At 37.4% G+C, this 57,671-nt stretch carries 42 protein-coding genes and 1 rRNA gene (1 of these 43 running past the window's edge); 21 read left to right on the top strand and 22 right to left on the bottom strand.

The window, feature by feature from the left end:
* On the bottom strand, positions 1-1,922 hold the 5' portion of the coding sequence (locus tag H4J46_RS07900; RefSeq protein WP_182232984.1) for an alpha-galactosidase. It extends 214 nt beyond the left edge of the window; 1,922 of the gene's 2,136 nt are visible here — the first part of the coding sequence; the start codon lies at positions 1,920-1,922; its stop codon lies beyond the left edge, outside the window.
* A gap of 240 nt (positions 1,923-2,162) precedes the next feature.
* Between H4J46_RS07900 and H4J46_RS07895 the strand changes: the two genes are divergently transcribed.
* Both H4J46_RS07895 and H4J46_RS07890 read left to right on the top strand, forming a co-directional pair.
* Positions 2,163-4,127, top strand: a complete 1,965-nt coding sequence (locus tag H4J46_RS07895) for a beta-galactosidase (protein ID WP_182232983.1) — start codon at positions 2,163-2,165, stop codon at positions 4,125-4,127.
* Positions 4,128-4,197: 70 nt separating this feature from the next.
* Positions 4,198-5,625, top strand: coding sequence for an SLC5 family protein (locus H4J46_RS07890; RefSeq protein WP_182233025.1), 1,428 nt, complete (start codon positions 4,198-4,200; stop codon positions 5,623-5,625).
* 97 nt (positions 5,626-5,722) lie between these two features.
* Here the strand turns inward: H4J46_RS07890 and H4J46_RS07885 are convergent, their stop codons facing one another.
* The 7 genes from H4J46_RS07885 to glpK form a co-directional block, all read right to left on the bottom strand.
* A complete protein-coding gene (locus H4J46_RS07885) occupies positions 5,723-6,043 on the bottom strand; it encodes a hypothetical protein (protein ID WP_182232982.1) in 321 nt (106 codons plus the stop codon).
* A 267-nt stretch (positions 6,044-6,310) separates the two neighbouring features.
* The gene (locus H4J46_RS07880) at positions 6,311-6,688 is read right to left on the bottom strand and encodes an extracellular solute-binding protein (protein WP_259365736.1); all 378 of its coding nucleotides are present in this window, start codon (positions 6,686-6,688) and stop codon (positions 6,311-6,313) included.
* Positions 6,689-6,706: 18 nt separating this feature from the next.
* Positions 6,707-6,928, bottom strand: a complete 222-nt coding sequence (locus H4J46_RS07875) for a hypothetical protein (protein WP_182232980.1) — start codon at positions 6,926-6,928, stop codon at positions 6,707-6,709.
* A 190-nt stretch (positions 6,929-7,118) separates the two neighbouring features.
* Complete coding sequence (locus H4J46_RS07870) at positions 7,119-7,862, bottom strand: SapC family protein (RefSeq protein ID WP_182232979.1); 744 nt, start codon at positions 7,860-7,862, stop codon at positions 7,119-7,121.
* Between the two features lie 18 nt (positions 7,863-7,880).
* A complete protein-coding gene (locus tag H4J46_RS07865) occupies positions 7,881-9,416 on the bottom strand; it encodes a tryptophan halogenase family protein (protein ID WP_182232978.1) in 1,536 nt (511 codons plus the stop codon).
* A gap of 100 nt (positions 9,417-9,516) precedes the next feature.
* Positions 9,517-12,195 (bottom strand): TonB-dependent receptor, encoded by a 2,679-nt coding sequence (locus H4J46_RS07860; protein ID WP_182232977.1) that lies wholly within the window; start codon positions 12,193-12,195, stop codon positions 9,517-9,519.
* 315 nt (positions 12,196-12,510) lie between these two features.
* The gene (gene glpK, locus H4J46_RS07855; RefSeq protein WP_182232976.1) at positions 12,511-13,989 is read right to left on the bottom strand and encodes a glycerol kinase GlpK; all 1,479 of its coding nucleotides are present in this window, start codon (positions 13,987-13,989) and stop codon (positions 12,511-12,513) included.
* A 281-nt stretch (positions 13,990-14,270) separates the two neighbouring features.
* Between glpK and H4J46_RS17670 the strand changes: the two genes are divergently transcribed.
* A complete protein-coding gene (locus H4J46_RS17670; RefSeq protein WP_404851777.1) occupies positions 14,271-14,336 on the top strand; it encodes a DeoR family transcriptional regulator in 66 nt (21 codons plus the stop codon).
* A 1,120-nt stretch (positions 14,337-15,456) separates the two neighbouring features.
* On the opposite strand, the gene H4J46_RS17195 is transcribed toward H4J46_RS17670, so the two are convergent.
* Positions 15,457-15,582 (bottom strand): hypothetical protein, encoded by a 126-nt coding sequence (locus H4J46_RS17195; RefSeq protein WP_259365735.1) that lies wholly within the window; start codon positions 15,580-15,582, stop codon positions 15,457-15,459.
* A 230-nt stretch (positions 15,583-15,812) separates the two neighbouring features.
* Here H4J46_RS17195 and galE point away from each other — a divergent pair, with 230 nt between their 5' ends.
* Genes galE through H4J46_RS07825 form a run of 5 tightly spaced genes read left to right on the top strand, consistent with a single transcriptional unit; the run spans position 15,813 to position 21,422 of the window.
* Positions 15,813-16,826: a UDP-glucose 4-epimerase GalE gene (gene galE / locus H4J46_RS07845; protein ID WP_182232975.1), complete on the top strand. Its 1,014-nt coding sequence runs from the start codon at positions 15,813-15,815 to the stop codon at positions 16,824-16,826.
* A 1-nt stretch (position 16,827) separates the two neighbouring features.
* Positions 16,828-17,883, top strand: a complete 1,056-nt coding sequence (locus H4J46_RS07840) for a UDP-glucose--hexose-1-phosphate uridylyltransferase (RefSeq protein WP_182232974.1) — start codon at positions 16,828-16,830, stop codon at positions 17,881-17,883.
* Positions 17,873-19,021, top strand: a complete 1,149-nt coding sequence (galK, locus tag H4J46_RS07835; RefSeq protein ID WP_182232973.1) for a galactokinase — start codon at positions 17,873-17,875, stop codon at positions 19,019-19,021. Before H4J46_RS07840 ends, galK begins: the two co-directional genes overlap by 11 nt.
* A gap of 46 nt (positions 19,022-19,067) precedes the next feature.
* A complete protein-coding gene (locus tag H4J46_RS17505; RefSeq protein WP_182233024.1) occupies positions 19,068-20,054 on the top strand; it encodes a Gfo/Idh/MocA family protein in 987 nt (328 codons plus the stop codon).
* A gap of 27 nt (positions 20,055-20,081) precedes the next feature.
* Positions 20,082-21,422, top strand: coding sequence for a dienelactone hydrolase family protein (locus H4J46_RS07825; protein WP_182232972.1), 1,341 nt, complete (start codon positions 20,082-20,084; stop codon positions 21,420-21,422).
* A gap of 532 nt (positions 21,423-21,954) precedes the next feature.
* Here H4J46_RS07825 and H4J46_RS07820 read toward each other — a convergent pair.
* On the bottom strand, positions 21,955-22,899 hold the full coding sequence (locus H4J46_RS07820; RefSeq protein WP_182232971.1) for a LysR family transcriptional regulator: 945 nt from the start codon (positions 22,897-22,899) through the stop codon (positions 21,955-21,957).
* A 121-nt stretch (positions 22,900-23,020) separates the two neighbouring features.
* On the opposite strand from H4J46_RS07820, the gene H4J46_RS07815 reads away from it, so the two are divergent.
* A complete protein-coding gene (locus tag H4J46_RS07815; RefSeq protein ID WP_182232970.1) occupies positions 23,021-24,046 on the top strand; it encodes a zinc-binding alcohol dehydrogenase family protein in 1,026 nt (341 codons plus the stop codon).
* 795 nt (positions 24,047-24,841) lie between these two features.
* Here H4J46_RS07815 and H4J46_RS07810 read toward each other — a convergent pair.
* The 3 genes from H4J46_RS07810 to H4J46_RS07800 all read right to left on the bottom strand — a co-directional run bounded on the left by H4J46_RS07810 (position 24,842) and on the right by H4J46_RS07800 (position 27,351).
* Complete coding sequence (locus tag H4J46_RS07810) at positions 24,842-25,249, bottom strand: ACT domain-containing protein (protein WP_182232969.1); 408 nt, start codon at positions 25,247-25,249, stop codon at positions 24,842-24,844.
* A gap of 27 nt (positions 25,250-25,276) precedes the next feature.
* Positions 25,277-25,591: a multidrug efflux SMR transporter gene (locus H4J46_RS07805; protein ID WP_182232968.1), complete on the bottom strand. Its 315-nt coding sequence runs from the start codon at positions 25,589-25,591 to the stop codon at positions 25,277-25,279.
* Between the two features lie 269 nt (positions 25,592-25,860).
* Positions 25,861-27,351, bottom strand: a complete 1,491-nt coding sequence (locus tag H4J46_RS07800) for a sodium:alanine symporter family protein (RefSeq protein WP_182232967.1) — start codon at positions 27,349-27,351, stop codon at positions 25,861-25,863.
* A gap of 126 nt (positions 27,352-27,477) precedes the next feature.
* On the opposite strand from H4J46_RS07800, the gene H4J46_RS07795 reads away from it, so the two are divergent.
* The 6 genes from H4J46_RS07795 to dsbB all read left to right on the top strand — a co-directional run bounded on the left by H4J46_RS07795 (position 27,478) and on the right by dsbB (position 34,588).
* Positions 27,478-27,921: an Lrp/AsnC family transcriptional regulator gene (locus tag H4J46_RS07795; protein WP_182232966.1), complete on the top strand. Its 444-nt coding sequence runs from the start codon at positions 27,478-27,480 to the stop codon at positions 27,919-27,921.
* 193 nt (positions 27,922-28,114) lie between these two features.
* Positions 28,115-29,128 carry an ornithine cyclodeaminase gene (locus tag H4J46_RS07790; RefSeq protein WP_182232965.1) on the top strand — a complete coding sequence of 338 codons (1,014 nt, stop codon included), beginning with the start codon at positions 28,115-28,117 and terminating at the stop codon, positions 29,126-29,128.
* 28 nt (positions 29,129-29,156) lie between these two features.
* Positions 29,157-30,080 (top strand): citrulline utilization hydrolase CtlX, encoded by a 924-nt coding sequence (ctlX, locus tag H4J46_RS07785; protein WP_182232964.1) that lies wholly within the window; start codon positions 29,157-29,159, stop codon positions 30,078-30,080.
* A 107-nt stretch (positions 30,081-30,187) separates the two neighbouring features.
* Entirely contained in the window at positions 30,188-31,075 is an 888-nt protein-coding gene (locus H4J46_RS07780) for a DMT family transporter (RefSeq protein WP_182232963.1), read from the top strand.
* Between the two features lie 1,283 nt (positions 31,076-32,358).
* A complete protein-coding gene (nhaB, locus tag H4J46_RS07775; protein ID WP_182232962.1) occupies positions 32,359-33,948 on the top strand; it encodes a sodium/proton antiporter NhaB in 1,590 nt (529 codons plus the stop codon).
* Positions 33,949-34,069: 121 nt separating this feature from the next.
* Positions 34,070-34,588: a disulfide bond formation protein DsbB gene (gene dsbB, locus H4J46_RS07770; protein WP_310650218.1), complete on the top strand. Its 519-nt coding sequence runs from the start codon at positions 34,070-34,072 to the stop codon at positions 34,586-34,588.
* Positions 34,589-34,659: 71 nt separating this feature from the next.
* Here dsbB and H4J46_RS07765 read toward each other — a convergent pair whose 3' ends face one another.
* The 3 genes from H4J46_RS07765 to H4J46_RS07755 all read right to left on the bottom strand — a co-directional run bounded on the left by H4J46_RS07765 (position 34,660) and on the right by H4J46_RS07755 (position 38,004).
* On the bottom strand, positions 34,660-36,036 hold the full coding sequence (locus tag H4J46_RS07765) for an SLC13 family permease (protein ID WP_182232960.1): 1,377 nt from the start codon (positions 36,034-36,036) through the stop codon (positions 34,660-34,662).
* 118 nt (positions 36,037-36,154) lie between these two features.
* Positions 36,155-37,174 (bottom strand): beta-N-acetylhexosaminidase, encoded by a 1,020-nt coding sequence (nagZ, locus tag H4J46_RS07760; protein ID WP_182232959.1) that lies wholly within the window; start codon positions 37,172-37,174, stop codon positions 36,155-36,157.
* A gap of 200 nt (positions 37,175-37,374) precedes the next feature.
* Complete coding sequence (locus tag H4J46_RS07755) at positions 37,375-38,004, bottom strand: TetR/AcrR family transcriptional regulator (RefSeq protein WP_182232958.1); 630 nt, start codon at positions 38,002-38,004, stop codon at positions 37,375-37,377.
* 620 nt (positions 38,005-38,624) lie between these two features.
* On the opposite strand from H4J46_RS07755, the gene H4J46_RS07750 reads away from it, so the two are divergent.
* Entirely contained in the window at positions 38,625-40,469 is a 1,845-nt protein-coding gene (locus tag H4J46_RS07750) for a M2 family metallopeptidase (protein ID WP_182232957.1), read from the top strand.
* 120 nt (positions 40,470-40,589) lie between these two features.
* On the opposite strand, the gene H4J46_RS07745 is transcribed toward H4J46_RS07750, so the two are convergent.
* Positions 40,590-41,810 carry an Nramp family divalent metal transporter gene (locus H4J46_RS07745; RefSeq protein WP_182232956.1) on the bottom strand — a complete coding sequence of 407 codons (1,221 nt, stop codon included), beginning with the start codon at positions 41,808-41,810 and terminating at the stop codon, positions 40,590-40,592.
* A 185-nt stretch (positions 41,811-41,995) separates the two neighbouring features.
* On the opposite strand from H4J46_RS07745, the gene H4J46_RS07740 reads away from it, so the two are divergent.
* Entirely contained in the window at positions 41,996-42,460 is a 465-nt protein-coding gene (locus H4J46_RS07740) for a MarR family winged helix-turn-helix transcriptional regulator (RefSeq protein WP_182232955.1), read from the top strand.
* A 72-nt stretch (positions 42,461-42,532) separates the two neighbouring features.
* Here H4J46_RS07740 and H4J46_RS07735 read toward each other — a convergent pair whose 3' ends face one another.
* Positions 42,533-44,482, bottom strand: coding sequence for a choline BCCT transporter BetT (locus H4J46_RS07735; RefSeq protein WP_182232954.1), 1,950 nt, complete (start codon positions 44,480-44,482; stop codon positions 42,533-42,535).
* 278 nt (positions 44,483-44,760) lie between these two features.
* On the opposite strand from H4J46_RS07735, the gene H4J46_RS07730 reads away from it, so the two are divergent.
* Both H4J46_RS07730 and H4J46_RS07725 read left to right on the top strand, forming a co-directional pair.
* Positions 44,761-47,406: a TonB-dependent receptor gene (locus H4J46_RS07730; RefSeq protein WP_182232953.1), complete on the top strand. Its 2,646-nt coding sequence runs from the start codon at positions 44,761-44,763 to the stop codon at positions 47,404-47,406.
* 147 nt (positions 47,407-47,553) lie between these two features.
* Positions 47,554-49,551: a tetratricopeptide repeat-containing sulfotransferase family protein gene (locus tag H4J46_RS07725; protein ID WP_220462976.1), complete on the top strand. Its 1,998-nt coding sequence runs from the start codon at positions 47,554-47,556 to the stop codon at positions 49,549-49,551.
* Positions 49,552-49,947: 396 nt separating this feature from the next.
* Here H4J46_RS07725 and H4J46_RS07720 read toward each other — a convergent pair whose 3' ends face one another.
* The gene (locus H4J46_RS07720; protein ID WP_182232952.1) at positions 49,948-52,989 is read right to left on the bottom strand and encodes an efflux RND transporter permease subunit; all 3,042 of its coding nucleotides are present in this window, start codon (positions 52,987-52,989) and stop codon (positions 49,948-49,950) included.
* A complete protein-coding gene (locus H4J46_RS07715) occupies positions 52,989-54,035 on the bottom strand; it encodes an efflux RND transporter periplasmic adaptor subunit (protein ID WP_182232951.1) in 1,047 nt (348 codons plus the stop codon). Before H4J46_RS07715 ends, H4J46_RS07720 begins: the two co-directional genes overlap by 1 nt.
* Before the next feature lie 146 nt (positions 54,036-54,181).
* On the opposite strand from H4J46_RS07715, the gene H4J46_RS07710 reads away from it, so the two are divergent.
* Positions 54,182-54,754, top strand: a complete 573-nt coding sequence (locus tag H4J46_RS07710; protein WP_182232950.1) for a TetR/AcrR family transcriptional regulator — start codon at positions 54,182-54,184, stop codon at positions 54,752-54,754.
* Between the two features lie 434 nt (positions 54,755-55,188).
* Positions 55,189-55,698, top strand: a complete 510-nt coding sequence (locus H4J46_RS07705) for a M48 family metallopeptidase (protein WP_182232949.1) — start codon at positions 55,189-55,191, stop codon at positions 55,696-55,698.
* A gap of 84 nt (positions 55,699-55,782) precedes the next feature.
* Here H4J46_RS07705 and H4J46_RS07700 read toward each other — a convergent pair whose 3' ends face one another.
* A complete protein-coding gene (locus H4J46_RS07700; RefSeq protein ID WP_182232948.1) occupies positions 55,783-56,784 on the bottom strand; it encodes a GGDEF domain-containing protein in 1,002 nt (333 codons plus the stop codon).
* Positions 56,785-57,588: 804 nt separating this feature from the next.
* Positions 57,589-57,671 (bottom strand): 5S ribosomal RNA (gene rrf, locus H4J46_RS07695); the annotation flags it as partial.

The raw sequence follows: 57,671 nt of genomic DNA, 5'->3' as shown, positions 1-57,671 counted from the left end.
GTAGTTCTTTTCGTTTCATGGATACTATTATAAGCAAAAAGTGCTTGTGATTTATCCTGGTTAATTATACCAAAATTAATTGAGTCACCATCTTTATTCAAACGAATTAACTCACCACTGTGAATTAATTGACGATGCTTTTTATGTAACGCAATAATTGTAGATAACTGTTCACAGTCTTCATCCGTTAATTCTCTGGGGTCCATTTCTAACCCCATATGACCAAAAAATGCCACTGCAGCACGCATTTCCATACTGACAATTCTACCTGTGATATGGCATTCTCTTGGCCCAATATGAGCGCCCATGACTTCACTAGGGAAGAAGAATGAGCAACCTCGTTGAATCGATAATCTATCTAAAGCATCATTCGAATCAGAGGTCCACACGCGGTCAGTATGAGCCAGTACACCATAATCCACACGTGCTCCACCTGAAGAACAACTCTCAATTTCAACATGTGTGTGCTTTTGCTTTATGCGATCAATTAATTGATATAAAGCTGTTGTTTGTTGATGTATAGCAGGCTTGCCTTGTGCGTTACCTGCGTGATTAATGTCTCGATTCATATCCCACTTAATATAAACAATTTTAGGATATTCGGTAAGAATGTCATCAATCGCATGAAATAAATAATCAACCACTTCGTTACGTGATAAATCGAGTACTAACTGGTTACGAAAGTTTAATTGTTGATTACCTGCTGTTGCTAAAACCCAGTCAGGGTGCGCGCGATATAAATCACTGTCTGGGTTCACCATTTCAGGTTCAAACCATAGTCCAAATTCCATGCCCTGTTGATTAACATGATCAATAAGAGGCGATAAACCGTTAGGATAAATTTCTTTGTCAACAACCCAATCACCTAAACCAGCAAAATCTCCACGACGGCCTTTAAACCATCCGTCATCTAAAACAAAACGCTCGGCTCCTAATCCTGCGACTTTATTCGCAAGCTCTTTCAATGTGTCGACATCATGCTCAAAGTATATCCCTTCCCATGTATTATAATGTACAGGACGGGGCTTTTGGCTGAGTTTTGGCGATAATAATTCACTGCGAACATATTGATGGAAACAGTTAGATAAGCCACTAAAGCCTTGATCAGAATAGCCAGCATAGAGTATTGGGCTTTGATACGATTGTTGCGGCAACAATACTATCTCTCCCGGCATTAATAATTCACCTAATTGGACATAACTGCGACCTTCAGGTAACAGTTCTGCACGCATTTTATGGTTACCGCTCCAACCAAGATGAAAGCCGAAGCATTCACCCGCTTGTTCATGGGTGAAATTATTGTGCATTACCATCCCAGGAAAGTTGTCATGAGAGGTTTTTCCTTTACGGTTTTCACGTACAAAACTGCCCAGAAATAAGTCAAGTGAATGGCATTGAAATTCATTTGACCATCGTCCTTCAAAAGACATTATTTTATTCATTTGATCAGACAACGGAATTGTGGGTGTCGCACACCAATTAACCGTTACTGATTGTTCACTCAGATTCACTAACTCAGTATATGCGCTCAGCACATCAGTGTCGTGATGCAGTGAAAGCGTATGGACTACTTTAATTTGACGAATATCATCTAGCGTTTCAAAACAAACTTTATGTTCATCTATCTGAATAATATCAACAAGTTCACCACCCAATGACCATGCATAATCGTCATTGTTAATTTCAATACCTGGAGATCCTGTAAAACCCTCTCCTAAAAGAGGAGACAATGAAATAGGCGCTTCAATAACCAACGAACATTTTGCTTCTTGGCGAGTAGACAGTAGCGATAACATATCTGCAGAGGTTTGTTTAGATAATAGCTTTCCCCAATAAATTATAGCGGGTGTTTTACTATGGTAATCAATGATTAAGCTAGCATTAGAACTATTGAGCTGAACAAAGTGTTGGTGTGATTTCATTGTAAACGTCCTTCAAATTCAAATTTAAATTCAAATTCAAATTTATTTATAGTTTATTTATAGTTTATTGAATGTAATTATGATTAATATATTTACTGAATTGCATTATTTGATCTAAAGCATCAAGAACTGCCAAACGAATGCCTTAAGATAACACATTAATAATTTCACTGGAATATATCATATAAATAAGGTTAATATGCATAATATACTTTCAAATAATAAATTGGTAAAAATTAAATGTTAGGTGTTTGTTATTATCCAGAGCATTGGCCAGAAAAAATGTGGGCACAAGATGCTAAAGAAATGCGCGAGCTTGGCTTACGTTATGTTCGTATTGGCGAATTTGCTTGGTCAAGAATAGAGTTCAGTGAAGGTGTTTATACTTTCGACTGGTTAGACCGTGCAATAGAGACTTTAGCTAATGCTGGTTTAGAAGTCATTATGTGTACGCCGACAGCGACCCCACCAAAGTGGTTGATTGATAAATATCCTGATATTTTACCCATCGATATTAATACAGGAACAAAGCGTGGTTTTGGCTCACGTCGACATTATGATTTTTCTAGCAAAAATTATTTTCGTGAAGCAATGCGCATTTCTGAAGTTTTAGCAAAGCGTTATGGTGAACATCCAGCAATATGCGGTTGGCAAACTGATAATGAAATTGCATGTCATGATACCACTCACAGTGGTTCACCTGCAGCAAAAAAAGCATTTCATGCTTGGTGTCAAACACGTTATAAAACAATTGATAAACTTAATACCGATTGGGGCACCGTTTTTTGGTCAATGGAATATCAAAGCTTCGATCAAATTGAACTCCCTATATTAGCGGTTACAGAGACTCACCCTGCTCACCAATTAGCTTATCGACGTTTTAGCTCAGATCAGGTGATCCAGTTTCATAACAAAATGATAGCGATAATTCGCCAATATGCACCGAATAGGTTTGTCACCCATAACTTTATTCCTATGGTGGACACCCAAACTGACAATTATGCCCTCGCTGAAAATTTAGACTTTGTCAGTTATGATAATTATCCACTGGGTCGATCTGACATGTTCTTTAAAGATAAACCCGCTAAAGAATTCAAACCTTATATGCGTACTGGCCACCCTGACTTTGCCAGTTATGACTTTGATCAAAGTCGCGGTATCAGTAAAAAGAACTTTTGGATCATGGAACAACAGCCTGGCCCTGTAAATTGGGCACATCACAATCCTCGTCCAGAAAAAGGCATGGTACGTTTGTGGTCTTGGCAAGCTTTTGCACACGGAGCAGATTGTGTTTGTTATTTTCGTTGGCGCCAAGCACCGTTTGCTCAAGAGCAAATGCATGCGGGCGTTAAAAGAAATGATAATTCAAAATCAGCCGCATGGGCAGAAATCGAACAAATGCGCGAAGAGTTAAAAACCGTAGACTTCTCTATCGATGCACCTGTAGAAGCAAGAGTTGCTATATTATCAGGTACGACTAACCAATGGGTGAGTGAAATTGAACGCCAAGGCGACAGTTACAACCACCAACAAATAGAGTTCTCCTACTATTCAGCATTGCGCCAATTAGGTCTAGCAGTAGATTTTATTTCGATTAAAGGTGATTTTAGCCAATACGATTTAATTCTTGCTCCATGCTTACCGATTGTCGACGATGCTTTCATAGAAAAATGTAAAAACTCGAATGCTCATTTTGTTTTTGGCCCACGTTCAGGGGGGAAAACCGACGAGCTTTCATTAGCACCGAACTTACCTCCGGGTAAACTTCAAGCCTTGTTGCCCATCAAAGTATTGTCAACTGAAACCATTCGTCCAGATTGTAGTGAACAATTGAATTATAAAGATAAAACGTTTGAAAGCAGATGTTGGCGTGAAGAGTTAGAAATAACCAAAGACGTTATCGTTGACGCTAGATATCACGATCAATCACCCGCGGTGGTTCGTCATGATAATACAAGCTATATCGCCACCTTAACTTGTGATGACTTTCTAATTGAACAATTTGAGCACTTAGCAACAGAGCTCGATATCGCCACAGTAAGGTTACCTAAAGATATGCGGATTGTTCATCGTGGTGATCTCGCTTATATCTTTAACTACGCAGGAATAGCACAAACATTCCCAGCAAAAAATATGGGCACATACCTGTTAGGGCAAGCTTCTATGGCTCCTTATGATGTTGCTATTATCAAAGTAAGTAAATAACTAAATAACTAACAAAGATTAGTAAGGGGAATCAGTGAATATTCAAATAGGCGTATTTTTATTCATCACTATGTTAATTGCATTTTTAACTTATTTAAAGTGCAGAGGACACGGTAGAGGAAAGGGAAAAGACCAACAAAATAAAGAGTACTTTTTAGCGGGTGGTGGGTTAGCATGGTACTTTGTAGCCGGTTCAATAACACTCACAAACCTAAGTACTGATCAATTAGTAGGATCAAACGGCACACAAATGGCCTTGTTAGCATGGTGGGAGTTTGCCGCTGTTGTTGGTTTGATACTTCTCGCAAAGGTTTTTTTGCCTGTCTATTATAAATACAACTGCACCACAACCACGGAGCTATTAGAGAAACGCTATAATAACAAACATATTCGTGCTGTTATCGGTGGGATGTTTTTTCTCAGTAGTGCATTAATATTTTGTCCTGCAGTAATTTATTCTGGTTCATTATTTATGCAGACAATGTTCAAAGTCGACATTCCTTTAATGTACATTGCTACTGCTTTCGCTACGTTAGGCGCAATGTACGCCATATTTGGTGGGCTTAGAGCTGTTGCGGTATCAGATACCTATTCTGGTGTATTGCTTCTCGGTATGGCTATTGTCGTTTTATTTCTGGCGTTGAATGCCATTGATTATGATTTTTCAGGCATTCCAGAGGAAAGACTAACCCTTATTGGTGACAATGATTCTCCAATACCTTGGCATACATTACTAACAGGTATGATTTTTATTCAAATGTTCTATTGGGGAACAAACCAAGTTATCACCCAAAGAGCAATGGCAGCCCCTAACCTTAAGGAAGCCCAAAAAGGTGTCTTTGCTGCGGTAATTATTAGAATTATTATTGTCCCTGCCATAATCGTTATTCCAGGAATAATCTCTTTTAAACTTTACGGAGATATCGGTGACACTGCTTATGGTCAGATTGTTGGGGATTTATTACCCGGATGGCTCTCTGGAATTTTTGCCGCTGCAATGGCTGCTGCCGTGCTCTCAACCTATAATAGTAATTTAAACTCTGCAACCGCTTTGTATGTTTGTGACTTCCATGAACCTTATATTAATAAAGATATAAACGTACCAAAGTTAAGTGCATGGATAACCGTTGGCCTAACCATTGTTTCGTTAGCACTTGTCCCCGTTTATCAACAAGCTGAAAGTATTATAAATTTACTTCAGCAATTATGGGGGTTATTTAGTATGCCTATACTCTCAATATTTATTGTTGGTTTATTATTTAAGGGAGTACATGCAAACGCTGGTATTGCGGCAGTATTTTTTGGCGTATTACTTTACGGTTCATTATCATTTGAATTTTCACCATTTCATGCGCCCTTCGGATTACATTACATACACTTAATGTTTGTCACATTAATTTCATGTGTATCATTTGCCTTAATGGTAAATCGCTTTGTATTTAAAAATAAAGCGAGTTTTTCTTTCTCAAAAAGCGAAGAAGAAACAGCATTAACTTAAGCGAAAATCTTTAAGAATAGAGTCATTCAATAAAGTGCGAGTGACTCTATTTTTTAATAGTTATTAAAATTTTCATAACGAGACCGTGATAATAAACTTAATCGAGCCTCTTCCATTTTTTAATAGTTTTATTTATATCTGAGTTATAAATAAAATCACGCCAAATAGACATATTTTGTTGTACAAATTTTTCTTCTGCTTCTCTGTTAAAAAACAAGGTTTGTTGACGTAAATTATTCAAAGATTGTTGTACCGATTGAAAAATATCATTCTTAGGTATATCAGAGAATTTATTCGCGGGTAGAAAATGACTGCCTCTATTAAATTTTTCTTGAGCAGACTTTGATGATAAAAAAATAAGCAACTTTTTAGCGAGCACCTTATTCTTCGACCGCTTTGCTATAAAAGCAATATCCACAGGGGAAATCTCGACATTCTCTACCTGCGGGTTGATTTAAGGAAATGAAAAAAAACCAATTTCATCCAAATTTTTGGGTGGTATAAAAGCAGTAACATAACTTCCCGCTAACATTAAACCACCAAGCTCTCTGTAAAGATATGGTAGGCCATCTCTTAAACTAGATTGCTTTTGAACAAGAAAAGAACCTGACTCTATCAACGCTTGCCAATATTTAAAAACCAATCGAATTTTCGTTGAATCAACAGGCGATTTTCCTTTAATAAATCACTGATGAAAGTCATATCCATTTAATCGTAAATTTAAAAATTCAAACCAGGCACTAATTTCCCAACTGTATTTTGAAGCGACATAAATAGGAATGATTTTTTCACTTTTCAATACTGTCAGTAAATCTATAAATTGCTGCCAATTTTTTGGTGGGAGAAGTGATAATCGTTCAAAGAGCATTTTGTTGTAAAGCATTCCCCATTGATAGCGAGAAAAAGGAATGGCATAAATTTGCTGATTATACGGAATGTCATTATTGAGGTTGTCTGAAAATTTATGACTTAATTGATGCGTTTGCCAAATATCCGTTATAGGCGTAACAAGATCAAGGCGTATATATTTATGAAATCTCTCTCCTGCCATCCAAAATACCAAATCATACCCAGTATCTTTCTATAACATTTTTTTCAAATCTTTTTTATAGGACTCACCTTCTCTTACAATAAAATTAATTTTAACATTAGGATTTTTTTCAAATGTCGCAGCTAATAAATAGACCATTTCACGTGCAACACCGTTTGTTCCGGCAATACCAATAGTAAGCACGTCTTCAGCTTTTAATTGAGAAGAATTTAAAAGATTAATAATAACAAAAACGTAGAGTAGGTAACGCATTTAGTAATCCTAAAAATAAGGAACAAATTGAGTATAGGGTAGGCACTATTTAATAGCGAACACATGTGATTTTTTGATATTAACTTTTGAACACCTAACAATCTGTAAACATTCAAAAGCCAATAAGTGACTAATCTTTTTATTAATAGCCTTTTATATTTAATTGACATATTAATACGGTTATAGCGTGCTAAACGACCTTCATATTGATTGAATTAATATCCATAATCTTCTTCTGACTGTATAGCTTGATCATTCTATTTATTTGTATTAAAGAAGCATGCATAGCCATAATTGGGGGATAGTACCCACGTTCTATAAATAACAACTTTTGTTCTGCCGTTAACTGAGACAGTTTTTCTTCGTTAATACTATAAAGTCCTTTTATAACTTTATTTTCACCATTATCACAATTAATATGAAGCTCTAACTCCATCAATAGATTGTGTTTTAATAACTCAGCAATAAAATGTTCGGTACTGACATGAGCGTCAAAAACAGCAGATAACGCTTGATTTACATGAGTTAGTCTTTCTTTGTTTGATCCGTCATCATTCAACAAGGACGCTTTTCCATCAAGACTAATGAGCTGACTGTGTAAATTAATACATGAGGTCATTTGCTGTTCACTGTCAGGGTCTGAACCGAGTCCAAAAGGTAACAGAGATAAGCTTTTTGGTAGATAAGCTACATCATTCGATAATTGCCCATTAAAGAATATATTGTCTTGCTGCAAGCCGAGTAAGGCTATTGAAGAGAAGTTACCGTTATGGCTACTTTTTGTAAAAAAAAGTGGGTAACTTGACGAAGAAGGAACAAACTCATCAGCACTTATTAGTGCTTGATTTTGTAAACTGATGTCATGCCAATCAACCCCTTTACTGATGGTAAGAGTTTTCTTCAAAGCCTGTTTAAGTGGTGTAAATGTTGTCATATAAACTCTATATTTTAATTAAACTTTTTGAAAGTCATGATATTTAATTTTAGTTAATAAGGCTCTGTGGTCAGGTAAACGTTGACTTACTTGAACCGTAGCTTGTTTATTTAAATAGAATAATTTATCTGCTATTTGTTGTTCAGACACTAAATGTTCACGTTGAGATAGATCTGTTTGAAAATCCATTCCATAAAGTACATAAAGATAACTCGCTGCTGGAAAGGTTTCAACGGCACTCGAAAAGTCGTACTCATTAGGGGGCTGATATTTCCATAATTTTAACTGTTGAGATAAATGGGTAGGCATTGAAGATTCAGCTCTCATCGCCTTCCAAAAAGGCTCTTCACGTTTACTCAGTACGTAATGTAACTTCAAAAATTCGATGATTTTCTGCCATCGCATGACCATATCATGGTTAAAACGCTCGGCAACGATGGGCAATAAACTTTTACAGCCTGGTAATTGTTGGGCAATTTGTTCAGCAGAAATTTCAATTAACATTAATGCTGCTGCTTCTAAAGGCTCTAAAAATCCAGCAGAAAGTCCAATAGCGACACAGTTTTTATGCCAAAACTTTTCGCGATGTCCTGCAGTAAACTCAATTTCTTTCACATTAAGTTGATCGCTTTCAACACCAATATAATCTGCTAACGTTTGCTTTGCTTGTGCTTTTGTTGTGTATTCACTTGCATAAACATAACCAACGCCACGTCGGTTACTTAATCCTATATCCCATATCCAACCACTATCTTGAGCGATAGACTTAGTATGAGAGGCTACTGGAGATTCTTCATCATCGTAAGGTATTTGAACTGCTAACGCTCTATCAGCTAATAAAACATCTGATTTTTGTATAAAGGGTACATTAAGTGCCTGCCCCAATAATAAGCTAGAAAATCCTGTGCAATCGATGAAAAAATCACCCGAGACATTTTTACTGTCATTTAATTCGATTTGCTTGATGTTGCCATGCTCATCTAATTTGACTTGTTCGACAGTACCAATAACATGAGTTACCCCTAAATTATCTACCGTATGTTCTTTAATTAACTGGCCAAATTTTCCAGCATCAAGGTGATAGCCATAATTTGCCTGACCTTGAAATTGTTTATCCGTCATACTTTTTGGGGCGAGATTTAGGTCACATAACAGGGGTTGAAAACAGACACTGCTAGCAAAGTTTTGTTTACTTGCTTGCAGCCAGTAAGGACTTAAATCAAATTTACCATGTGCTTGCGGCGCTGAGAATGGATGGTAAAACTTATCGTCTTCCTGCCCATTACACCAACCTATGAACTGATTTCCTTGTTTAAAACTTGCATTACATTCACGTAAAAAAACATTTTCATCCAGTCCGATTTTCCGTAACGTATTACGCATAGTTGGCCAAGTTCCTTCACCCACTCCTACCGTTGGTATATCACTTGATTCTATTAAAGTAATAGATATTGAAGAAGTTTTACTTTCAAACTGTTTTGCGAGAAGTGCCGCTGATAACCAACCTGCAGCGCCTCCTCCCACAATAATAATTTTTTTTATTGGGTCTGTCATATAACCGCCTTAATAAGTATTTATCTTTTTATATTATCAAAATATAATATAAAAAAAGGGGTCATAGACCCCCAATAAAACGTGTATCTATCAACTTAATCTAAAAGCTGGCACGAACACCTACAGCCCAACGTGCGCCTGTACTTTCTAAACGAACAAATTGATTTTGATGGCGTCCATGACGTCGTGTCTCTTCATTAGTAATATTAATACCTTCGCCAAAGAGGGTGATCGTTTCATTAATGTCGTAGCTAGCACTGATATCCCACTGAGCATAAGACTCTGTATAAAGTGGTTCTGAACCACCAAAAGGGCTAACTAAATTTTGCAGAAATTCATCACGTTTATTATAGGCGATGCGTGTTTGAAAAGGGCCTTTCTCATAAAACGCAATAATATTTTGTGAGTCACCTAAACCTTCCAAAGCAAACGACTCTGAAGCACTATCATCAATTGTTGCATCACTGTCAACAAAAGTAGCGTTCGCCTGAATACCAAAACCTGACTCCCAAGTATGAGTCCATGCTATTTCCAAACCATTAACTTCGACTACGTCACCATTTCTTGGACGACGCACATCAAAATCATAGCTACCACTTTCTAAATTAAACACTTCTTTAGCGACTGTGCTCGTGATGAAGCTATCAACTTCTTTACTAAATACTGCTAGAACAAAGTTACTTGTATCTGCATAATAATACTCGTAAGAAAAATCCCAGTTAGTTGATAGGTATGGTTTTAAGTCTGCATTACCACCCGAAGCTTGATTATTATTAGGACGAGAATTGGTAATAGTAACGGCTGGATTAAGTGCACTCATTGTTGGGCGTGTTAATGTTTCTGAATAAGCTAAACGTACTAACATCTCATCTGTCAGCTCAAGCTTCAAATTCATACTTGGCAAAATATTAGTATATTTATTAGATGAAGTAACGGGTGTTCCATTATCGCCTGCAGCATAAATTTCATTTAAATCTGAAGGGTCATTTGGTATTGGCTCTAAATCAACAAGTTCACGTGTGATACCTGATAAATTAGCATCGGTTTTTGAGTAACGAACACCTGCATTTACTGTCCAAGGCATATCTCCTAGTTCACCTTCAAAGATAAAGTCTACATAGGCACTAACGACATCTTCTTCAACAGTATAAGCATCAGACTGGCTAGTTGGGTTGTTATAAGCTTCACCTGTAATAGGGTCTAATGATGCGCGATATGCGCCATATTCTGCTGGGTCGTAAGTTAACCACGTGTTAGGTACGCCAGCAAAAAAATCATTGGCAACGTAAGGGGTCAACAAAGCTGATGATACGTCAGTACCGTAACCACAATAAACACCACAATCACTTGCGAAAAGTCGTGATGCTTCTTTTGTTCTATTTTGAGAATAAACACCCCAACGCATTTGAGTAAAAGTATCCTGTCCAGTTTCCCATTCAAAATCTACACGGTATTCATTAAGTTGATCATCACGATCCCAGCCATTACGTTCATTATAATGAGCTTTACCAGCTTCTGCATTTAATAAAGCAGCATCGCCACCAGCAACACTTAGTGTTGGCGCATCGCCACCTGCGCGGTTATCCCATGTATAAGCGTTGTTATAACCAATAACATTAAAGAATTCTTTACCACCACTATTTTCTTGCGCATTTGAACGCGATAGATCAACAGTCATGGTAAGTGCATCATTGACCATATATTCTATATTAAGGCCAAAAGCGTTCATATCAACTTCACGACCAAATGAACGACGAATAAAGTCAGTCGCTCCTGCATTTGAATTTTCAATATAAACAACGGTATTGTTTTCATCTACTTCAGCATCAATAAAATTGCCTTCAGAGAACCAGTGACCTGCATTAGTCGCTTGTGAATCCACTTCAAACTTAGAAATTAACCCATCAAAAGTTAATGTTAACTCATCATTTGGTGCGTATTGAATGACAGCTGTTCCACTTGTTCTTGTGCGCTCTTGCTCATCAACACCAATATCGAAGTTTTGTGGTACATTGACGTTATTAAACTCTTTACCATTTTGAGCAGTGAAATTAACACCTGGGCGATAATATCGAGTTTCCATCATGTTAGTTTGTGAATCACGCTGTTGATGAGAAGCAGAAACAAGTACCCCTAAACGATTATCCATAAAGGTATTAGTGATTAAACCAGAAACTTGCGGTGATGTTTCACCACTTAAATCATCATAAACACCTTTGACAGAACCTGCAGCTTTAAAGCCTTCAAAATTGAATGGACGAGCAGTCTTAATATTTACCGTTGCACCTATACCACCTTCTTGCATTTCTGCTGTCGGACTTTTATAAACATCAGCACCCGTGATAAGTTCTGCTGCTAACGTATCAAAACTAAATTCACGACCTGAGTTTTCTGTTGCCATTTGGCGGCCATTAACCGTAACCATATTAAACTGTGGGCCAAAACCGCGAACAGAAACGTATTGCCCTTCACCGCCGCTTCGATCGATTGAAACACCGGTGATACGCTGCAAAGACTCTGCGACATTTTGGTCTGGAAATTTACCTAAATCTTCAGCTGTAATACCATCTGAAACATTTATAGCTTCTCTTTTGTTCAGCATTGATGCTTTTAAACTGCTACGAAAACCTGTTACGACAATAATTTCTGCTTCTTTTTCTTTCTTTTTTACACTGCTATCATTTTCAGCAGCATATGCACTAGCATTAGTTAACGCACCTGCAACAGCTATAGCGATTGCCGTTCGTTTATTGAATTTTGAAATGTTGCTTGTATACATTTTATTCCCCGTTATTTTAATTATAATGTTTTTTCTACATTTTTCTTTTATACTTTAAAAGCTACTAAACCTACTTAACCTATAAAGCTTATTTATCATATAAATACATTAATTGAGTAATAATATCAACTATTATTTGCATAGCCAACTAATGTATTTAAGGATTTTTAAATATGATTTATGCTAAAACAGCACAAGACATAGATTTTTATTTAATAAAATTTAACAACTATTGATTTCATCAATATATAAAAATCATCTACATATACCTAAATTAAAAAATTTTAATAATAAAAAATGATAGTGTATCTGAAATTAACTTTGTACTTTTTTTACTGCGTCTAACCACTTTCCATACAATGCATTACGCTGCTGGTTATCAAGTTCTGGCGTAAAACGTTGATCACAGTGCCACATATTAGCCAACTGTTCAGTTGAGTTAAAAATACCAGCCTTCAGTCCTGCTAAATATGCAACCCCCAGCGCTGTCGTTTCAATTATTTCAGGACGATCAACGGTTGCGCCAAGAATACTTGAAAGGAAACTTAACAACCAATTATTAGCAACCATTCCACCATCAACACGAATCAGTGTAGGTCTAAGACCATCTCTTTCCATTGCTTTTTGTAAATCTTTCGTTTGATAACAAACCGATTGTAAGCCCGCTGTAACAATCTCATTTATCCCTGAATCACGGGTTAAGCCAAGAATGGCCCCTCTCGCATTAGGATCCCAATAAGGAGCGCCTAACCCCGTAAATGCTGGCACTAAAAACACACCATGGTCCAAGGGCATCTTTTCAGCAATTGACTCAGTTTCGCATGCACTATTAATTAACTTTAAACCATCACGTATCCATTGAATTGTGGCGCCAGCCATGAAAATACTCCCTTCAATGGCATAGGTGGTTTTCCCATTGAGTCTATACGCCACGGTAGTTAACAGTTTGTTTTTGGATTTTAAAGCTTTATCACCAGTATTTAACATTAAGAAACAACCTGTACCATAAGTACTTTTAGCCATTCCCTCCTCAAAACAAGCTTGGCCAAACAAAGCAGCCTGTTGATCTCCAGCCATCCCTAAAATTGGAATTTCATCACCAAACAATGAACTATCCGTATAGCCAAAGTCATCTGATGAATCCATTACTTCAGGTAACATAGATGGTGGAATATTGAATAATTCGAGTAATTCTTTATCCCATTGTTGATCGTGAATATTAAAAATCATTGTTCTTGAAGCATTAGTGGCGTCTGTTCGGTGAACTGTGCCATTGGTAAGATGCCATAACAAAAAAGTATCGACAGTACCAAAAGCAAGCTCTCCCCTTGCTGCCTTTTCTTTCGCACCAGTTATATTTTCGAGTATCCAACGAATTTTAGTTGCTGAAAAATATGGGTCTAACAATAAACCGGTTTTGTCATTAATAAGCGTTTCTATGCTAGGAGACTTTATTGACTCGCAATACTCAGAAGTGCGACGGTCCTGCCAGACAATTGCGTTATAGAGAGTTTCACCCGTATTACGGTCCCACACTAAAGTTGTTTCTCGTTGGTTAGTAACGCCTATAGCTGCTATCTCTTTCGCCTGTATATTATTTTCATCAAGTACTTTTCGACAAGTGTTGAGTACTGTTTTCCATATATCATTTGGATTATGTTCAACCCAACCATCTTGAGGGAAGTGTTGAGCAAACTCTTCCTGCGCTACAGCATGAATTTTACCTTGCTCAGTAAAAAGTATGGCTCTTGAACTAGTTGTACCTTGATCTATAGATAATATGAATCTCAACATCGTCACTATTTATCTTACTTAATAAAAACATTCATTCGATAATGCACATTTATTTTAAAATTGGCAATCAATATTTTCATTTTCGAACATTCCGTTGTAATAATATTTTTTTAAAAACATCTATCATCTGAGATAATTTTATTATATTTCAACTTTTAAATAATAGCGGCCGCCTTTACGGCGCTCAATCAACGCCAAACTGCACTAGCAGATTTAGTTAATGCAAAAGTCTTTATAATTATCGATGAATGGGTAAAAATTTTGGTGTAACACCTTAAACTATTCGAAGAGATCTTAACTTACTCGCTAGCTTAGGTATAATTATCCGTCATCATGGTGGAGCATAAAATTCTTCAACTACTGAAAAAACCTCATACCAGTCGCGTAATATATCAAATTTAGCAGCGAAATAGAGTATCGCTTGTAAGTTAGTAAAAATGACTTTTAATGTGGCTGCTTTATTTATTAATATAGGTACCACTACAGAAACTATCACTCGTGCTTTACTTAATCATAAAGCCTTAAATATAGTCAAAAACAAAATTCATGCCGATAACATTTTACTTACTAAATAATACTTTAGCGCTATTATTACTGCTAGAGACATTAGACATTGAGATAGTGGCACTATTGGTAAAGCTACTGATGATTTTATAAATCAGCTGTAAATATATTTTGATATTATTGGCATCAGTGGAATTAGTAATAATGGTTATTTACTTGGCGTTTATCTTAGAGAAGTTCGTGTTGCTCAAGCTATAATATATAACTCAACTAATGTTCTCTTGCCGCGGTTCAATTAAAACTTGCTCAAGACGCAATGATAAAACAGGATAATATTATGACTCAAATCGACCATTTATTTTCTGATACAAAACCGCCGATAAAAATAGAAGAGATACTTTTAAATAACAACATATCAATTCATATCGTTTAGTCTCTAAACTTAACCAGGAAAACTGACTAATAAAGCCAACTAATTTTATTTATTTAATGTATATCATTGATTGATAACCTGCTAAATAACAATTAGCTAAGTCATTTCATGCTGTAAAAAACGCCCCCTCCCTTAGGTAGTGAATATTAACGACTAAATTCGAACTTAAACGAAAATAAAAGCGTAAAGAACGAACATCTTATTTATCACACAAATTAGCTTTAATTAGGATAAAAAATGAAAGAAGAAAGCGCGTTATTTGACGTTGTAGGTATAGCTGCTGGCATCAAGGGAGCAATGGCACAGGTACTGCTGCCGCAGACGCATAAGTCTTAAAGTATTTTTATACGAACAAAACGATTTTGCTTCAGCAACATCTTCAGATAGCAGTAAGTTAATGAAATAACAAACTAGCTTAACGCTGAGCCAACAATTATTGCAAAAAAAAGTCAGCATGATTGAAAGTAGCCTAAGCATTTAACGTAAACTATCATTGATTCTAGTGAGTAGTGGCTTATTTAAGTCCCTACTTAAAAGCGAATACCGCATGGAATATTCATGCGGTATTTATTTTTTGAGATCACTTCAGTGATCGGTATACCAGGTTCAATAACACCACATATTTTTCCATTCGCTGGATATACTTGTCCCTGCAACAAATCCCTAATAATGGCTAAGTATAAAGGCAATAATCAAATCAACTGAAGTACTTTATGCAAGGAAAATGTTATGTACATTAGCTTTAACTACTCTTGTTGTTTTCTCACCAGCTTATCTACACACAGCATAACTGATCAACTGAACAACTGAGAATCCAACAAATAACAGTTGCTATTTACACTATTATTATTTATCTTATAAATAAGATTTATAAGAAACGTTGATAATGAATATATTAGTTACTGGTGGAATGGGTTACATAGGCAGTCATACTTGTTTAGCGTTATATAAAGCAGGTTTTACCCCTATTATTTACGATAATTTGTCGAATTCAAGTATTAAAGTATTGGAGCAGTTAAAAGTTATTGCCAACCATACCTTTGAATTTGTAGAAGGTGATATTAATAATAGGGATAAGCTCGAAGCCACATTAAACGATTACAATATTAAAGCTGTTTTTCATTTCGCGTCTTTAAAAGCTGTTGGCGAGTCAACTGAGCAACCATTACGCTATTACGATAATAATGTATCAGGCACCATCACTCTACTTACTGCGATGCAAAAGTCAGCAGTTAAGCAAATAATATTTAGTTCCTCGGCGACTGTTTATGGCGATCCTCAGTATCTACCTATAGATGAAAAGCACCCAATAACTGCGACAAACCCCTATGGTTGGACAAAAGTTATGGTGGAGCAAATTCTAAATGATTGGTGCCTAGCTAATGAGCAGAACCTTGCCATTGCGCTTAGATATTTCAACCCTGCGGGGGCTCATCCTAGTGGTTTACTCGGCGAAAGCCCTACCGGCATTCCTAATAACTTAATGCCTTATATTTCGCAAACAGCTGTTGGCCAACGTGAATTTGTTAACATTTTTGGAAACGACTATGACACAGAAGATGGTACTGGCGTCCGAGATTACATTCATATTATGGATCTAGCTGAAGGACATGTTGCCGCATTTTCAACACACCAAAAAGATTCAGGATCACTTGTCTATAACTTAGGTACTGGTAAAGGCTACACGGTTTTAGAAATAATCACTGCTTTCTCATCATCAGCAAATGTTGAAATCAATTATAAGTTTGCGCCAAGACGTACTGGTGATATCGCTAGTAATTTTGCTAACGCATCATTAGCACAAGAAAAACTAGGCTGGAAAGCCAAACTAAACATTAAAGCAATGACTGACGATACTTGGCGTTGGCAATCAAAATACCCTAACGGCTTGGAAGATTAATATGAAAAATTTAGAATGTACACATCGTCGCAAAAATCCATTAACCGGAGACTGGGTTTTAGTTTCACCACACAGAAATAATCGTCCCTGGTTAGGCGCTACAGAAGCAGAAGCAGTTGATGAATTACCCAAATACGATGCAAGTTGCCCGCTATGTCCAGGTAATGACAGAGCAAACAATGCAGTAACCCCTAATTATCAAAATACCTATGCTTTTATTAATGACTTTGGTGCATTGACCGAAAAACAAGCTGAGTTCGTTGAAGAAAGTGATGGTCGACATCCCTTATTTCAGGCCAATATTGCCAATGGTGAATGTAGAGTTGTGTGTTTCTCTCCCGATCATAACAAATCACTACCCGAATTAACGGTTGCTGAAATTGAAAAGGTTGTGAATACTTGGCAATCAAACTATGTTGAATTAGCAAAAACTTATGCTTGCGTTAATATATTTGAAAATAAAGGTGCCGTAATGGGTTGCTCTCAACCACATCCACATGGACAAATATGGGCACATCAACATTTATCAACTGAAATAGCACAAGAAGATCAGCAACAACTGACTTATCAGCAAAACCATGGGAAAGCATTATTAGCTGACTATGTAGAACATGAAATTCTACAAAAGGATCGCATAGTAGTTGAAAATGAGCATTGGTTAGTGGTTGTGCCATTTTGGGCGGCTTGGCCTTTTGAAACCTTATTAGTTATTAAAGACGATATTCAACACTTTGGTCAATTAAATGAACAACATAAAAATAGCTTAGCTCAAGCATTGCAAGAATTGACTATACGTTACGACAATGTATTTAATTGCAGTTTCCCCTATTCTATGGGGTGGCACAATGCACCTGAAAACCTTAACGACAATAGCCACTGGCGCTTACACGCCCATTTTTATCCGCCACTATTACGTTCATCAACGGTTAAAAAACACATGGTTGGCTATGAAATGCTAGCAGAGAGTCAACGAGACTTAACGGCTGAAACCGCTGCTAAAATATTACGTTCAGCCAGTACCTCTCACTATAAAAAAGACCAAACTCATGCCAGTTGATTTATTAAATACTAAGTTTGAACAACTTTATAAAAAGCCCGCGGAAGCTTTAGCTACAGCACCGGGACGTGTCAATTTAATAGGTGAATTTACCGATTATAATAACGGTTTTGTTTTACCTTGTGCCTTGGAATTCACGACAAGAATACTTTTTAGAAAACGTGATGATAATCAAGTTATTGTTCACTCGTTACACTACCCTGGGGAATGTGAAAAATTTAGTATTGATGACGAAATCAGCCATGGTGATTCTCAATGGGGTAACTATATTCGCGCCGTGGCGTATGTATTAAAACGTCAAGGCCATCTGTTATCTGGCGTTGATTTACTCATTGATAGTACAGTACCACAAGGCAGTGGCTTATCCTCTTCTGCCGCTTTAGAAGTTGCTGTCGGAGGTGTTTTCAATCATCTATGCCAACTGAATTTGTCAGGTGAAGAGATTGCACTATTAGGCCAAGAAGCTGAAAATGATTTTATGAATTGTCAGTGTGGCATTATGGATCAACTCGTGTCTGCTAACGGACAAAAAGGCCAAGCATTACTCATTGACTGTCAAAGTTTAACAACTGAGTCAGTCGCAATTCCTGAAGATTTATCTATTGTCATCGTTAATTCAAATTATCCTAGGAAATTGGTTGATAGTGAATATAATCAACGTCGAATTGATTGTGAACAAGCCGCAAAAAAAATGTCTATTGCTACTTTACGTGATGCCGACATTAAAAAATTAAATGCTGCTCGTTCTGCAATGTCAAACAATGAGTATAAACGTGCTCATCATGTTATCACTGAAAATTCACGTGTAATTAAGGCAACCCAAGCTTTAAAAAACAATGATATGCCAAGGTTACGAGAGCTGATGACGGCTTCTCATCAATCTTTAAGAGATGATTTTGAAGTAACCGTACCTGAAACTGATGGTTTGGTGGACATATGTCAAAAAGCGTTGGGTGATGAAGGCGCTGTCCGTATGACAGGCGGTGGTTTTGGCGGAGCAATTGTCTGCTTATGTCGCCATTCAGATATCGATAAGATTAAAAATGCCGTAGAGAAACACTATTTTTCTCGCTTTAATATTCAGGCGTCTATCTATGTTGGTAAAGCAGGTGACGGCTTACAAGTGACCGTATTATAAGGTAATTTATATCTTAAAATAAATCTAAAAAGTACTGGGGTAAAATATTAAACAGATTAATTTTGGGGTTATTGGTTGTGGGAGCATTGCTCAATTATTTGTTAAAGGTGTGCAAAGGTTAGCGCATTGCAACCTGCTTGCTGGTGCGTCATGCACCGCAGGACGGGCGGAAGCATTCGCTAAAAAATTTGGCATTGAACGCGCTTACACTAACTATGAAGCTTTAGCCTCTGATCCTGAAATTGATGCCGTTTACATCGCTACCACGCATAATTTTCACTTTGAAAACATTAAACTTTGTTTAGAAAAAGGTAAACATGTACTTTGTGAAAAACCTTTCACTGTCAACGCGCAACAAGCAAAAATACTGGTAGCTTTAGCTAAAAAGCAACAATGTTTCATGATGGAATGTGTCTGGACTCGATTTTTACCGGCCATTAAGCATTTAAACGTTTTGTTAGCACAAGGCGTTATTGGCGATGTGCAAACAGTTAAAGCTAATTTCAGTATTTCTGGAGATTTTTCTCCTGAACATCGATTAAGAAACAAAGATCTTGCCGGTGGAGCTTTGCTCGATTTAGGTATTTACCCATTAACCTTAGCGGCCCTTGTTTTTAATGAACAGCCAACGAAAATAAAGAGCTCTGCAGTGCTAGGGGAAACAGAGGTTGATGAAAGCTCTTTTTATCTACTTGAATATTCACAAGGACAACGAGCAGTGCTGTCCTCCTCTTTTATAGATAATGCGCCGACCGAAGCGATTATATCAGGCAGTAAAGGCTATATCCGATTGCCGAATTTTCTTGCCGCTCAAACATTACAACTGTATATAGGCAACGAAGCGGTTCAAACGTTAGAGTTTCCTTTTGATGAAGATGAAAGTTTTACCTTTGAAATAGCTGACGCCATGCAATGTATTCGCCAAGGTAAAAGCCAAAGTGATACTTTACCACTGGCTAAAACCTTAGCCATGATAACAACCATGGATACCATTCGTGCCCAATGGGGCCTTAAATACGCAAATGAGTCTTAGTAATAAACAAAAAAATATGGAACTATTATGCGAGTTAAAAATAAAAAAACATTAATAATCAGTACGCTACTATGTTGTTATTTACAGTTTCCACATACCGTACTTGCAAATACACCATCAAATACTCAGGTGACGCTAGTACCCGAGCAGCTATATTCACCCTTACCCTCAGATGTTGTTCCTGAACTGGCTTCACTCGGAAAATTTAAGGTCGGTGTTAAAACAATAGAGATCGTTAACCCTGACCAATTCGATGCTGAGACACAAACAACAAAAGATAGAAAATTAGTCGTTGAAGTTTGGTACCCAAGTAATGCGACTAGCACTAGTATTAAAACCAGCTATGAAAATGAAACGCGCACAGGCATTGAGTTTTCGCTACAAGCTAATGCCTATCGAGATGCTGTTGTATTATCGCCAAACGATGACGCTAAATTCCCCTTGGTTGTTATCTCTCACGGCTATACGGGTTATAGCACTATCATGTTTTATTTGGCAGAGCACTTAGCTTCACATGGCTATATTGTTGCCGCTATTGATCATACAGACTCAACTAATGCTGACGTTGATTTTAACATTAATCCAGTATCAGGCTTTTTCAGTACCTTATTAAATCGCTCTCGTGACCAACAATTTACCCTTAACTACCTAACAAAGATGACACACTTTGCTTCTGCCGCTATCAACAATAATAAGGCAGGTCTAGTGGGTTATTCAATGGGTGGTTTTGGTGCTATTAATACGATTGGCGCTTGTTATAACTTTACTCCAGCGACTGCATCGGCATTCACAGGTTTAAAAGATCCCGAGCAAGTACAAAAAGTCATGTCATTATTGAATAGTTGTGCAGGTGGTCAATATAAAAATGCAAGCGTTGACCATAAATGGCAGGCTGTTGTTGCTATGGCTCCATGGGGCGGACAACATAATCTGTTTAAGCAAGAAGCGATGGCTAAAATGAATACTCCAATTTTATATGTTGGTGGATCATTAGATGATATTTCTGGTTATGACGGCATTAAATCACTTTATGAAAAAACAGGCAGTAAAGATAAATATTTACTAACCTATCAAAATGCACGACACAATATAGCGCCTCACCCTGCTCCATCAGTTTCTAAAATAAGTGAAATGGACATCGGCCATTACCATGAGGCCTCTTGGGATAGTTTGGTATTAAACAACACCAATAAGCATTTCACACTCGCTATGATGGACTGTCATTTAAAACAACAATTAGATCAGTGTGAATACCTTGATTTATCTAGCAGTTCGAATCAAGTTGCTGTTGATGGAAAAACACCAAAATCATGGAAAGGATTTGATCACCGTTATTCTACCGGTATGAATTGGCATATGTCTAAATGATTTTATTAGCTGTATCATCAACTTGATTACAATCGCTTATTAAGCGCTTGGTAAATCGTCTTTTATCATCAGCGTTTCGCCGCCATTATTCGACGAAACGCTAGTTAACGAGTTTTAAACTGACGATTTCCAAGTGGTTTCATTCATCATTTCCGCCTCTGATTAAATAACAGAAAGCATGTTTCACGCGCTTCGAAAACAATATAGCTAGCAATAAGAATTGCATGCCCTGACAATTCGTTAGCGAGCAATGGTGGTGCCTGTAGCGTCGAAAGAAAAACGGAAAACATCAATGTTTTTTGGAGGTATTATTCGTATAAAGCAGGCACATTTCCTGAACTAGTTAAGTATGACTTAATTCAGGACTGAAAGACTATAATGAGCCTCCAGGAAACACTAACCTAAACTCTTGACCCGGTACGCTTATCCACTGGCAACCTAACACTTAGTGTTGTGTTGACATTAGTATCGTCCATATTTTTTTGGGTTTCTATATAGTCTAATACAGGTGTAAATATGTTTACACACTACACTAACTCCGCTCATCAACATCTGCCTTAGTTAAAATTTCTTTATCAATAAGTTGACTATATACCTCAGCACATTTGATTTTAAAATGCTCTCTAAGTAATCTAACGGCAGGAGTAATGGTTTGTCTACTTGAGCAAATAAGCCATAACTCAGTCGGGTTAAGGGTAAATTCGGTTAATATTGGAATAATCTTATTTGAAAGCAAATCATTTGACATATCTAAACTAGATTTCGCCGCTATCCCTTTACCGCTCACGCACCATCGTCTAACCAGTTCAGCGTCATTTGACGTACGATTACTTTGCATTTTTACTTTAATGGTTTTACCTTGCTGGGAAAACGCCCAAACATCATGAAGCATGTCATGCAATTGATATAATAGACCATTATGTGTGGCTAAATCATGAGGATGTTTAGGGCAACCATTGTTTTCTAAGTATTCAGGTGTTGCACAAAGTACCCGCGGCACATTACAAATTTTGAAACCATATAAATTAGCATCCGTGGGTGAGCCATAACGTAGCGCGATATCAACCGGGTCACGATAAAAATCGATATTACTATCGCTAATATGAAGTTTTACACTAACCCCGGTATGCGTTTGCATAAATTCATCAAGCCAAGGCAAAATTAAATGCCGACCTAAGTCAGACGGTACTGATATTCTTAACTCACCATCAATAATATCTAAGTCGTCTTTAACATTTTGCTTAGCTTTGTCGAGCATTTGTAATGCTTGTTCACAATGGGGAATGTATCTTTCACCTGCAATAGACAGCCTTAAACGCCGAGTCGTTCGGATAAATAGTTCAACGTCAAGTGCACGTTCAACGCGTTTAATTGCCGCACTGGCCGTGGCTGTACTCATATCTAAGCACGCTGCAGCTGCGGTAATACTGCGAAATTCAGCCACTTTTAAAATAACATTAAGATCTTCTAACAACATAATTGTCAAAAATAATTTGATAAAGATTCAATCATTATGCTGTTTATTTATTATCAAGCAAGCCCTATCATTACTGCCAAGATAACTTAACGATTAATTGAAACATACTCAGGGAAAAAACATGAAAGCAATTGCCTACACTCAATCATTACCTATTAACGACTCAGCCTCTTTAATTGATATTGAACTACCACAGCCAACCGCGTCAGGGGTTGACTTATTAGTAAAAGTCTCATCAATTGCGGTTAATCCTGTCGATTACAAAATACGTCAGAATGCTGCACCTGAAGAAGGTGAATACAAAGTACTCGGCTGGGATGCTGTAGGAGAAGTCGTCGCGATAGGTGAATTAGTTAGCCACTTTACACCCGGTGATAAAGTGTTTTATGCTGGAAATTTAAATCGCCAAGGCAGTAACGCCGAATATCAGTTAGTAGATGAGCGAATCGTTGGTCATAAACCGAAAAGCTTATCTGATAGTGAAGCTGCCGCGTTACCGTTAACAGCCATTACCGCTTGGGAATTATTATTTGAACGTTTAGCCATAAAACAGCAACAACCTGACTCAACAACAAAGTCAAACGAGGTTATTTTAATTGTTGGCGCTGCCGGTGGTGTAGGCTCAATTTTAGTTCAATTAGCGAATAAGCTCACAGGTGCAACCGTTATAGCAACTGCCTCTCGTGAAAGTTCGGCAACGTGGGTGAAAAAATTAGGTGCTGATTATGTTATCGATCATACCAAACCATTAACGACTCAAATTAAACAATTAAATATTGGCCCGGTAACGCACGTTGCCAGTTTAACTCACACAGATTCATACCTAGATAGCTATGTTGAACTGCTAGCGCCTATGGGTAAAATTGCCTTAATTGACGATCCAAAATCCCTTGATGTCAGCAAACTTAAAGTAAAAAGTTTGTCACTACACTGGGAGTTTATGTTTACCCGCTCTATGTTTAAAACCAGTGATATGAGCGAGCAACACCGCTTACTTAATAAAATATCTGACTTGATTGACCAAGGTCATATCCAAACCACAGTGGGTAAAAACTTAGGTACTATTAATGCCAAAAATTTAAGAGCTGCTCATGCAGAGCTTGAATCAGGAAAATCAATCGGAAAAATAGTGTTAGAAGGCTTTTAAAAGTAAATATTTTAAAGACGTTCGCACACTGGTTGGAGGTATTTTATGTTTTCCACATGGTACGTATCCATTACATTGCTTACATGGCTCTCAAATAATCACTCAAGGCGTGAAGTATATTATTAACAGCGATCTTTTGTTTAGCCTATAAACACATCCAATGTTAGCTTCCAGTCAATGTGTTTATAAGCTATGTATACAGACGTTTTAGTCGTTTTGGCAACACTCACCTTTTCTTTAAAACGTGGATTTAGTGCATACTCTCATCTGGTTGGTCTAATTTAATCTGGGAAATAACCAAGCACTAAGACGTTCAAATAGAACGGAAGACAGTATAGTGTATCAATCTCGGCTTCCTTTGCCTTGTTCGACACGAATTTCCATGCGTTAACTGTCAATAATAGCGCCGGCAGGGTCAGTACACTTGATAATTATTATTATTTAAAATCCCCCTCCCCTTAATAGTTGGCTCTTTAAAAACACACTAAGCCAAAGCGCTGTAATAAGGAAAGGAGCCGGTGACATTTAAATTCGGCTAGTGTTATTGGCTAGCCGATGCTTTTGGTAATCTATGGGCGATTATATTACTGCCAATAATAAGGTCTACTTTATGCTTGTTTACAATCCAAAACCTACCCGACAAGCTTATATTTCCGCCGTGTACCATCACTTAAAGTGCTTAGCGTAAACATCACCGGCAGGTTTAGCTAAGCCCTGATATCTAAAAGCCTCAGTTCAAGTTTGATCTTCTACAAAGCAAATTTTACTGATAAACACATAAATAGGCTTAAATTGTTATTGTTCCTGAAGGACAAGTTCATTTAGACAAGCCAATGCTTTTTCGGCATCTTGTGATGCAATAAATATATGATCATGATAATACGCCGCTATAACATTTGCGCTAATATTTGCTTGCGTTAATTTGGTTGCAACAGCAGCCGTTAAACCAACAGCATCAAGGCTAGAATGTACAGTTAACGTGATACATCTAAATGTACCTGAATGTATAATATTAAACTCCTCCGCTTTTTCTTTTTTAACAATAACCGTTAATCCTTCTTTCTCTTGAAATGTACCAATAGGTTCTAACTGGGCTAGCTGTTCATAGCTATTAGTCTCAAGCGTGCCAAAAACATATTCTGTCTCAGCAAGAACGGGAGTCATTGCAGCAATTAGTTTTTTTAGATCGATTTCACCAGACATATTTATTTACTCACTTTGTTGATTATATTAATTAGATATTTTTAAGCAAAGCACGCCAATAAATATTAAGCAAAAACAGAATAATTGTTGAATCGTGATTGGTTGTTCAAAAAAATAATGGTTTATGATAGAAATGGATGATGCTCCAACAGCCAACCAAACAATGTAAGCTGTAGTAATCAGAATTTCTTTTAAAGTAACTGAAAATAACACTAAACTAAGTGCCATTGAGAAAATTGCAAAGATTATATAATAGGGTTTTGTAAAAGATTCGGATTTTTGAAGACCAACTAACCAGCCAGCTTCCAAAGTTCCTGCAATAAATAAGATAAACCAAGACATGTAAGCACTCAATAATATAGAGGTCGTCCTCTGATATAAATAGAGCGGTAAGGTCGTCCTCACATCGAAACTGCTTAAGTTTGATAATAGCCCAACAGATAGTAATAAAAAATAAAACGGGAACATTTAAAGTTTCGTTAGCCGCTTATTACTCACTCATTTTTGTCGATAGAAAGTCTATAGACAAAAATTAAAAAGTGCTGATGGCTTGGTATCACAGATTAAAGATTAAATGCTACTTAAGCATTTAATCTTTAAATGGGGTGATATTATTTTGGGCAGTATGTTTTTTGGTACTGCTTCAAATCAACTTTGACTTGCGGTGCTAAGAAATACAATCCGATGATATTTGCAATGGCCATCGAAAAGAACATTGAATCTGATATGGCAATAACAGCATTTAAACTTACCGAGGCACCTAACGCAGTGCACATACAAAAAACGACCTTATAAAGTAAATCTAATACTTTCGATTCACCCACCAAATATCCCCAAGCAATAGAACCATAGTATGCCCATGAAATCATGGTTGAAATAGCAAACATCAATACGGCAACACTTAGCACATAAGGAAACCACCAAATAACACTGGCAAATGCTCTAGACGTTAACGCAACGCCATCAATACCCTCTGTTGTTTGATAAGCCCCCGTAATAACAATCACTAATGCAGTAATGGTACAGATAACAATGGTATCGATAAAAGGTTCGAGTAACGCCACATACCCCTCTCTAACAGGCTCTTTTGTAGAGGCGGTTGCGTGAGCAATTGAAGCGGCACCAACACCGGCTTCACTTGAAAATGTTGAACGTTTAAAGCCCTGTATCATCACACCAATAATACCACCAACAACACCTGTAGGATTGAATGCACCATTAATAATAAGACTGACCGCATGCGGAATTTCTGTATAGTGATAGGCTAAAACAAAAAGAGCCGCTGACAAATAAAGTCCCGCCATTAAAGGCACAACTTTTTCAGTAACTTTGACTATACTTTTAATACCACCAATAATAACAACACCAATAACAACGGCGAGTATACTACCGAAGAGCCAACCTTTGTCTGCCCAAAAACTGGTTTCATTACCCATAGCAATAACAAATTGCTGAAAGGCTTGGTTTGATTGCAGCATATTGCTGCCACACAATGACGCCACGACACAACACACGGCAAAAAAACTCGCTAATACTTTACCGAGTTTTTTAAAACCCAATTCGGCTAAACCATCTTTAAGGTAATACATAGGTCCGCCATGAACCTGTCCTTGTGCATTTATGCGCCGATATTTCACACCTAAAGTACATTCAAGAAATTTTGTCGACATGCCCATAAAACCAGCGATGATCATCCAAAATGTCGCGCCAGGCCCACCAATTGAAACCGCAATAGCGACACCGGCAATATTACCTAAACCTACAGTACCCGAAAGTGCTGTGGTTAATGCTTGAAAGTGACTGACTTCACCTGGATCATCAGGGTTTGAAAAATCACCACGTATAACCTTGCAAGAATGAGAAAATCCACGAATATTAAGAAAACCAAAATAGAAGGTAAAAATCACAGCAGCAACAATGAGCCACAGAACAATAAGCGGAAACTGAGTACCGGCCACATCAATACTGTAAAAAATGATACCGGTAAATAAATCTGCGACAGGGATAAGTAGCTGATCAATCTTTTGATCGATAGTTAACTCAGCGCCCATTGCACTTAAACTTATAAAAAATGTTGTTATGCCAATTAAGATTTTTTTCATATTATTCTTTTTTTTATTTTTTAATATTGATGAACTTATTGTGCCACAAACATTTGCTTTTAATTAGTTTGTAAATTAACTAATATTGTACAATAAAATGACAATTTGCTAAGGCCTTCTTTCAATATGAGAGAACTTGATAATATCGATAGACAATTAATTAGCATACTTCGAACAGATGCTCGTACCTCTGTGTCCGATTTAGCTAAAAAAATTAATGTTTCCCGAGCAACGGTACAAAATAGATTAACCAAGTTAGAGAAGCGCAATATCATCACAGGTTATACTATATTAGTCTCGACAGAAACTGATGATACAATGTCTTTGGTTCGTGCTCATATGAATATTGAAATAAAGGGCAGTTCAACTAAAAATGTTAAGTTCGCTCTTATGTCAGAGCCTAGTGTTTGTACTATTCATACAACCAATGGTCGATGGGATATGCTTGTTGAGTTGCAAACAAGCTCACTTGAAGAGTTTGATAGGATATTATGTCGAATAAGAGGAATATCCGAAATTTCGGCTTCTGAAACCAGCATTTTACTCTCATCCCATCAAATCAGATCATAGTAAAACATGACTCTTTGAGCGTTATATTTTAATGAATAGTGTAAAATTTACCTGCTCGCCACAATCAAACCTATCAAAATAAAACAAACACATAGCAAACTGCATAGTTAGTTATCAATTTAGTGAAAAGCTTATACTAATAGTTGGCGCTTATCAGGTTCATAATTCCTATTAATTAAACAGAGGAATTATTATGACCATTTTTACTGACGTTAAAACAATCGCTGCACTGACAAAAAAAATAGGCACAGAACATGTCATCGAAAGACTGGTTACTTATTTAGAGTCAGATTTTCTAAGGTGGGCAGAATTTGATAAATCAGCTCGATTGGCTAACCATAGCGAATCGGGCGTTATTGAACTCATGCCAATATCAGATGCTAATCAGTACGCTTTTAAATATGTAAATGGTCATCCAGATAATGGACACAAAAACTTCTCAACTGTGATGGCATTTGGTGTTTTAGCTGATGTAGATACGGGTTATCCTGTACTCTTATCTGAGCTAACGTTAACAACAGCCTTAAGAACAGCGGCAACATCAGTTATGGTAGCTAAAAAGCTTGCTAGAGCTAATTCAACCACCATGGCCTTAATTGGTAACGGCTGTCAAAGTGATTTCCAAGCAATCGCTTTTCATCGCCTTTTAGGCATAACAAAAATAAAATGCTTTGATGTTGACCGTAAGGCAAGTGAAAAATTAGTACGTAACCTCTCATTATACTCTGACTTAGACATCATTATTTGTGACAGTGTAAAAGAAGCCACCTTAGATGCTGATATTATTACCACGGTTACTGCTGATAAAAAACTAGCGACGATAATTACTCTTGACATGATTAAGGCTGGTGTTCATATCAATGGCGTGGGTGGTGATTGCCCAGGAAAAACAGAAATTGATGCACAAATTCTGATTAAAGGCTCAATTTTTGTTGAGTATGCACCGCAATCAAGAATTGAAGGTGACATTCAACAATTGCCTGACGATCACCCTGTTACTGAGTTTTGGCAAGTTATTGCTAACAAGCACCTTGGTAGAACTTCAGATGATGAAATTACCATCTTTGATTCGGTTGGTTTTGCATTAGAAGATTATTCAGCACTGAGATTACTCAAGGATCTCATCGTGGAACATAAAATTGGCGAAACTATTGAGTTAGTGCCTGAGCTTACAGATCAAAAAAATCTCTTCGAATTACTGAACTAGTTATTATTCCCAGCTTAAGGACACCTTAATGAAAAACGCTAATCAATCACCCTCTGCTGTTGTTATGATCCGTCCGCACCATTTTATAGCGAATCCAGAAACCGCAGCGGATAATGTATTTCAACAGACAAGTCTTAATGTGTCAGCTGAATATATTACAGCCGAAGCAGGAAAAGAGGTTCAAAAAACGATTGAAATATTGAGATCACATGGTGTTACCGTACATGCTTTTGATGATTTTACAAAAGACACGCCAGATTCTGTTTTTCCAAACAATTGGTTTACAACTCATGAAGATGGCACTATTGGCATTTTTCCCATGTATTGTGAGAATCGTCGCAAAGAAAAGAATCCAGAAATTATAAAAATATTATCAAAAGAATACCAAGTCAATAAAGTTATCGATTATTCTATGCTAGAAGAACAGCATCTTTTTCTAGAAGGCACTGGCTCTATGGTGTTAGACCACTCAAATAGATATGCTTATGCCGTTATTTCAAATCGAATGAGTGAACGTGTGCTGAATCAATTTTGTAAAGACTTTGATTATCAGCCTGTACCCTTTACGGCCACAGATGATGATAATGTAGCCATATACCATACCAATGTTTTAATGAGTATGGCGACTGACTTTGTACTCATTGGATTAGATTGTGTTAAAAATTTAGTAGAGCGCACAAATTTAATCGAACGTTTTCAAAAAAGTGATAAAGAAATTATTGAACTAACCTATCAGCAAATATGCAACTTTGCCGGTAATGCATTAGAGCTTTCAACACCTAATGGTAATATTTTAGCTATGTCTACAACAGCCTATAATTCGTTGACTGCAAGCCAGGTATTGATGATTGAAAGTTACGTTCAGATTGTCCCTATTGATGTACCTACAATAGAACTCGCTGGCGGTTCTATTCGCTGTATGTTGGCTGGTATTCATTTATCTAAAAAATAAAAGCCATACGCTCACTTTCACGGTGCAGCTACTTAACCAATAGATTAAACAGCTGTATCGTGCTTTTTATTTATTAAACAAGCATAAAATAATATTTAGGAATTTTTTTGGACATTTGGATTTACTTCACTTTATTAGCGGCACTTATGCAAGCCATTCGCACCGCTGGACAAAAGCAACTTTCAAGCCACCTAAATGCCATGGCAAATACCGGTGTACGCTACTTATATGCGCTACCTTTTGCTTGGTTATATCTATGGTGGATACTTGAATATCGCCAGCTAGAGATGCCAACAATTAATCCAAACTTCCTAAAATATGCACTGATCGCTTGTTTTGCCCAAATCATTGGCACAGTTTGCTTAGTTATTGCTTTTAAATATCGTAATTTTTCCGTCGCTTCTAGTTTAGCAAAAACAGAGGCTATTCTAGTTGCTGTTGTTGGCGCCTTACTCTTTTCAACCAATTTAACTTACTTAGGTTGGTTTTCTGTTGCTGTTGGGGTTGTCGGTATTTTACTCGTGTCAAAAGTAAAATTTACTTTTAACGATGTATTTCGTAACCCGGGTGCTGGGTTTGGCCTTGCTGCTGGCTTAGGTTTAGCCATAACAACATTGCTGATAAGACAATCAAGTTTAGCATTAGAAACCGATTTACTACTCAGTGCTGCGGTCACCTTAGTATTTATGATCACGGTTCAATCAGTTATATCTTTTGTTTATGTCTATTTTCAAGACAAAAATCAATTAGGGTTAATGGTCAAGTATTGGCGTATTTGTTTGTTTGTTGGCGTAACTAGCGTAATAGGCTCTATCGGTTGGTTTACCGCAGCAAGCTTTCAAAATGCTGCCTATGTCAAAGCATTAGGGCAGGTTGAGTTTTTCATCACCTTGTTTATTACCTATAGAATATTTAAAGAAAAAATATCCTTAGTAGAGTTTTTGGGCATGCTTTTGATCATTACCAGCGTAGTGATTTTATTACTCTGGGCATAGTAATAAATTCTTCTGGTCGAACAATAAAATTATGTTTTACCTGATTATTTCAACTTAATTTTTAATTGCTAGCCACACACCAAATATAGCTATGCCATATTATAATTGGTGTGCCTTATTTTTTAAGCGATTCTAATAATAGGTTAATCAGCAAACTGCCATTGACTTATGGCAATAATGGCAAAAGATTCAGTGGGTTGTTGAAGTTTTATTTACTGTTTATTTTGATTTCCTACTGAAGTTAACAAGGCATTGATTTGTTGTGCAACGGTTAAACGAATACTAGTACTTAATAACGATATAGCGCGGTCAATTTAGCTGATAAAAAACATTAAGCCAGTCATTTTCCGCCTCGCAAGTTCTAAACGTTGGCATAGCTGTTCTTAACAAAAAACAGCAAATGCTTGATAGCAAATATATATGATGAAAATAAAATAAAAATATTGATATAAAATTTTTTATTAACTCATTGATTTATATTTTAAGCATAACACCTCATTTAATAAGTTAAGTTCTGTCGGCTAAAGTGGAGTGAACAGCCATTTCAGAATATAATCAAGTAAATGAATTAGTAGATAAAGCCGTTCAAAAATCAGCCTAATAACAGCACTTTTTCTATAACAACTAAATAGTTAAATTAACTTTAAAGCTATTTACCTATTGCGTTCTACGTTAGATAAAACAACGAAGGCCCACTATAATTAATAGTCACGTTATCAAAGGTTCAGTCGTAGTTTAATGGCTATAGCATGTATCAAATAATATAATTTAAATCATACTACTTAGACTATATTATTTAAATTATAAAGCTAAGCAGAATCAAAATAGCTTTAAAGCTTAGTAGTCACTAATGAAGATTATTTTTAACTTAAATGCAACATCATAAAAAGCTATTTTAGTAAAATATTTGATAACTGTGATTGCAATATATATCAAACGCTTAACTTCATTGGTGCTAGTCATAAATACATATCTCACCTAAAGCTGCTGAGTTAAATTCACCTTAGCTTTATCGCTATTTTTGAAATATTCTACAATCAAAAAATTTGCTTTTACCTGCTGATTTTACCATTTTTTAAAGCTTGCTTCTTGATGCAAAAATTACATTTATTGTCCTAACAGTCCTTTTCAATAGTCAACAAGCTTGATCTGACTTATTTACAATAGTTACATTAACGCTTAAACTCTTAAATTCTTAAATTTATAAAAATAATTACAAAAAAATAATTACAAAAATGTTTAAGTTACACTAACCCTAGCTCTTAATTTTCAAAAGGTTCATCATGCAGCAATCATTCATGAATGCGTTTTATAAAAACTTTCTTGGCAATTCGCCAGAATGGTACAAAATCGCAATAATTACATTTTTAGTAATCAACCCATTACTATTTTTCGTTGTCGACCCCTACATTGCCGGTTGGGCATTGGTTATTGAGTTTATATTTACTCTAGCAATGGCACTAAAATGTTACCCTTTACAACCCGGTGGCTTACTCGCTATTGAAGCAGTTGCCATAGGTATGACAAGTCCAAATCAAGTCATGCATGAGATGATTTTAAACTTTGAAGTGATCTTATTATTAATCTTTATGGTTGCCGGCATTTACTTTATGAAAGGCTTGTTACTATTTTTATTCACTAAAATAGTCACTAAAGTTCGTTCCAAAGTGATGGTGTCTCTACTGTTTTGTTTCTCTGGGGCCTTTTTGTCGGCCTTCTTAGATGCGCTTACCGTAATTGCCGTAATTATAAGTGTCGCTATTGGTTTTTACTCTGTTTATCACAAGGTTGCTTCAGGTAAAGATATTAAAGTTGACCACGATCATACCAGTGACCATGAATTAGCTGAATACTCACGTGCTGATTTAGAGCAGTTTCGCGGCTACTTACGTAATTTAATGATGCATGCTGGTGTGGGTACCGCTTTAGGTGGTGTATGTACCATAGTTGGTGAGCCACAGAACTTAGTTATTGGGCAACAAGCTGGCTGGGAATTCATTGAATTTGCTATTCGTATGTCACCCGTAACTATTCCAGTATTTTTTGCTGGTATGATAACCTGTGTACTTTTAGAGAAAGTAAAATGGTTTGGGTACGGCGTTGCTTTACCAGAAAATGTTTACAATGTTTTGAACGACTATGATATTGCAGAAAGTAAAAAGCGTAATAAGCTTGATAATGCAAAACTGATTATTCAAGGGGCGATTGCCGTTTGGTTAATTGTTGGTCTGGCATTACATTTAGCACCAGTTGGTATAATTGGCTTATCTGTCATCATTCTAGCCACTGCATTTACGGGTATTACCGAAGAGCATCAAATTGGCCATGCCTTTGAAGAAGCGCTACCTTTTACTGCTTTGTTAGCCGTGTTCTTCGCGATAGTTGCTGTTATTGTCGATCAGGGCTTATTTACGCCTGTTATTACTTGGGTGTTAACCTTTGAAGGTAACATGCAGCTTGTTATGTTCTACCTGGCAAATGGCTTACTTTCTATGGTGAGTGATAATGTGTTCGTTGGTACGGTTTACATTACAGAGATTCAAAAAGCACTAATGGCTGGCCAAATTACCCGCGACCAGTTTGATTTATTAGCGGTGGCAATTAACACAGGTACAAACTTACCCAGTGTGGCAACACCGAATGGACAAGCAGCGTTCTTGTTCTTATTAACCTCAGCACTAGCACCATTAATTCGTTTATCTTATGGTCGCATGGTTATTATGGCGTTCCCTTATACGATAGTGTTAACTATTGTTGGTTTACTGGCTATCTCAACTGGACAGTTAACGAAATACACCCAGTATTTTTATGACGAAAATATTATTCAGCATCACAGTGAAAATTCTGAAACTAGTGCCCCTGGTGGCCACTAACAAGTTTTGTTCAAGTTATAAGCTGATATAAAATTTAACAAAAGCGCCCTTGTGGCGCTTTTTTATTATTGTTAGCATATGTAGCAATATTACTTAAATGATTAATCATGGGCGACATGTCGTGAATTTCTTAAGCCAATTATCTTTAAATCAACGAGCTTGGCAATTGCTCGCTGTTAGTGCCTTATGTTTTGAATTAATCGCACTCTACTTTCAATATGTGATGGGGCTTGAACCCTGCATTATGTGCATTTATCAGCGCACCGCGATCTGGGGGATATTTTTAGCAGGTGTTGTTGGGGCTTTAGGTTGTCAATTTGTATTAATACGTATTGCCGCTTATGGTTTATGGGCTACTGGGGCTATTTGGGGATTCATCATTGCTTTAGAACATATCGACATGCAATCATCAACCATGTCGTTTTTATTTAGTTGCGAGTTTATACCAAACTTCCCAACTTGGGCGCCACTTCATCTATGGTTACCAGCCTTGTTTGAAGCGACAGGCGACTGTGGTGATATTAACTGGCAGTTCTTAGGCTTTACCATGCCACAAGTTATGCTAGTTATATTTGGTATTTATAGTGCTGTGTTTGCTATTATTTTATTAGCACGTTTGCAAAAAGAGAAAATGTTTTAACCGTTTTTTATCATACTCGCGTTATAACCCAAGGTCATAACGCGAGTATTTAAATTTGACGTTAAAAGCTATTAGAGCAATAACAAGTAACAAGTAATACCCACTAAGCAAGAAATAATAAAACTGAGCACGGCCCCTTCTTTTACCATCTCTTTAATTTGTATTTCACCGGTTCCATAAGCGATCGCATTAGGCGCTGTTGCCACAGGTAGCATAAACGCACAACTGGCACATATCGCAGCAGGTATCATTAACACTTTAGGATCATAACCAGAGGCAATAGCCGCCGCTGCTAAAATGGGCATCAGTAATGTGGCAGTTGCTGTGTTACTGGTTATTTCTGTTAGATAAGTTACCACCAAACAAATAGTAACAATCATGATAATTGCCGGTAAGTGAGCAAATGACGCTAACCACTCACCCAACAAATCACTTAAACCTGAAGCAACAAAACCTTTAGCTAAAGCAATACCGCCAGCAAATAGCAATAACATGCCCCAAGGAATAGTTTTAGCGCTGTCCCAATCGAGTAAGCGTGAGCCTTTACCATTGGGCACAATAAACATCAACACCACAGCAAATAAAGCAACAGTACTATCACCTGCTATCTCAATATCTAAGGCTCCACTCCAACCACCAAAAGGTTCTTTACGTGTAATCCATGCTAATGCAGTTAAACCAAAAACCCACAAAGTGCGTATTTCTTCCGCGCGCCATGGCCCTAATACGGGTAAGTGTACCGTTTGTTCAAGTTTGACATTTCTGGTGAGCCAAAAGGCCATAATTGGAATAGCAAGTACCACAATAGGTACACCAATCTTCATCCATTCTAAAAAGCCAAATTCAATGCCTGTTTGTTCTTCATAAATGCCCATAAAGATCACATTAGGCGGCGTTCCAATCGGGGTCGCAACACCACCCACACTTGCTGCATAGGCAATACCAAGAATCAGCGCTACTTTAAGATTTTGATTATCAATATGTTTTAGAATAGCCAAAGCAATAGGTAACATAATTAAGGTTGTGGCAGTGTTGGATATCCACATACTTAATAGTGCACTCGCTAACATAAAGCCAAAGACCATTCGCCTGCCGCTATTAACCCCCACCAAGCGCACCATGTAAACCGCTAACCGTTCATGTGCGCCACTTTTTTCAATGGCTTTTGACAGCATAAAAGCACCCATTAAGAGCAAAATTACATGGCTACCTAAGGCAGATGCCACCACTTTATGATCGACAATGCCAAATAGGGGCAGCAAGGCAAAAGGCACTAATGACGTGGCAGGTATAGGCAGTGCTTCGGTCACCCACCAAATAACCGTTAAAAGCGTAATAGCTGCAGCGATAGAGGCTTTACTGTCTAAGCCAATAGCTAGCAAGGTAAAATGAAATATTACCGCTAAAACAGGGGCTAACGGGATGAATAACTGTTTAGTGATTTTCATAAATTTATCCAATATTTTTATTATTATATTTTTATTATTATATTTTTATTTTGTTAATATTCTTGATTATTTAAGTTTATTGATTTGTAATTTGAACAGCTGCGATCTCAGCTAAAAATCAACGATATTGCTTAAGGTATTCGCTCGCTTGTTGCCAGACTACATTTTCTTTAAGCCTTGACCAATTAGTATTTTTATCTGGCGTTTTCAGCAGCTTATTAAGCCTTTCACTGCCCACTAACGATGTTGAAACATTGGCACTATCAAGCACCTCTACACAGCCATCACGGTTGTTGCATAACAAAAGCATATCGCAACCTGCTGCTTGTGCTGCCTCAGCGCGTTCAATATAACCACCGATACTTGCTGCGCCTTGCATGGATAAATCGTCACTAAAAATCACGCCATTAAAACCGAGTTGTTCACGTAAAATGTTTTGTAGCCAATAGCGAGAAAAACCCACGGCTTGAGGGGCAACATTGGGGAAAATAATATGTGCAGGCATCAAGGCATCCACTTTTTCTTTGCTGATAAGTTGCTTAAATGGCATTAAGTCTTGTTGAAAAATCTCAGCGCTTGTACGTGAATCAATGGGTAAATCAATATGAGAGTCAGCTTTAACACTGCCATGACCCGGAAAATGCTTACCGGTTGCTTTCATACCCACTAGATGTAAGCCACTAATAAATGCCTCAGCTAATTCAGTGACGTAATCGGGGTGTTGATGAAAGGCTCTATCACCAATAACGTCGCTAATGTTATTAATATCTAATACTGGCGCAAAACTGATATCTATACCGACCGCTTGCACTTCCAATGCCATCAGGATCGCACTTTGTTTAGCGAGTTCTTTTGCTAAGGCGAGGTTTTGTTCTGACATTTGCCATAACTTACCCATCGCCGGGATTAAAGAAAAGCCCTCTCGAAAGCGTTGTACACGACCACCCTCATGATCAACCGCTAATAACATAGGCTTTTTGGCTGCCATACGGATTTGCTGACTTAAGTCAGCCATTTGTTCTGGTGATTGATAATTTCGAGTAAAAAAGATTAATCCACCGATCAGTGGATGTTGAAGTATTTCTTTATCTTCTTGAGACAATGATGTGCCTTGCACATCAAACATGACTGGACCCATAACAACACTTTACAATATTAAGATATTGCTACTCTACCTAATTAGCACGCATAAACAAAGATGCTGGCGCTATTTACCAGTCATAACCTGAAAATTGTAGCGTTTTTGAACGCTATTAAATAATAAGCATGCTAAGGATCCTGTAAAAGAATCTGTGTAATCTTTATCTTATATTTTAGCTCACTCAGCTCGAGCCCAAGTTAACGTTTCAAGGGCATAGGTGCCCCAACACCGGCCGCAACATAAGGAATAACATTACGAATAACATCTGAAATTTGCAGTTCACGGTCGAAATCACTTTTAGCAATAGCAATCAAAGCGTCACTTGAAGACATGGTAAAAACCACTGTGCCCATAGTAAAATGTAAACGCCAAAACATCTCTTCAGCACTTAGCTCTGGGTATGATTTTTGTACCGCTAAAACAAAATTATCAATAACACCTGGGTATTGAGTGGTTAAAAACCAGCGTAAAAAGCCTTGGCTGTCAGTATAACCTCGGCCTAAAAGCTGCAAGAAATTACTGGTACCATTGTCTTTAAACTTGTTTAAGGATAATAGCGGATCGATAAAAGCAGAAAAGACGTCAATTAGGCTAGGTGATTCTATTTCACAGACTTGTCTTAAAGCACCTTCTAAACGCGGTGATAACTCATTCATGTAACGAGACATAACCGCTTTAATTAATTCTTTCTTCGAGCCAAAATGATAATTAACCGCAGCTAAGTTCACATCGGCTTGACCGGTTATTTCACGTAGAGAGGTACCATTAAAACCCTTATTTGCAAACAAACTTTCTGCTGCATCTAATATTTTATTCTTCGTGCTCATAGTTAAATAACGCCGTAGTTCTAGTGTAATCAACAAATTAATACAAGTAGTTTAAACAAGCGTTTAAACTAACGCAACTAGGATTAAATGCAGAACTAAAAAAATACTAAACAAAGTCCAAAAAAAGTCAATTAACGGTCACTAGATTAAAAATTCTTACCCATTTCACTTTTTATATAGCAATATTGATACCTTAAAGTTATCTCAATTGATATTTGCCTAGTACCTGATCACTAATGTACTTTCACTTACTCTCAGTAATAACATTTTAACCTTCAAATTTTATTACTGAGTTTTTTTACTCTTATTACTCTTATTCATTACAAACTATTACATAAAAAATACAGTTAAAAACACCCAATATAGCTATAATTTTTTGGCATTTCCTGAAGTAATTTTTGAAACGCAAATTTCATACTTTCCCTAGTATATTTTATATGATGGCCCAGCCCCCCTTTCGCTGGGCTTTTTTTTGTCGAAAATTTATCAACTCCGCCGAATGTCTCTAACAAAATCAAGACTATTGCCAAGATGATAATCTCAATCTACACTAGCCATGACGCTAGATTAAGTTAATTAAGGCGCTAATCAAGCACTAACAAAAACAATAATGGATACTTATGCAATCAACATTTAAATTAACCACAGCCGCTATTTTGGTAGCAGCAAGCCTAAGTGCTTGTAATGGTGATAACACAGTAGAAAATTCAGCTAAAGTGGCCTCTGTGTTAAGTAAAGCGTTAACGGCTCAAGATGCAGAAAAATTCTTAGCCGCTACTGAACAAGAACTAGTGCAACTTAACCTTGAAGGCAGTCGTGCGGCTTGGATTAATTCAAACTTTATTACGCAAGACACTTCAGCACTTGCCGCAGCAGCAGATCAAAAGTCAACAGAATCTGGGGTTCGGTTTGCCATGCAAGCCGCTAAATTTGACTCTGTAGAAGTCAGTGCAGATCAACGCAGAAAACTCAATATATTAAAGCAGAGCTTAGTGATGCCAGCACCACAAGATTCAGCTAAATCGGCTGAGTTAGCAAAAATTGGCGCGGAATTAAATAGTCTATATGGTAAAGGCAATTACACCACTAAATCGGGCGAAACCTTAAGTTTAGGCGAGATGACCGCTACCATGGCAACCTCTCGTAACTACGATGAATTATTAGAAATGTGGCAAGGTTGGCGAACCATTAGCCCAGCGATGAAACCCTTATATATTCGCCAAGCAGAACTTGGCAACGAAGGCGCACAAGGCCTAGGTTATGCAGACTTAGGCGCAATGTGGCGTTCTAATTATGATATGCCTGCTGATGATTTTGCTAAAGAACTTGACCGTTTATGGGGGCAAATTAAACCTTTATACAATGATCTACATTGTTATGTGCGCACTGAATTAGGCAAAACCTACGGCGAAGATAAAGTGCCACAAGACCAACCTATTCCGGCGCATTTATTAGGTAATATGTGGGCACAATCTTGGGGCAATATTTATGACTTAGTGGCACCTGAAAATGCTGATCCGGGCTATGATGTTACCAAACAACTTGCCAGCCATAATTACGACGAAATTAAAATGGTAAAAGGCGCTGAAAGCTTTTTTACTTCACTTGGCTTTGAAGCATTACCCGCCACATTTTGGCAACGTTCATTATTTACTAAGCCCGCCGATCGAGATGTGGTATGTCATGCCTCAGCATGGGACTTAGATGCCAAAGATGATATTCGCATTAAAATGTGTATCCAAAAAACCGGTGAAGACTTCTCGGTCATTCATCACGAATTAGGTCATAACTTTTATCAACGTGCTTATCAAAACCAGCCCGTTTATTATCAAAACAGTGCTAATGACGGCTTCCATGAAGCTATTGGTGACACGATAGCCCTGTCAGTAACACCTAAATACTTAAAAGAGATTGGTTTAATTGACACCATTCCTGATGAATCAAAAGACATTGGGTTATTAATGAAAATGGCGCTAGATAAGGTTGCCTTTATTCCCTTTGGTTTGATGGTTGATCAATGGCGTTGGAAAGTTTATTCCGGTGAAATTACCCCTGAAAACTATAATAGCGCTTGGTGGGAATTACGTGAAAAATATCAAGGTGTAACCACCCCGATTGATCGTAACGTCGATGCTTTTGACCCAGGTGCCAAATACCATGTACCAGGTGGCGTACCTTATTCTCGTTATTTCTTAGCCCATATTCAGCAATTTGAATTTCATCGTGCCTTATGTGAAATTTCAGGTAATACTGACCCTATTCATCGTTGTTCTATTTATAACAACAAAGATGCCGGTGCCGCGTTAAATACCGTCCTTGAAATGGGCTCAAGTCAGCCATGGCAAGCAGCGTATAAAGTATTAACTGGCAATGAACAAATGGATGCAACCGCCATCCTTGATTATTTTGCCCCCTTGCATACTTGGTTAAAAGATAAAAACCAAGGTAAACAATGTGGTTTTTAATCATTAGTTAACACTAAAAAGCCCTTAAACCAGCTGATTTAAGGGCTTTTTATCTATTATAAACGATTAATATTGTTGTAGATAAAGCTGTGTATTTATATAGTTATCACTTCTAAGTGCTTACAGCAAACCAAACGCTGACATCAAGCTACGCCCACTCAAGAGCAAGGTAATCAAAATAACGCCAATCGCTGCCATGTTCTGCCATAAATTATTGCGGTATTCACCTAGCACTTTTGTATTCATAATCCATAAGAGAAAAATACTGATCAAAGGTAGCAGAATGCCATTGGCTACTTGAGCAAACAAAATAACAGCAACAGGTTTAAAACCTGCGCTGCTGACAACAACACCAATAATTAAAATAATCATCCAGGTTAATCTAAAGCCAAAAGTGTTAAGGTTTTTGTCTAAATTTAAAATACCACTTAACGCAAAGGCCGCAGCTAAAGGGGCGGTGATCGCAGATGATATACCAGCGCAAAACAAGCCAAGGCCAAGCAATAAACTTGCAGAGTCACCAAATAACGGCTGTAGCGCGGGTGCTATGTCGGCAGCACTTTGCAAACTGAGTTGCTGACCAAAAAAGGCCGAAGCCGCGGTTGAAAGTACAGCTACTGATATTAAAGCCCCAAGCGGAATAGATAGCAGTAAATCTTTCCTTGCTGTTGATATATCATCAACTGACTGCCATTTTTTACTGGCTGTTGAAGCATGTAAAAATAAATTATATGGCACAACAGTCGTGCCGATGAGGGCAATAACTGTGAGTGTTGCGCCTGTGGGTAATTCAAAGGCGACAAAACTGCTCATTAACTCGTACCATTGCGGTTTGCTTAAAAAAAATGTTGTTATAAATGCAATGCTCATTAAGCCAACTAACACCACTAAAGCTTGCTCAATTACTTTATAACTACCGGTAATAAGTAAGACAAAAGCAAGCGAACCAATCATGATTGGAAAAATAATAGCTCCAAAAGCAACTTTAAAGCCTAACTGCTCTGCCACACCTACTAAACCTAAACTTGCGCCTGAAATATTACCACTTTGATAAGCGCCATTACCCACCACAATAGCACTCACCACCAGCATAACAACACAAGCCTTAGCAAACGGCTGCTTAATCGCCTGTCGTATATTTTCGCCTAAACCTTGTTGACTAATGATACCAAGCCTTGCCGCCATTTCTTGCAAAATTAACGTCGCAAACATAGCAAAGATCAATGCCCACACAAGTGATAAACCATAATTTGCGCCAGCCATTGATGCGGTAATTATCGTCCCTGGACCAATAAACGCTGCTGTAACAAGAAACGCAGGTCCTATTTTTGGAAGTTTCATATTACCTACTCTGTTATTTTTATATTGAGAGTTCAGGACTTTTCAGCCATCATACCTATGAGTTATTTGAAAAACACACCGGTGATTTTAGTTAAATAATGTTTATTTCAATAATTCCCTAGTCGGTTGTTATAATTTTGATTAGACTACGGAATTTTAGAGTTAGGAGTTAGGAGTCTACTGTTATGGAAAAACACCAGGAATTATTAATTTCCTTAAGAAAAGTTATACGCGCCATTGATTTACATTCAAAACATCTTAATAAAACCTCTGGCTTAACCAGCCCACAATTATTAATTATGTTAGAGATCGATAAAGAATACAGTATCAATTCAAGCCAAGTGGCTAAAAAAGTTAATTTAAGTCCCGCAACGGTGACCAATATTATTGATCGGTTAGAAAGTAAAAATCTTATTTCAAGAGTGCGTTATACACAAGACAAACGTAAAGTCGGCCTGTATTTAACTGATGATGGAAAAGCGCTTTTACTTAAGGCACCGCAAGCATTACAAGCACATTTTATTGAAAAATTTTCTAATTTAGCGCAATGGGAGCAATCGCAATTGCTGTCTTCAATGGAGCGTTTATCAAATATGATGGATGCCGATAAAATAGATGCTGCACCGCTATTAGAATTACAGAGCCTATAACAACTTTTCTTACAGGCTCTGATTATATGCAGTGAGCGCCAGTAATATCAATAAAACTGACGCCGTTAGGTGTTAACGTAACAAATGCAAAAAGTGCAAATGTTTATGGTATTGATCAATAATATTATTGATCACTGCCGCCTTTGACCAACCCATAATGTCATAATCTTGTCCACCTTCACCTAAATGAACTTCTGCTCGATAATAATTGTGTTCATCATCATCGGCTTCATTCGCAAAGTCTGGTTGTAAATGCTTTCGAGCAAGCACCCGATAAACAAACTGCTGCTCTTCACCATGTTGAACCAATAAACTCAGGCCGTTTTCATCCGAAACAACCACATTAATTTGGTTTTTCTTTAGTTCATCAGCAACGGATTTAAACGCAGGTACAACTGTCTTACTAATAAATTTATTAACATTGCCCTTGTTTGGGTAATCAACAATATTATTTAAGCGCACCTGCCAGCTATCATCACGATCATTGTTTGAATGAGGTACTGCTGTTATAAGCTGGCTGTCTTGTTTAAAAGCTTCAACTCTCAATGCTTTAATCAAGCCAGCAATAGCAAGCAGTAGTACGATAGCAAAAGGCAAGGCACTGGCAATGGTCATGGTCTGCAGAGCACCAAGTCCGCCCGCTAACAATAAAATCCCTGCAACCATGCCGATACCAACAGCCCAATAAACTCTTTGCCACAAGGGTGTGTTATTGCTGCCATGCGAACAGAGCATATCCACTACCATGGCACCAGAATCACAAGAAGTGACAAAAAATATCACAATCATCAAGACACTAAAGAAAGACAGCAATGTAGATAATGGGAAATTTTCTAGAAAAACAAATAATGCTACTGATGAGTCTTTACTGACCATTTCCCCTAATTCAACCACCCCTTGGTTGTGCACCAAGTCAATGGCACTGGTACCAAAAATAGTCATCCAAAACAAAGTAAATACGGTGGGTATTAACATAACACCAACAATGAATTCTCTAATCGTGCGACCACGAGAGATTCTAGCAATGAACAAGCCAACAAAAGGTGCCCAAGCAAGCCACCAACCCCAATAGAATATCGTCCAACCACCTATCCAAGTGGTCTTTTTATAAGCGAATAAATTGAAAGTGTTATGTACTATATCAGCTAAATAATCACCAATATTTTGTAAGTAGGCCTGTAATAAAAACACCGTTGGACCGAGTACAAAAACCAAAGTTAACAAGATCACCGCTAATACCATATTGGTTTCAGAAAGTATTTTAATTCCCTTATCTAAACCGGTCGCCACAGAGATAATGGCAAGTCCAATGATACCAATCATTATAATGATTTGATTGGTCGTAGAAACCTCAATACCAAACAAATAACCGAAACCTGCATTTACTTGTGACGCCCCTAAACCTAATGAAGTGGCGACACCAAAAACCGTACTGACCACAGCAAAAACATCAACTAAATGCCCTGGCCATTGATAAATTCGTTCACCAATTAAGGGATACAATGCAGAACGTAGCGTCAAGGGTAAATTATGGCGATAACTAAAATAAGCTAATACCAAAGCCACAATGGCGTAGATAGCCCAAGCATGTAGTCCCCAATGGAAAAATGTCATTTTCATTGCTTCTTGAACCGCAGCAACCGTGCCTTTTTCTGCCGTAGGTGGCGACAAATAGTGCATCAATGGCTCTGCCACACCAAAAAACATTAAGCCAATGCCCATTCCAGCAGCAAACAACATAGAAAGCCAAGTCAACATAGAATAATCGGGGGTCGCATGATCAGGCCCTAAACGAATATCCCCGTAACGAGAGAATCCTAAAAAAATAACAAAAAAGAAGATGAAAGCGACGGTGAGCACATAGAACCAACTGCCGTTCTCAATAATGCTTGTTTGCATAAGCGTAAACAGGCTCTGTGCCTGTTCAGGTAGTGCTACTGTATAAAGTAAAAGAGCAATAATGATAGATGATGCACTAACGAATACTGTCTTATTTAATTGACTCTTGGCGGATAAAGACAAAGCCTTCCCCTAAATTTAATTTGTGTTGATATTATATCTTGTTAATCGAGGTGTAAATAGTCACTTGTGTGAACAATCAACTATATAACGAAGTTTGACTAAAAAAGAGCACTTTATTATATTTTTGAAAAGATTCCTATATTTTGTTAAGATACTGCCAAAGGCCAAATATAGTTAGAACTCTAATGGTATTTATATTTAGAGTTCTAAGTGTATTTGTAGTTAGAGTTCTAAACGTATTAGGCTCTTCACAATAAAAATACCAAGGGAAAATCACTATGAAATTCACTAAACTACACTGCGCTGTCTTAACCGCACTAGCAGCGTCAGGCACTTTGTACGCTGAAGAAACAAAAAAGAGAGCATCAATAGAGACTATTGAAGTTACAGCGACTAAACGCGTTGAATCAATTCAAGAAGTTCCCGTAACTGTCACCGCATTAACCGGTGATAGCTTAGAAAAACTTGGCGTTTCTAATTTTGACCAATACGTAGAGTTTTTACCAAATGTTGTTTTTCAGGGTACAGGTCCTGGCCAAAATGAAATATATATTCGTGGCGCAGCAACTACGCAAACCAACATCTCAGTTTCATCAGTTCAAGCACTACAACCTTCTGTTGCTTTCTATTTAGACGAGCAACCGGTATCAATGCAAGGGCGTAATTTAGATATTTATGCTACTGATGTTGAACGTATCGAAGTTTTACCTGGGCCACAAGGCACACTTTTTGGTGCTAGCTCTCAATCAGGTACCGTTCGCTTAATCACCAACAAGCCAACCCATGATGGTTTTGCTGCAGGTTTTGATACCAGCACAAGTACCACCAAAGGCGGCGACATGAGTAACTCTGTCGAAGCGTATTTTAATATGTCTTTATCTGACTCGTTAGCCGTACGTGTTACTGCTTACAACGACTACCAAGGTGGTTGGATAGATAATGTACTTAATGTTCCAGGTGAAGGTGGTTATACTGGTAGTGCAGAAGTTATTAGTCGAATTTCTGGTGGTGTATTAACTAACCCTGAAAATATTTCTGTTACCGCACCACAAAATGCTGCTTTAGTAGAAGAAAACTTTAATACGGCAAGTTATGCCGGTGCTCGCTTTGGTTTATCGTATTTAATCAATAATGACTGGGATCTTTTAGTTCAACATACTCAACAGTCACTTGATACAGAAGGTGTGTTTTCTTATGATCCAAACCTTAAAGGTGAAACATCAACAAGTCGCTTTATGCCAGAAAACAACAATGATGATTTTGGTTTAACGACTTGGACATTAGAAGGCCGACTTGAGCATCTTACCGTGGTTTATACCGGTGGTTATCTTGACAGAGATATCAATTCAACGATTGATTACACTGGCTATACTAACGGTGGTTCATTTTCTGCTTATTATGTTTGTAACTATTCAGGCGTTCCTGAAGCAGAACAAGAATGTCTTGACCCAACTAAGTATTATAAAGAAGAAACTAGCACCTCTCGTACTACCCACGAATTGCGTATGAATACCTCAGCTGAAAATCGCTGGCGTGTAACCGCAGGTGTATTTTACGACACGCAAGAGTTATCAACTGTTGGTCAATTCAAAATAGCTAATACTGAGAAGTTTCCTAATTTGGCAAGAACACTTGTAGGAAATGAAGGCGTTAACAGTAGTGACGGTCCTTTCCCTTCAGAAGTAAGTTTTGTTAATGATGTTACTCATACCATAGATCAAATCGCGGTATTTGGTCAGTTCGAGTATGATATTACTGACACAGTCACCGCAAGTTTTGGTGCCCGTTGGTATCAAATTGATGACATTTATAAAGGCTCTACAACAACCGCCGATGTCAGTGGTCGTTTACGTGCCTTTGGTGATGGAAGTGAAGCAGCATTAACTGAGTTTTTTGGTGCTGATGAAGCAGCGGCGATTCAATCCGCTATTGCTAGTGGCCAACTAGAAACTGACTTACTTGATAGTGACGGTACCTTAACCGTTGATGATACGATTATCAAAACTTCAGTTGATTGGCAAGTTAATGATGATGTTATGGTATTTGCATCATATTCAGAAGGTTTTAGACCACCGGTTACTAACCGAGTTGGTGGTGGTTCAGCTAAAAGTCAAGAAGGCGCCTTTGATGGTTTCCGCATTCCAGTGTACTCAACCACTGATAGCTTAGATAACGTAGAATTAGGTTTTAAATCAACATTATTTGATCAAAATTTACGCTTCAACGCTACGGCCTACTATTCAAAAATATCTAATCTGCAAACATCAAGATATGACCCTACCAATATCAGCTTCTTAGTATTTACTGATAATGTTGGTGATGCTGAAATTAAAGGTATCGACGGTGACTTTAGTTGGGTCGCAACAGATAACTTAGTTATCTCTGGTGCTTTTAGTTTGATAGATACCGAGCTAACGTCAGTTAATGCCCAACTTAATGGTATTGCGCCACCAGAAGGCAGTAGATTACCCTATTCAGCTGAATTCTCAGGTAATTTACAAGCCCAGTATTTCTATCCAATTGGCCAAGGTATGACAGGTTATGTTAACGGTTCAATCAGTTACACCGGAGAGAGACTTGCCGGTATGGTGATGGACGCGAACATGGTAGAGGACTCTACTAATTTAATCTATGGCACAGGTTCAGGTTTGAACATTCAAAACGAAGCTGATGTTTATTCCGGTGTTAATTATCCAGACAGTAATGGCGAGACTTTTGCCGGTGGTCGTTATATACAGGATAGTTATGTGGTAGCAAATTTAAGCTTTGGTGTAACTAACGACGAATGGAAAGCTGAGCTTTTCATCGACAACCTGACTGATAAAAGTGCAATATTATATATTGATACTCAACAGTATACGCCAAAAGTAGTTTCTAACCGACCTCGTACCATTGGTTTTAGATTCTCGTACGACTTTTATTAAGCCTAGATCGATTACTAAAAGCTAGTTAAGTCATAGCTAAAATGATAAATAAAGCCGTTTGATATCTGTATCAAGCGGCTTTTTATTGATAAAATAGTCGTGTTTTAACCTAAAAACAATACGCTAACCTACCCTGGAGCTAAGTCATTGGACACAAAATCTCACTCTGCTATTGAAGACCAATTAAAATCAATTCAACAATTGATCCAAACAACAAAATTCAATGACGCCATTACACAAAGTAAACAACTACAAAAACAAACCACAGACCAACAACTCCAAATTGAATTATGGTATTTAATTGCCGTTGCCCAACGCTATGCAAAAACTATCCCTGCGGCATTAAGCAGTATTAATGAATTACTTAAACTCGATGAAACACATAGCCGCGCTAATCAAGAACAAGGCTTTATCCATTTAGCCTTAGATGAACCCGCACTGGCTAAAATTTCATTTGAAAAGGCAGTAAAACTTAACCCAAGTTTAGTCGCTAGTTGGCAAGCATTAATTCACCTGTACCGAGATGCAAAGCAACAAGACAATGTGCAAAAAGCCGCCAATCAGTTAGAGAAACTAAAAAAATTACCTCCGGCCTTACTCGCGGTAACTGAATTAATGCACGAAGGAAAGTTATTAAAAGCAGAACAAATTTGTCGACATTTTTTACAAGATAATAAACGCCACATCGATGGCATGTGTCTGCTTGCTGAAATAGGTGTAGAGCTAAAAATTTATGACGATGCTGAATTTTTACTGGCCAGTGCCCTTGAGTTGGCGCCCAATCATATAAATGCGCGCTCTCAGTACCTCAATTTACTTATTCGTTTAGGTAAATACAAAGTGGCAGAACAGCAAGTTGAAAAGTTACTCGCTATACAACCTGACAACCTGAGCTTTAAAGTCGCTAAAGCGAGTGCCTTAACAGGTTTAGGTAAAATAGAGCAAGCCATCATCCTATTTGAACAAGCTGTAGAGCAAAACGATCAAGTTGCAGGCTTTCAACTGCAGCTAGGCCATGCGCTAAAAACCAAAGGTGACATAAAAAAAGCCATTGCTGCTTACCAAAAAGCCTACCAGTTAAACCCAAGTTATGGTGATGCTTTTTGGAGTTTAGCCAATACTAAAACCTACCGTTTTAGCGATGAAGAAATTGCTCAAATGCAAGCACAGCAAAATAATAACGCCTTAGCACTAACAGATAAAGTTCAACTACATTTTGCTACCGGTAAAGCCTTTGAAGACAGAGAAGACTATAAGCAAGCCTTTCAAGCCTACCAAGAAGGCAATAAATTACAGCATGCTCATAGTGGTTTTGATATTACCAAAGTAGAACAACAAGTTGCCGAGCAAATAAAATACTGTACCGCTGAGCTGTTTGAGAGCCGTGGAAATTTAGGGCTTAGTTTACCTGACCCAATATTTATTGTCGGCTTACCGCGCGCAGGCTCTACGCTACTTGAACAAATACTGGCTTCACATAGTCAAGTTGACGGCACGATGGAGCTACACAATATATTAGGCTTGGCATCACGACTACGAGGCCGTAGCAATAGTCAAAGTGATCAAGAAGCTCAATACCCGAAAAATTTAAATGAAATTAATCCCGAGTATTTCAAACGCTTTGGTCAGCAATTTATTGACGAAACTCAAGTCTACCGAGAAAAGGCACCCTTATTTATTGATAAAATGCCCAATAACTTTCTCCATATTGGCCTGATCCGATTAATACTGCCCAACGCTAAAATTATTGACGCCAGACGCTCACCCATGGCTTGTTGCTTTAGCGGTTTTAAACAGTTATTTGCCGAAGGACAAGATTTTAGTTACAACCTTGAAGACATGGGTCGTTACTATCAAGCTTATTTAAAATTGATGGCACATTGGGATGATGTTTTACCGGGTTATGTATTAAAGGTAAATCATGAAGATGTGGTGGATGATTTAGAAACACAAGTACGAAGAATGCTTGATTTTTGTGGCTTAGAGTTTGAACAATCCTGTGTCGATTTTCATAAAACCAAGCGCAATATTAAAACCCCAAGCTCTGAGCAAGTGCGTCAACCCATTTATAAAAGTGCCACTGAACAATGGCGACATTTTGAGCCCTATTTAACGCCCTTGAAAAAAGTACTTAATATAGAATAAAGGTGACCTAGATAAAGAGTATATCTTCGTTCTTTATCTAGCGTGCATAAATGCACTATTGTTTAGAAAGACAGGATGTCTGAGAGAGGCATAAATATAGTCGTTCTTTCACATCGACCTGCATTGATACACTAATGCCGTGGAGCCATGTTCTTGCATGGATATAAGCCATTAGAGTAATGCAGGAGCAATTACCGAGATGGCTAAGAACAGTCGTGTGATCATGACATGGATGTCGGTACTTAGTTTTTGTCTGGTACAGAAAAACTGCCCGTTTATCCTAAACATAAAAGCGAACAGGTTAATGTCCGCTTTTATGTTTATCGCTAAGGGATAAACCTTAGTCACCGCACTTTTTATTGAGATAACACTTTAGTGACTAACTAAATACCCGCGCTATACTTTCTCTACCTTAATTTTATAAAAAACACTATAAAGCACAGGTACGGCTATCATGGTCAAGATAGTGGCAAACGCTAATCCGCCCATAATGGTCACCGACATATCAGCAAAGAAAGGGTCAAATAATAATGGCATAACACCTAATATAGTGGTGATAGCTGCCAGTGAAACTGGTCTCAAGCGACTCAAGCTTGCTTCAACGATGGCAATTGCTTTTTCTTTACCTTCAATAATTTGTAAGTCAATTTCTTCCAATAGCACAATAGCATTTTTAATTAACATACCGAATAGGCTCAAAAAGCCCAGTAACGACATAAAGCCAAAAGGTAGGTCTGCTATTAGTAAGCCCGCAACCACACCCACCACAGCCATAGGTACAATCAGCCAAATAATAATCGGCTGCCTAGCCTTACCAAAGAGCAACACACTGATAATAAACATGATTAAGAACCCCAGCGGCAAGCCTTTTCCTAAAGCGGCTTGCGCTTTACGTGACGATTCATATTCGCCACCCCAGTCAAGTTTATAACCTTCTGGTAAAGTAATAGCAGCAATTTTAGCTTGTGTACGATTAAACGCCTCACCGGTAGTTTCATTGTATCCGGCCTCCGCTTTAACCGTGATAGTTCTTACACGATCACGTCGATTAATCAGCAGCTCTTCACTGGCATAGTTCATTTTGCCACTTACTTGCTTAAAGGGTATATAAGTTCGTTGACTACTGCTCCACACTAAACTGTTTTCTAAACCGGCTAATTGATCAGGATTCGTGCTACTATTTCTGGCAATAATTGGATAAAGGTAATCACCATCTTGTAATTGCCCTATTTGCAAACCATCAGTATAAAACTTTATCGCTTGACTAAAATCACTCCTTGAAACACCGGCAATGCCTGCCGCTATATCATCATACTCAGGTGCTAAAACAATGCCTTTATTCCGCCAGTCATCTCGAATATCACGAATGTTACCATCTGCAGAATAAATTGCTTTTGCTTGCTCAGCTAACTGCCTTAAAATAGCGGGATCTTCGCCAGAAAATCGTGCCTGAATTTTAGCACCCGCACCAGGGCCAAATTGCATGATTTCTGCGTAAAAATTTACCTTAGGATTTGCTAATCTTAATTTATCAGCGACGGCTTGCGCTAAGCGAGGGATATCAGCTGCGTCATACGCTCGCACCATAAATAGCCCATAACTCTCATTCGGTAATTCAGGGGCAAATACTAAGGTAAAGCGTGCTGAACTTTCACCGATAAAAGTCGCTAATGATTCGACACCTTCAGTGCTCAGGATCAGCTTTTCACCTTGTTTCATATATTTTTCAGTGGCTCTAATATCTGAGTCTTGCGGGCCCCAGTAATGAACAAAAAACACTGGGGTATTTGAAGGAGGGAAAAATCCTTGTTTAATAAAACCAAAGCTTGCGTAGGCGCTGATTGTAATCACCACCAATAACCCTAAGGTTACACCACGCCAGTGCAAGGCATTACGTAAAACAACTAAATAAGCTTGATGAAATAATGAATGTGACGCTTCTACACCTGATTTATCAACCACTTGATAAAAGTATTTACCTAATAAAGGAGTTAACGTTACCGCCAGTACCCAACTTAACAGCAAAGATATTAGTACGACGGCGAACAGTGAAAATAAAAACTCTCCTGTGGCATCATCTGATAAACCAATGCCCGAAAACGCTGCTATACCAATAACCGTAGCGCCCAGTAATGGCCACTGTGTACGTTTAACAATAAAGCTGGCAGACTCCATTGCCGACTTACCTTTCTCCATGCGCAGCATCATACCCTCTGCTACCACAATAGCATTGTCAACCAGCATTCCCATAGCAATGACCAAGGCTCCTAATGAAATACGTTGTAGTTGTAAATCATAAAGCCACATGATCAAGACAGTCCCTAATACTGTGATCAATAAAGTGCCACCAACAACAATGCCGGAACGCCAACCCATAAATAGACAAAGCGCTAAGGTCACTACAGCAACTGAAATTTCCAAATTTAAGATAAAACCATCAACGGATTCATCAACAATTTTCGCTTGATTATAAATAGAAGACAACTGAATACCCGCCGGTAATTTAGCGAGCACTTCAGCCAGCTTAGCGGAGATTTCCTCACCAACTTCAACGATATTAATATCACTTTGCGCTGATACCGCTAAGGTTATAGCACGTTCACCATTAAAGCGTTTTAAGCCACTTGGGATAGCTACAGGTTCAATACTGAGCTGAGCAATATCTTTTATCTTTATTGAGGCATTTTTACCCGGAATAACGATAGAGAGGTTTTCTATCTCTGCTATTTTATTGGTTGAGCTTGCAACTGGGATCCTAATTTTTTTATCGCCAACATATAATCTACCACCACTAAAGGGTTTTAAATTATTCGCCAGTACTTTTTGAATATCAGGAAAAGAAAGCCCTAAACCGGCAATTTGATAGCTATCAATGGTGGCAACAATTTCTTCTTCTAAAACACCGCCAATTTTTACTTTAGCAACCCCGTCAACAGTGAGAACTTCGCGACGAATTATACGGGAGAATTCGCGCATTTGGTTAGCGCTAAAGTCAGGTGCAGATAAAGCATAATAAATGCCATAAACGTCACCAAAATCGTCGATAACCACTGGAGCACTAGCGCCAAGTGGCAAGTTGTGCTGAATATCGCTAAGGCGTTTGCGTAGTTCGTCCCAAATCTGGGGTAATAATGGTCCATCAATATGTGGTTGTATTTCCATGGTTACTCGGGATAAACCAGGTTTACTGACTGATTTCAACGTATCTAATTGCCACATTTGTTGCAGTGCTATTTCTACTTGCTCAGTAACTTCTTTTTCAACTTTTTCCGCACTTGCCCCCGGATAATACGTAAAGATAACGGCTTTTTTTATGGTAAAGGCCGGATCTTCTAAGCGGCCTATTTTGCCCATAGCAACAATGCCACCAATAATAAAGCATATCGCCATAAGCCAAATATTAATGGGCTTAGTCAACGAATAACGTGCAATATCCATTAATATGTCGCCTTATATTCTCTGACTATTAGTCCCTCACGCATTTGCCCCACTGCGGCAGAAACCACTTTATCATCACGACTTAATCCCAAAGAAATCACGGCGTACTCACCTTTTAATTCAGAAACCTTGACCTTGACCTCAGTCAGACTATTTTGTACTTGATTAAAGCGCCAGACACTAAAGCCTGATTCGTTATTGCCTACTAATGCACTTAATGGAATAATTAATGCCTGTGAGTGACTATTATTTTGTTTAATATTAACAATGGCGCGCGAGCCTGGATAAAAAGACTTAGCAATTTCACCGTCAAGTGCAAAGGTTACGCCATAGGTTTGAGTAATGGGATCAGGCGTGGTTTTATGTTCAACATAATGTATATCAAATATCTTATCTTCCTGGCCAATAATATAAGCAGTTGCTTTTACATCGCGATTGCCGGCATTGGCGGTCATAATGCGTTCAGGCACCTCAAAGGTAAAATAAAGCGCTGATCTATCTTGTAAATTAGCCAGTGAATCTCCAGTACGAATTAAGCTATCATTTTCAATGTACCTAGCACCAATAACAGCATCAAATGGTGATCTTATCGTGCAGTAACTTAAATCTTGCTCTGCATTGGTTAGTGCTATTTTAGTAATTGAAAACTGAGATTGTGCTTCATCGTAATCGCGTTGCGACGCAACATTTTTTTCAAAAACATCTTTAATGCGTTTTAAATTTCGTTGTGCGTCATCATGAAGAATAAGGCTTTCTTGCACTTTGCGTTGAAAAGGTTTCGGATCAATTTTAGCTAAAATTTGACCTTTTTTAACTTCACTACCTTCGACAAGGTTCTCAAAAATTAGACGTCCTGAGACTTCGAATTTAAGGTCAACACTCTTCACCGCCGACACCGTGGCTGGAAATTTATAGTCATTCACTAAATTTGTTAGCCGGGCACTCGTGAGTTGAACCACTACAGGTTCAGCCTCTTTTGTGACTTCTGTTGGTTTAGAACAAGCTTGCAGTAAAATAACGGCTCCGAGCATAAAAATTAGCTTCACATCAATCCCAAAATATAAGTTAAATTATAAAAGTAAGTAGGGGAATCATAACACAGGTTTACACATTAACAACTAGTGTAAACTTGTTGTTTAATGTAACCACTCACGTTAATATATCAATACTTTAATGAGTAAGAGCAGATGATTTGCCAAGTACTACTGATAAAATACTAAATGCCGCTATGGATTGCTTTTTTCAGCACGGCTACGATACCGCAAATATTTCTATGGTCAGTCGTTATGCTGGGATATCGCGAGTAACTATACATAAGCAATTTAAATCAAAAGAGCTATTATTTAGAGCTGTTGTTGAAAAACATTTTCAGCAACATAATATATTGATTAATGTCTACAGTAAGTCAGAAATAAATTTTTGGCAGGAAACCCAAGTGCTTATTATTCAACGATGTGAAGGCTTATTCAATCACGTATCCAGTAGTTTAGTTAGGGCTAATTTAATACACGCTGGTCAGGCATTTTGCAAAGACCTTATTCAGGCGGAAGAAAGCCTAATAAAAAATAGTATTCAATTAAGAATTGAAAAAGAAATTTCCGAAAATCATTTAACACTAAGCAAAATAGGCTTGTCCTCATCAGCATTAGCTGAAACGTTACACTTTGCACCATTTGGCATCACGGTCTCGGTATCAGATAAAAACAATACTACCTTTGTAGAAAACTTAATGGCGATATTTAAAGCATCAACATCACCACTTTAATGTAATGTTATCCCTTAAAAACCTCTATTTATAATTAGCCTTTATTTCACCAAAACTGACTAATTAAATTACTTCTGCCTAATGCTCCGTAGTGATAAAAATAGCGAACTTTAGCTTCGCTATTTTTAGTGTAACTTTATACTCAAGTAACTAACTTCATCAATGTGCCTGTAAAAATTAAATATTTATTTGAAGAGCCAAATACTTAGCGTGTTTTAAAAAATTCTTCGGCGCTGTACGTTTGAAACAAGGAAGATTTAATCCTTGATATATCGGATTATGCTGTTGGCATTTACCTTGAACAGGCGAGTAATAATGACATTCGAGTAAATAGCGCTAAAAATTTTAATAAAAAACAATGAATAGTTAAATTATAATAGCGTAAACTATTGTTATAGTCGCAACCATCAACAATACAGAACTTATTTAGTCACATGGCCACACCGTTAAAGTATTTATCTCATTATTCTATTGATATACAGCAGCAAGTCACACAGCTTATTAAGGAAAACAACTTAAAAGCCTATTTATTGGCGCAATTTCCTACACCACATGAAGTAACTACTGATAAAGCATTACGCGAATACTCCATCGCGTTAAAACAACAATATTTAAAAAAATCAGCCCCACTTAGTCAAGTAAAGTACGATGATAAGATTCATGTGGTTAACAACGCGCTAGGTTTGCACACCTATGTTTCTCGCGTACAAGGCAATAAACTAAAAAGTAAAAACGAAATCCGTATTGGTAGTATGTTTAAGCGAGCGCCCGAAGCACTATTAAGTATGATCGTGGTGCATGAACTGGCGCATTTAAAAGAAAAAAAGCATAACAAAGCCTTTTATCAACTATGCCAACATATGTTACCAAACTATCATCAATTAGAGTTGATGACTCGTATATACCTTACTGAGCTAGAAAACAATGGCAGTATTTATCAATAAACACCGTCGCTTATTAGTGCCTCTAAGTATATACAAAGCGCCTAAATCAAGAACAGCATAAGTTAAATGTCAGCGTGAACTCATCTATAAACAAACGCTTCTATTTCTGCCACTATTTTTAGCTTGATATAATGCGGTATTAGCTTGTTCAAATATCGCCGCCCAGTTTAATTCCTCTTCTCGTTGTACAACACCAATAGAAACAGAAATTTTAGGTAGCTTGGCTTTTGAGTCTCTATGCATCAGTGTTAATTGTGAAATCGCTAACCTGATATTTTCTGCAACTTCATATGCTTGCGTTTTGGTTTTATTTACCATAACAACAGTAAACTCCTCCCCACCAAAACGAACGGCAATATCGTTATCGGATATATATGATGTAATCACTTTTGCAATGCGCTGTATCACTTTATCGCCAATAACATAGCCAAACTTATTATTAAAATTTTTGAAATGGTCAATATCTATTGCTAATGAAGAATGCACTTGTTCAATATCTAATTCTTTTAACTTAATGTCACAGCCACGACGATTATATAAACCAGTTAAAGAATCAACTATTACTTCATTACGTGCCGCATGAAGTTTAGATTTCAAAAAATTGACTTCACCACAAGTCCTGGTTAAATCTAAAGATAAGTCGGAATGCTGTTGTTGATAAAATGTAATATTTTTCATCAAAAAGGAAACAATATTTTGCATAGAATTAAGGTGTTCATGTTTAGAAAGTGCTTTTTTCGCTTTTATTAAATTAGAAGTTGCTGCTTTAGCACTATCTACTTGTAAATTAATTTTTTCGAGAGTAGAAGTTAAAGACTTCTCAATCGGTTCAAGTATTTGTTTATCAATAGTATGAGAGTTAGAAATATACTTTTCAAATAAACCTTCAATAAAAGTTAAATCAACGTCCTGAAAGGTTTGAACATGCCTCTCTAACTCTGCAGTTAATTTTTTATTACGCTTACTAATATGCAAATAAGTGACTGAATAATTTACTGGACTAGCTGGGATTTGGTAATGAGATAAAAATTCGTTTGTTGAAGCACTAAATTTCAGTACCTCATCAAAATTATCTTTAATAAGCACGAGCGCTCCTTAAGAGTATATTTATTATTTTAATGTCAACAATTACTTGTTAACTAACAGAATCACCACGTAAATAAGATGTTAACAACCTTTAATGAGAATATCTAAATTAGCAACGTTCAACAAGCATTAAAATGCTAAATATCACTTGTTATAGCTTTTCACCTAATAATGAAGTTTTTTATATAAAATTATTAGCATGTAAAAAATTCTTATTGGCTAATAATAAAGATTCATTGTACCAAGATAATTAGAGCCGCTTTTTAAAGTGGCGATTGATACATCAAATTGACACTAAAATAAATATTAATAATGTAAAAGTTAAAAATATTGAACAATTTTCTCTACTCTTAATTACGCTATCTTAAATACAGTAAACTTGAATAATTATGTGGCAAAAATAGAAAAATTTAATGATTTATCAGCTAATGAACTAGTGCATCATCACCAAAGTTAAGTTTAATAGAACAGGTCTAGCAATGGTTACGCGAAAATAGACTTAGTAACAAATACTACAAGGGCTGTAACGATATTATTGAATTATGTGGTCCAACTTAGAACATGCTCTTCTCAACATAAAACAGCGATTAAGCTGCGTCCTAGAGGTTTAATAATGCGGGAACTTAGTTGATGCAATTAGTATAAGATATTCAAAACTAGCTATTGATTGAGGTTGGAGGGTTTTGTTAACACTTTTTAGTTTTTGAGATTACAGCAAGCTAATGCCTAAATCTCAAGCTTTACTTATCAAATGCCAGAAAGCAAAAAACCCGTAGCGTTAGCTACGGGTTTCTCTAAATAGAAGCCTAGCAATGTCCTACTCTCACATGGGAACTCCCACACTACCATCGGCGCTAACACGTTTCACTTCTGAGTTCGGAATGGGA

Origin of the sequence: Colwellia sp. MB02u-6 (assembly GCF_014077095.1) — a bacterium.
Taxonomy (GTDB): domain Bacteria; phylum Pseudomonadota; class Gammaproteobacteria; order Enterobacterales; family Alteromonadaceae; genus Cognaticolwellia.
The sequence above is the reverse complement of the archived record's forward strand: the minus strand, read 5'-3'. Positions and strand labels throughout refer to the sequence as shown.

Bases quoted from the DNA above. Each gene is read 5' to 3' on its own strand.
- H4J46_RS07795 (WP_182232966.1), top strand. From the start codon at position 27,478: ATGAGAGAACTTGATAATATCGATAGACAATTAATTAGCATACTTCGA.
- galK (WP_182232973.1), top strand. From the start codon at position 17,873: ATGCCAGTTGATTTATTAAATACTAAGTTTGAACAACTTTATAAAAAG.
- glpK (WP_182232976.1), bottom strand. From the start codon at position 13,989: ATGTTGAGATTCATATTATCTATAGATCAAGGTACAACTAGTTCAAGA.
- H4J46_RS07765 (WP_182232960.1), bottom strand. From the start codon at position 36,036: ATGAAAATCACTAAACAGTTATTCATCCCGTTAGCCCCTGTTTTAGCG.
- H4J46_RS07800 (WP_182232967.1), bottom strand. From the start codon at position 27,351: ATGAAAAAAATCTTAATTGGCATAACAACATTTTTTATAAGTTTAAGT.
- H4J46_RS07755 (WP_182232958.1), bottom strand. From the start codon at position 38,004: ATGAGCACGAAGAATAAAATATTAGATGCAGCAGAAAGTTTGTTTGCA.
- H4J46_RS07730 (WP_182232953.1), top strand. From the start codon at position 44,761: ATGAAATTCACTAAACTACACTGCGCTGTCTTAACCGCACTAGCAGCG.
- H4J46_RS07745 (WP_182232956.1), bottom strand. From the start codon at position 41,810: ATGAAACTTCCAAAAATAGGACCTGCGTTTCTTGTTACAGCAGCGTTT.
- H4J46_RS07750 (WP_182232957.1), top strand. From the start codon at position 38,625: ATGCAATCAACATTTAAATTAACCACAGCCGCTATTTTGGTAGCAGCA.
- H4J46_RS07860 (WP_182232977.1), bottom strand. From the start codon at position 12,195: ATGTATACAAGCAACATTTCAAAATTCAATAAACGAACGGCAATCGCT.
- H4J46_RS07720 (WP_182232952.1), bottom strand. From the start codon at position 52,989: ATGGATATTGCACGTTATTCGTTGACTAAGCCCATTAATATTTGGCTT.
- H4J46_RS07840 (WP_182232974.1), top strand. From the start codon at position 16,828: ATGAAAAATTTAGAATGTACACATCGTCGCAAAAATCCATTAACCGGA.
- H4J46_RS07825 (WP_182232972.1), top strand. From the start codon at position 20,082: ATGCGAGTTAAAAATAAAAAAACATTAATAATCAGTACGCTACTATGT.
- H4J46_RS07705 (WP_182232949.1), top strand. From the start codon at position 55,189: ATGGCCACACCGTTAAAGTATTTATCTCATTATTCTATTGATATACAG.
- H4J46_RS07740 (WP_182232955.1), top strand. From the start codon at position 41,996: ATGGAAAAACACCAGGAATTATTAATTTCCTTAAGAAAAGTTATACGC.
- H4J46_RS07810 (WP_182232969.1), bottom strand. From the start codon at position 25,249: ATGTCTGGTGAAATCGATCTAAAAAAACTAATTGCTGCAATGACTCCC.
- H4J46_RS07890 (WP_182233025.1), top strand. From the start codon at position 4,198: ATGTTAATTGCATTTTTAACTTATTTAAAGTGCAGAGGACACGGTAGA.
- nagZ (WP_182232959.1), bottom strand. From the start codon at position 37,174: ATGGGTCCAGTCATGTTTGATGTGCAAGGCACATCATTGTCTCAAGAA.
- H4J46_RS07865 (WP_182232978.1), bottom strand. From the start codon at position 9,416: ATGACAGACCCAATAAAAAAAATTATTATTGTGGGAGGAGGCGCTGCA.
- ctlX (WP_182232964.1), top strand. From the start codon at position 29,157: ATGAAAAACGCTAATCAATCACCCTCTGCTGTTGTTATGATCCGTCCG.
- H4J46_RS07790 (WP_182232965.1), top strand. From the start codon at position 28,115: ATGACCATTTTTACTGACGTTAAAACAATCGCTGCACTGACAAAAAAA.
- H4J46_RS07820 (WP_182232971.1), bottom strand. From the start codon at position 22,899: ATGTTGTTAGAAGATCTTAATGTTATTTTAAAAGTGGCTGAATTTCGC.
- nhaB (WP_182232962.1), top strand. From the start codon at position 32,359: ATGCAGCAATCATTCATGAATGCGTTTTATAAAAACTTTCTTGGCAAT.
- galE (WP_182232975.1), top strand. From the start codon at position 15,813: ATGAATATATTAGTTACTGGTGGAATGGGTTACATAGGCAGTCATACT.
- H4J46_RS07870 (WP_182232979.1), bottom strand. From the start codon at position 7,862: ATGACAACATTTACACCACTTAAACAGGCTTTGAAGAAAACTCTTACC.
- H4J46_RS07895 (WP_182232983.1), top strand. From the start codon at position 2,163: ATGTTAGGTGTTTGTTATTATCCAGAGCATTGGCCAGAAAAAATGTGG.
- H4J46_RS07815 (WP_182232970.1), top strand. From the start codon at position 23,021: ATGAAAGCAATTGCCTACACTCAATCATTACCTATTAACGACTCAGCC.
- H4J46_RS07805 (WP_182232968.1), bottom strand. From the start codon at position 25,591: ATGTCTTGGTTTATCTTATTTATTGCAGGAACTTTGGAAGCTGGCTGG.
- H4J46_RS07875 (WP_182232980.1), bottom strand. From the start codon at position 6,928: ATGCGTTACCTACTCTACGTTTTTGTTATTATTAATCTTTTAAATTCT.